The sequence below is a fragment of the Aeromonas sp. JL9 genome, assembly GCF_024436075.1.
GTDB classification, from domain to species: Bacteria; Pseudomonadota; Gammaproteobacteria; order Enterobacterales; family Aeromonadaceae; genus Aeromonas; species Aeromonas veronii.
The window spans coordinates 1-57,671 of sequence record NZ_JANFNV010000025.1; the positions used below are offsets into that span (position 1 = coordinate 1).

44 protein-coding genes and 1 other annotated feature (1 of these 45 running past the window's edge) are annotated in these 57,671 nt (G+C 59.4%); of the genes, 14 read left to right on the plus strand and 30 right to left on the minus strand.

The genetic code is table 11. The annotated features are described in order from the left end of the window. Positions 1-29: 29 nt before the first annotated feature. The 8 genes from dsr1 to NOM06_RS15945 all read right to left on the minus strand — a co-directional run bounded on the left by dsr1 (position 30) and on the right by NOM06_RS15945 (position 11,515). Entirely contained in the window at positions 30-3,719 is a 3,690-nt protein-coding gene (gene dsr1, locus NOM06_RS15910) for an anti-phage defense-associated sirtuin Dsr1 (protein ID WP_255912297.1), read from the minus strand. Positions 3,720-3,872: 153 nt separating this feature from the next. After that, positions 3,873-4,985: a ribonuclease D gene (gene rnd, locus NOM06_RS15915; RefSeq protein ID WP_255912299.1), complete on the minus strand. Its 1,113-nt coding sequence runs from the start codon at positions 4,983-4,985 to the stop codon at positions 3,873-3,875. 108 nt (positions 4,986-5,093) lie between these two features. Next, positions 5,094-6,770: a long-chain-fatty-acid--CoA ligase FadD gene (gene fadD, locus NOM06_RS15920; protein ID WP_085942148.1), complete on the minus strand. Its 1,677-nt coding sequence runs from the start codon at positions 6,768-6,770 to the stop codon at positions 5,094-5,096. A gap of 198 nt (positions 6,771-6,968) precedes the next feature. Continuing rightward, on the minus strand, positions 6,969-7,847 hold the full coding sequence (locus tag NOM06_RS15925) for an alpha/beta fold hydrolase (protein WP_255912301.1): 879 nt from the start codon (positions 7,845-7,847) through the stop codon (positions 6,969-6,971). A gap of 8 nt (positions 7,848-7,855) precedes the next feature. Beyond that, complete coding sequence (locus NOM06_RS15930; protein ID WP_255912341.1) at positions 7,856-8,371, minus strand: Slp family lipoprotein; 516 nt, start codon at positions 8,369-8,371, stop codon at positions 7,856-7,858. A 119-nt stretch (positions 8,372-8,490) separates the two neighbouring features. Further along, a complete protein-coding gene (tsaB, locus tag NOM06_RS15935; protein WP_162517663.1) occupies positions 8,491-9,192 on the minus strand; it encodes a tRNA (adenosine(37)-N6)-threonylcarbamoyltransferase complex dimerization subunit type 1 TsaB in 702 nt (233 codons plus the stop codon). Positions 9,193-9,282: 90 nt separating this feature from the next. Then, positions 9,283-11,202 carry an ATP-dependent DNA helicase gene (locus tag NOM06_RS15940; protein WP_255912303.1) on the minus strand — a complete coding sequence of 640 codons (1,920 nt, stop codon included), beginning with the start codon at positions 11,200-11,202 and terminating at the stop codon, positions 9,283-9,285. A gap of 67 nt (positions 11,203-11,269) precedes the next feature. After that, on the minus strand, positions 11,270-11,515 hold the full coding sequence (locus NOM06_RS15945) for a hypothetical protein (protein ID WP_005352171.1): 246 nt from the start codon (positions 11,513-11,515) through the stop codon (positions 11,270-11,272). A gap of 187 nt (positions 11,516-11,702) precedes the next feature. Beyond that, positions 11,703-11,827 (plus strand) — a sequence feature (His leader region). A 28-nt stretch (positions 11,828-11,855) separates the two neighbouring features. On the opposite strand from NOM06_RS15945, the gene hisG reads away from it, so the two are divergent. The 8 genes from hisG (at position 11,856) to hisIE (ending at position 19,186) form a co-directional block, all read left to right on the plus strand. Continuing rightward, positions 11,856-12,752 carry an ATP phosphoribosyltransferase gene (gene hisG / locus NOM06_RS15950; RefSeq protein WP_255912304.1) on the plus strand — a complete coding sequence of 299 codons (897 nt, stop codon included), beginning with the start codon at positions 11,856-11,858 and terminating at the stop codon, positions 12,750-12,752. A 12-nt stretch (positions 12,753-12,764) separates the two neighbouring features. Beyond that, on the plus strand, positions 12,765-14,090 hold the full coding sequence (gene hisD / locus NOM06_RS15955; protein WP_255912305.1) for a histidinol dehydrogenase: 1,326 nt from the start codon (positions 12,765-12,767) through the stop codon (positions 14,088-14,090). Next, positions 14,087-15,157, plus strand: coding sequence for a histidinol-phosphate transaminase (gene hisC, locus NOM06_RS15960; protein ID WP_255912306.1), 1,071 nt, complete (start codon positions 14,087-14,089; stop codon positions 15,155-15,157). Before hisD ends, hisC begins: the two co-directional genes overlap by 4 nt. Before the next feature lie 15 nt (positions 15,158-15,172). Further along, the gene (gene hisB, locus NOM06_RS15965; RefSeq protein ID WP_255912307.1) at positions 15,173-16,297 is read left to right on the plus strand and encodes a bifunctional histidinol-phosphatase/imidazoleglycerol-phosphate dehydratase HisB; all 1,125 of its coding nucleotides are present in this window, start codon (positions 15,173-15,175) and stop codon (positions 16,295-16,297) included. A gap of 82 nt (positions 16,298-16,379) precedes the next feature. Beyond that, on the plus strand, positions 16,380-17,003 hold the full coding sequence (hisH, locus tag NOM06_RS15970; protein WP_255912308.1) for an imidazole glycerol phosphate synthase subunit HisH: 624 nt from the start codon (positions 16,380-16,382) through the stop codon (positions 17,001-17,003). 5 nt (positions 17,004-17,008) lie between these two features. After that, positions 17,009-17,770, plus strand: a complete 762-nt coding sequence (gene hisA, locus NOM06_RS15975) for a 1-(5-phosphoribosyl)-5-[(5-phosphoribosylamino)methylideneamino]imidazole-4-carboxamide isomerase (RefSeq protein ID WP_255912309.1) — start codon at positions 17,009-17,011, stop codon at positions 17,768-17,770. After that, on the plus strand, positions 17,770-18,543 hold the full coding sequence (hisF, locus tag NOM06_RS15980; protein ID WP_236288023.1) for an imidazole glycerol phosphate synthase subunit HisF: 774 nt from the start codon (positions 17,770-17,772) through the stop codon (positions 18,541-18,543). Before hisA ends, hisF begins: the two co-directional genes overlap by 1 nt. Next, positions 18,536-19,186, plus strand: a complete 651-nt coding sequence (gene hisIE, locus NOM06_RS15985) for a bifunctional phosphoribosyl-AMP cyclohydrolase/phosphoribosyl-ATP diphosphatase HisIE (RefSeq protein ID WP_255912310.1) — start codon at positions 18,536-18,538, stop codon at positions 19,184-19,186. The genes hisF and hisIE overlap by 8 nt, the downstream gene beginning before the upstream one ends. A gap of 33 nt (positions 19,187-19,219) precedes the next feature. Here hisIE and NOM06_RS15990 read toward each other — a convergent pair whose 3' ends face one another. Further along, positions 19,220-20,734, minus strand: a complete 1,515-nt coding sequence (locus NOM06_RS15990; RefSeq protein WP_255912311.1) for a P-loop NTPase fold protein — start codon at positions 20,732-20,734, stop codon at positions 19,220-19,222. 354 nt (positions 20,735-21,088) lie between these two features. On the opposite strand from NOM06_RS15990, the gene NOM06_RS15995 reads away from it, so the two are divergent. After that, positions 21,089-22,378, plus strand: a complete 1,290-nt coding sequence (locus tag NOM06_RS15995) for a sensor domain-containing diguanylate cyclase (RefSeq protein WP_255912312.1) — start codon at positions 21,089-21,091, stop codon at positions 22,376-22,378. Between the two features lie 86 nt (positions 22,379-22,464). On the opposite strand, the gene NOM06_RS16000 is transcribed toward NOM06_RS15995, so the two are convergent. Next, complete coding sequence (locus tag NOM06_RS16000) at positions 22,465-24,087, minus strand: acyl-CoA synthetase (protein ID WP_255912314.1); 1,623 nt, start codon at positions 24,085-24,087, stop codon at positions 22,465-22,467. A gap of 234 nt (positions 24,088-24,321) precedes the next feature. Then, positions 24,322-24,510, minus strand: coding sequence for a hypothetical protein (locus tag NOM06_RS16005; protein WP_005345660.1), 189 nt, complete (start codon positions 24,508-24,510; stop codon positions 24,322-24,324). Between the two features lie 501 nt (positions 24,511-25,011). Between NOM06_RS16005 and NOM06_RS16010 the strand changes: the two genes are divergently transcribed. Then, positions 25,012-25,551 (plus strand): glycine zipper 2TM domain-containing protein, encoded by a 540-nt coding sequence (locus NOM06_RS16010; protein ID WP_026035120.1) that lies wholly within the window; start codon positions 25,012-25,014, stop codon positions 25,549-25,551. A 117-nt stretch (positions 25,552-25,668) separates the two neighbouring features. Here NOM06_RS16010 and xdhC read toward each other — a convergent pair whose 3' ends face one another. From xdhC to mocA, 11 genes are all read right to left on the minus strand, one after another. Then, positions 25,669-26,154, minus strand: a complete 486-nt coding sequence (gene xdhC / locus NOM06_RS16015) for a xanthine dehydrogenase iron sulfur-binding subunit XdhC (RefSeq protein ID WP_255912316.1) — start codon at positions 26,152-26,154, stop codon at positions 25,669-25,671. Beyond that, positions 26,151-27,029: a xanthine dehydrogenase FAD-binding subunit XdhB gene (xdhB, locus tag NOM06_RS16020; protein ID WP_255912318.1), complete on the minus strand. Its 879-nt coding sequence runs from the start codon at positions 27,027-27,029 to the stop codon at positions 26,151-26,153. Before xdhB ends, xdhC begins: the two co-directional genes overlap by 4 nt. Next, on the minus strand, positions 27,022-29,340 hold the full coding sequence (gene xdhA, locus NOM06_RS16025) for a xanthine dehydrogenase molybdenum-binding subunit XdhA (RefSeq protein WP_255912319.1): 2,319 nt from the start codon (positions 29,338-29,340) through the stop codon (positions 27,022-27,024). The genes xdhB and xdhA overlap by 8 nt, the downstream gene beginning before the upstream one ends. A 364-nt stretch (positions 29,341-29,704) precedes the next feature. Further along, the gene (locus NOM06_RS16030) at positions 29,705-31,006 is read right to left on the minus strand and encodes an NCS2 family permease (protein ID WP_255912342.1); all 1,302 of its coding nucleotides are present in this window, start codon (positions 31,004-31,006) and stop codon (positions 29,705-29,707) included. A gap of 397 nt (positions 31,007-31,403) precedes the next feature. Continuing rightward, positions 31,404-32,720, minus strand: coding sequence for a guanine deaminase (gene guaD, locus NOM06_RS16035; RefSeq protein ID WP_255912320.1), 1,317 nt, complete (start codon positions 32,718-32,720; stop codon positions 31,404-31,406). A 52-nt stretch (positions 32,721-32,772) separates the two neighbouring features. Then, positions 32,773-34,296, minus strand: coding sequence for a nucleobase:cation symporter-2 family protein (locus tag NOM06_RS16040; protein ID WP_255912321.1), 1,524 nt, complete (start codon positions 34,294-34,296; stop codon positions 32,773-32,775). 95 nt (positions 34,297-34,391) lie between these two features. After that, the gene (locus NOM06_RS16045) at positions 34,392-37,289 is read right to left on the minus strand and encodes a molybdopterin-dependent oxidoreductase Mo/Fe-S-binding subunit (protein WP_255912322.1); all 2,898 of its coding nucleotides are present in this window, start codon (positions 37,287-37,289) and stop codon (positions 34,392-34,394) included. Next, on the minus strand, positions 37,286-38,062 hold the full coding sequence (ygfM, locus tag NOM06_RS16050; protein WP_255912323.1) for a molybdopterin-dependent oxidoreductase FAD-binding subunit: 777 nt from the start codon (positions 38,060-38,062) through the stop codon (positions 37,286-37,288). The genes NOM06_RS16045 and ygfM overlap by 4 nt, the downstream gene beginning before the upstream one ends. 68 nt (positions 38,063-38,130) lie before the next feature. After that, positions 38,131-39,459, minus strand: coding sequence for a putative aminohydrolase SsnA (gene ssnA, locus NOM06_RS16055; RefSeq protein WP_255912324.1), 1,329 nt, complete (start codon positions 39,457-39,459; stop codon positions 38,131-38,133). 30 nt (positions 39,460-39,489) lie between these two features. Beyond that, positions 39,490-42,600, minus strand: a complete 3,111-nt coding sequence (ygfK, locus tag NOM06_RS16060; protein WP_255912325.1) for a putative selenate reductase subunit YgfK — start codon at positions 42,598-42,600, stop codon at positions 39,490-39,492. Between the two features lie 319 nt (positions 42,601-42,919). Further along, positions 42,920-43,567: a molybdenum cofactor cytidylyltransferase gene (gene mocA, locus NOM06_RS16065; protein WP_255912326.1), complete on the minus strand. Its 648-nt coding sequence runs from the start codon at positions 43,565-43,567 to the stop codon at positions 42,920-42,922. A 1-nt stretch (position 43,568) separates the two neighbouring features. Between mocA and yqeC the strand changes: the two genes are divergently transcribed. After that, on the plus strand, positions 43,569-44,417 hold the full coding sequence (gene yqeC, locus NOM06_RS16070) for a selenium cofactor biosynthesis protein YqeC (protein WP_255912327.1): 849 nt from the start codon (positions 43,569-43,571) through the stop codon (positions 44,415-44,417). 27 nt (positions 44,418-44,444) lie between these two features. Beyond that, a complete protein-coding gene (gene yqeB, locus NOM06_RS16075) occupies positions 44,445-46,037 on the plus strand; it encodes a selenium-dependent molybdenum cofactor biosynthesis protein YqeB (RefSeq protein ID WP_255912329.1) in 1,593 nt (530 codons plus the stop codon). A 119-nt stretch (positions 46,038-46,156) separates the two neighbouring features. Here yqeB and NOM06_RS16080 read toward each other — a convergent pair whose 3' ends face one another. The 7 genes from NOM06_RS16080 to ygeW form a co-directional block, all read right to left on the minus strand. Then, the gene (locus tag NOM06_RS16080; RefSeq protein ID WP_255912331.1) at positions 46,157-47,242 is read right to left on the minus strand and encodes a calcium/sodium antiporter; all 1,086 of its coding nucleotides are present in this window, start codon (positions 47,240-47,242) and stop codon (positions 46,157-46,159) included. A 160-nt stretch (positions 47,243-47,402) separates the two neighbouring features. Further along, the gene (locus NOM06_RS16085) at positions 47,403-48,326 is read right to left on the minus strand and encodes a DMT family transporter (protein WP_255912333.1); all 924 of its coding nucleotides are present in this window, start codon (positions 48,324-48,326) and stop codon (positions 47,403-47,405) included. Positions 48,327-48,550: 224 nt separating this feature from the next. Then, positions 48,551-49,483, minus strand: coding sequence for a carbamate kinase (gene arcC / locus NOM06_RS16090; protein ID WP_255912335.1), 933 nt, complete (start codon positions 49,481-49,483; stop codon positions 48,551-48,553). A 95-nt stretch (positions 49,484-49,578) separates the two neighbouring features. After that, positions 49,579-51,003 carry a dihydropyrimidinase gene (hydA, locus tag NOM06_RS16095; protein ID WP_255912336.1) on the minus strand — a complete coding sequence of 475 codons (1,425 nt, stop codon included), beginning with the start codon at positions 51,001-51,003 and terminating at the stop codon, positions 49,579-49,581. 119 nt (positions 51,004-51,122) lie between these two features. Continuing rightward, positions 51,123-52,340, minus strand: coding sequence for a YgeY family selenium metabolism-linked hydrolase (locus tag NOM06_RS16100; RefSeq protein ID WP_139709397.1), 1,218 nt, complete (start codon positions 52,338-52,340; stop codon positions 51,123-51,125). Positions 52,341-52,466: 126 nt separating this feature from the next. Next, positions 52,467-53,666, minus strand: a complete 1,200-nt coding sequence (gene dpaL, locus NOM06_RS16105; RefSeq protein ID WP_255912337.1) for a diaminopropionate ammonia-lyase — start codon at positions 53,664-53,666, stop codon at positions 52,467-52,469. A gap of 137 nt (positions 53,667-53,803) precedes the next feature. Further along, entirely contained in the window at positions 53,804-54,991 is a 1,188-nt protein-coding gene (gene ygeW, locus NOM06_RS16110) for a knotted carbamoyltransferase YgeW (RefSeq protein ID WP_058051514.1), read from the minus strand. A 607-nt stretch (positions 54,992-55,598) separates the two neighbouring features. Here ygeW and NOM06_RS16115 point away from each other — a divergent pair. Continuing rightward, complete coding sequence (locus NOM06_RS16115) at positions 55,599-56,162, plus strand: hypothetical protein (RefSeq protein WP_255912338.1); 564 nt, start codon at positions 55,599-55,601, stop codon at positions 56,160-56,162. 41 nt (positions 56,163-56,203) lie between these two features. Here the strand turns inward: NOM06_RS16115 and NOM06_RS16120 are convergent, their stop codons facing one another. Continuing rightward, the gene (locus tag NOM06_RS16120; RefSeq protein WP_255912339.1) at positions 56,204-57,208 is read right to left on the minus strand and encodes a Wadjet anti-phage system protein JetD domain-containing protein; all 1,005 of its coding nucleotides are present in this window, start codon (positions 57,206-57,208) and stop codon (positions 56,204-56,206) included. A 212-nt stretch (positions 57,209-57,420) separates the two neighbouring features. Between NOM06_RS16120 and NOM06_RS16125 the strand changes: the two genes are divergently transcribed. Next, positions 57,421-57,671: the 5' portion of a triacylglycerol lipase gene (locus NOM06_RS16125; RefSeq protein ID WP_255912340.1), read on the plus strand. Its footprint extends 991 nt past the window's final position; the window shows 251 of its 1,242 coding nt (coding positions 1-251); the start codon lies at positions 57,421-57,423; its stop codon lies beyond the right edge, outside the window.

Consider the following 57,671-nt stretch of genomic DNA (forward strand, 5'->3'; position numbering starts at 1 on the left):
TGACGTGAGCGCGTTAAGGATCAGGGTGTTCACGTTGGCCGGAATGGCTGTTCAACTTCGCCGGAATACGCATCAGGCTGTTGCTGGCACAATCCTGAATGATATAGCGCACTCACCACCCGATCAGGTGAATGCAGCGGCAATAACCAATCCTGCACCTTCGCCAGCACAGCTGTAAACTCCCCTCCCGCCGCAATAGCCATACGGCTCAGTTCTAACGCCACCTCTGACGTCGCCCCGGTTTTATCTTTAGGCCATATATGCTGCCAAAAGGGCAGCCCATAACGCTGCCAATAGATCTCTCGCTGCTCCCCTGCGCTATCAATGGCTAGGTAAAGCTTCTGTGCCACTAGGTGTAATTCTTCAGGTGGCAGCTGCGCGATCGCCGCTCGCATCTCTGCCTCTTGGTACTCTTCCGGTCTATCTAATGCGACATCGGTTAGGCAAGCCGCATATTGCAGGCGGCAAGCGCCAAGTTTGTAATAGTGAGTGGCACCCGCCAGAAACGGCGCTTTAATAGCAATCAGTAACGAAGGATGCAAACGTGGGGAGTGCAGAAAACCTTGCCACAATGCGCCCGCTTCTGGGGATCGTTCCCAATCAAACAGCGGCAATAGCCAGTGCTCAGTCCAAGAACGATCGATATGAAACAAGGTGGCCAAATAAGCGCCGAGTATCACTCGGCCATGGCGAAATGGCCCAGAGGTGGACTCGCATATCTCGGTGAACAGGGACCGAATATCACTGGGCAGCAGCCCATCATCTGCTGGCTGTCGCCTCAGCCACACGTGGTACACGCACTCTGTGATGCGTCCAATCGGTTCATCGATCGCCTCGCTCAGCGCATCATCATGCTCCCCAACATCTGGGCTAAACTCCTTCACCTGGCTCGACTGCGGACCAAGGCGAATGATCCGCGCGCAAAGGGTTAGCAAAATCGCTTCGTGAGGACGACTCTTCTTGGTTGCTTTCACAACGAAAAATATCCAGTGACTCAGAGCCTCAATGATCTCTTTCACGACATCATCGGGCATCTGTCTAATCAGTCGGGCCACATATCGCCAAGAGCGGGTAGCCATTGCACGTTCATGCCAACTCGCCAATGCTTGCGACCAACGCTCCGTTGGCCATTGCCCCTCTCTGGCAAGTGCCAATAACGCGCAAAAACTCAACGAGAACCGCTGGCGGCAGAGTTCGCGCCAATTATCACCATGGCTCTGATACGCATCATGTTTAGACGTGGGCTGTTGCAGCCATGACATCAGTTGACGACGTCGATTGGGCGCTTGTTCGCTATGTCTGCCATACAACCTGTCAGAAACTGGAACGTTATTTAGCCAGTGAGGGAACTCTTCATATTGATTATCCGCACATCGCCATGTGGGATGTTGCGCAGCTAACTCATTCAAGCGAGCTTGCGCCGCCAGACCCAAAACAAGTCCTGCGTGGTGTAACTTGGCTAAACGCAACCACCTTGCCTCTGACTCATTATCTGGCCCATTTGGCTGTGTGGATAGATCTGCGGGACCAGCCAATATCGCCGACTCCAACCTTGCTTGCGCGTCGGCATAATCTGCCAGCCTCACCCCCTGTTTTGCCAGCAGCCGACATACTTCACGCCTTAGCTCCTCTGACCATAACCAGCGCCCATTATCTGCCAACAACCACCCGACCCAAACTGTGGGCACAATCGTGCCCTCGTGGCTGGCGGCAAATAACGCAAGGCGTTTGAACACAGGATAAGGCATCGCAAACCACGCTTGCGCAATACCAGCTGCCCGCAAAGGATCTGCGGTTAGAACACCTAACCATGCGTCCCGTAGTAGTTCGATGAGGGTCGCCCACTCGTACAGCCCGTGATTTTGCGGATGCGCAGCAATGGAGGGCAGCGCAAACTCGGAACGAGCATAGTATTCATCAGCCTCCCCGATTTCATGCAACAAATCCAAGGCATCCTGCAACAACCCTTGAAACTCATCGAGCAGCTGCGGCAGCGCCGCTACCCAGCGCTCATTGGCAACATGGTGTAAGAGCGAACTAACCTGCTCGGTCGCCAGCGCCAACTCGCTATTAAGGAATCGCTTTAAGCGCTTTGGCATGTCAGCATGCTCACGCTGATCCATAAAGGTTGGGGGTTGCCTCACCATCAGCGTGGGCGCCAACAGTTGGCGCAGCCTCAAACGCTGGGTGGCCGTCGGTGGCTCAAAAGTCAATTGATCAATCCAGTGGGTCAAGGTGCGTTCTACCACTGGTGATACTGAAGAGGATGTTAACCGCCCCGCGAGCAACAACTGCCACAAAGTACGCATCATGGGCCGTGGGATAGCCTTGGGGGAATCTTTGCGAATGAGCGCTAACGCCGACTCGCTCCCCTCTCGATCCAACCTAGCCAAGTAATCTAACTGCCACTCAATCTGCTGCTGCCACGTGCCATGGAGCGGCCCCCCTTGCTCGATAATCCACAGCAATAAGTCGGGATCATCGAGATAGCGAACTAGCCAGCTTGCCAACTGGAACATCAGCTTATCCCACTGTCCTTGATCGTGATGGCTGCATGCTAACTGCATCTTGGCAGCAAGCTGATAGGGCGCTGGGCGGCTAAGCAGGCTAAAGGGCGCGATATGATTTGTCATTTGATGGGGCGTGGCCTGCCCCCCGAAGCGGGAAAGATCTGCATGGCCAAAACAGGGCTCAGCCAAAGCGGGTAGCCATGCCAATGAAGGTGCTGGCGTAAACTCAGCAAAGCGTTTGGCCGGTAATCCCGAGGGGTCAGATAACGCCCAGCGCATTCGCCCGGCAAAGTCGTTCTGTGGCGAGCTGTCGTTGGGCTGCTGATCGGCATAACGAGCAACGATCTGTTCCTTGCCCATAACCCCATCGCTATATATTGATGCCCATTCATGCAAAGTCTGATGCAAATTGTGATGATCTTTTGCATCGTTATACATAATGGGAACGACGTGTTTTTCTTGCCATTTTTGCTTCGTGCTCTCCAATTCACCGTCTTTATAAGATGCAAAAGCAAAAACCTGCTGCTTACCATCCAATGCATGGGCCGCCGTCATATATCTCAGTACAGGGTCGTCAATGCTGTAACCCACAAAACAGAGTGTGTAATCTCTGAATAGGCCAGCGACAAACCGAGCTGCCCAACCTTCAGTAAGATATGCCTGTCCAAAATCGCCATCAGACAAGATCAGCTGATCAAGGTCTTCTTCTGAGGCTGAATCTGGCATACGTCCGTGCAAATGCACCACTCCATTCCAACGGGATCGGGAGGGTGGGGCCTGATGAATGGTTATCGGGGATTTCCCCGCCTTTTCAAACAAGGTATCGAAGTTAGTGGTAACGAGTTTCAGGTTATCTTTTTTATCCTTGCCAAGAGTCAGCAAAGCAAGATGAGTAGTGAGAGCTCGTGGCTTTGATAAATCAGCAGTCAGGCAGGATGGTAAACCACGACGTACCGCAGCTCTCCCGCCTTGAATGCGCTTCTCAAAATGTCCGATTGCGCGATCAAGCCCGCCCTGTGTGACCATTTCTTGCTCAGACTTATCTAATGGCTCACCTGCATACTTTGACATCCTAATAACGAGCTCTCTGAATCCAGGCAAATCCGCTGGATAGGAAATGCCCGCCCCACAAAAAAACAACACACGTCCCTCTTCATGGGCATGCAGCAGCTCGTTAGGGATATCTGGGCCATTGGGGATAAATTGCATTTTCCTGTTTCCTATCCAGTAGATACGGTGGCTTGACTGGAATATGGTACCGCAATACCCCCCTCGATCGGCGAACCCATTTCTAGCTTTCGTCCAATAAAAAATCCCCACCCGAGGGTGAGGATTGATTTATAGGTGCAACCGTCTGGTGGCTTATTGTGCCAGCAGGTGACCTACCAGCTCATAACGCCACCCTTGCAGCAGCATCGGCTTGTCGCTGCGGGCCCGCTCTTCGTCGTTCATCCGCCAGCTCCAAGTGAAGTACTGGTGAATGATCTTCTTGCTGGCAATCAGCTCGGGCGGAATATTGCTCGCCTTGGCCTTCTCTTCCACCATGGCTTTGATGCGTTTGAGCTCGGCCTTGTACTGGGGGAAGTCCACCAGCCGGCGAATGGGCTCGGGCCAGCTGTCAGGATCGCTCTGCTGCGCCTTGGCGACGATATCGAGCATCCGCTTGCCGTGGATCTTGATTTCGATGGGCGAGAGGCCGAGCTCGTTGAGATCCCGCAGGGAGGCAGGACGACGCTCCGCCACCTTGAACAGGTGCAGCTCTTTCACCACAAAATTGAGGGCCAGATCCCGGCGCACCGCCTCTTGCTGGCGCCAGGCGGCCAGCTCGCGCAGAATGGCGAGCTCGCGGCGACCCAGTTGCCAGGCGTTGACGATGTCAAGATAAGCCTGACGGGGATCGCTACCCTGGGTCTTGCGGGCAGAGTGGTTCTGGCACTCCTGCTCGAACCAGGCAAACTTGCCGCTTTCCCGCAGTTTGGCCATCACTTTCTCGTAGAGCGGCATCAGGTAGAAGACATCCGCCGCCGCGTATTCGAGCTGACGCGGTGTAAGCGGGCGGGCCAGCCAATCGGTGCGCGCTTGGTCTTTTTCCAGCTCGACCCCAAGGAATTCGTTCACCAGCGCACCAAAGCCGACCGAGACGCCGTAACCGAGAAAGGCGGTAGCAAGCTGGGTGTCGTGCATCTGGTTGGGCAGGTGGCCCGCCTGATGCTGGATAAGCTCCAGATCTTCGCCAGAGGCGTGCAGGATGGCGATCTGCCCTTCCCTGCCCAGTCGTTGCCAGAGGGCGGAGAGATCCAGCGTCAGCGGATCCAGCAGCGCCAGATGCTCGCCGTCATAGATCTGGAACAGGCCAAGCTGGGGGTAGTAGGTACGGGTGCGAACGAATTCAGTATCGATAGCCAGGGGAACGTCGGCCAGAGAAGCGAGATACTGCTCAAGTTCGTCTTGCTGAGTGATAAGTTGATAGTGCATCTGTGCCTGCGCGGTTGATCAGGGCCAAAAAGAAAAAACCGTGGGATGACCCACGGTTTTGCATAACGACGGCGCTGGTTTGCAGAAGATTCTGCAGCCGCAGTCCGGTTATTGCTTGGCAATCTCCTCGTCGCGCAGTACGCGGCGCAGGATCTTGCCCACATTGGTCTTGGGAAGTTCGTCACGAAATTCTACCAGTTTCGGCACCTTATAGGCAGTCAGATGTTTGCGGCAGTGGGCAATAATCTCGTCCTCCTGCAATTTTGCATCTTTCTTGACCACAAAGATCTTCACCAGCTCGCCGGAGACCTTGTGCGGCACACCGACGGCGGCCACTTCCAGCACTTTCGGGTGCAGGGCAACGACATCTTCGATCTCGTTCGGATAGACGTTGAAACCGGAGACCAGGATCATGTCCTTCTTGCGGTCAACGATCTTGAAGAAGCCCTGTTCGTCGCACACCGCGATATCACCGGTACAGAGCCAGCCATCCTGCATCACTTCGGCGGTCGCCTCGGGGCGCTGCCAGTAGCCCACCATCACCTGCGGGCCGCGAACCTGCATTTCGCCGGGGGTGCCGAGAGCGTGGATCACCTGACCGTTGTCATCCACCAGACGGATCTCGGTAGAGCAGACCGGCAGACCGATGGAGCCGTTGTAATCGGTCAGATCGTAGGGGCAGACACTCACCAGTGGCGAACACTCGGTCAGGCCATAGCCTTCCAGCAGCGGGGTATCGGTCAGTGTCTTCCACTTCTCCGCAACCGCGCGCTGCACTGCCATGCCGCCGCCGATGGTGAGCTTGAGCTTGTCAAAGGCGATCCCCTGAAACTCTTCATTGTTGACCAGCGCATTGAACAGGGTGTTGACCCCGGTAATACAGGTGAAGGGATACTTCTTGATCTCTTTGACAAAACCCGGGATATCGCGCGGGTTGCTGATCAGCAGGTTGTAACCACCGATACGCATAAAGAGCAGGCAGTTCACGGTCAGGGCAAAGACGTGGTAGAGCGGCAGCGCGGTGACCACGAACTCCTTGCCACGCTCCAGCATGGGGCCGTAGACGCCGAGGCACTGCTCGACGTTGGCTATCATGTTGCGATGGGTCAGCATGGCCCCTTTGGAGAGGCCGGTGGTGCCACCGGTGTACTGCAGGAAGGCGAGATCGTCGTTGGTGATCTCCGGCTTGATGTACTGCAGGAAACGCCCCTTGGAGAGGGCCTGACGCATGGTGGTGGCGTGGGGCAGATTGTATTTCGGCACCAGCTTCTTGACGTATTTCACCACGAAGTTGACCAGGGTGCCCTTGGCCAGCCCCAGGTTATCCCCCATCCGGGTCAGAATAACGTGCTTGATCGGGGTGTCGTAGACCACTTTTTCCAGGGTATGGGCGAAGTTGGAGACGATGACGATGGCTTTGGCACCGGAATCTTTGAGCTGATGCTCCAGCTCGCGCGGGGTATAGAGCGGGTTGACGTTGACCACGATCATGCCGGCGCGCAGAATGCCGAACACGGCGATGGGGTATTGCAGCAGGTTAGGCATCATCACCGCAACCCGATCCCCTTTCTCCAGCTTCAGCTCGTTTTGCAGGTAGGCAGCAAAGGCGCGGGACTGCTCTTCCAGACGGCGGTAGGTGATGGTTTGGCCCATGTTGACGAAGGCGGGCTGATCGGCAAACTGGGTCACCGAGGATTCGAACATCTCGACCAGGGAGCTGTATTGGTCTGGATTGATCTCGGCGGGGACCCCTTCCGGATAACGTTTCAGCCAGACTTTTTCCACAAACTTCTCCTGCATAACTAGCACCTGTGCGCTCACTGTGTTGCCTCCGTCCCGGTTCACATCCATTTTAATCGGTTGTTTTAAGCTGATGCTCTAATGCCGCTCATATTTACACAGCGCAACATCAATTAACAGCAAATTAACAACAGAAAAATGTGAGGGAGAAAACAAACCTGGAATTATTGAAAGCTGGCGATTCTACCGAACTTGACAAAACTTTACGATACAAACGGCCGTATCAACCGAATTTTCCATATGAAAATGATGGTTTCCACCCAATATGACCCGTTCGATCTGCTGGAAGGCATCCTGACGGGACTGCCATTGGGCTTCAAGCGCAACAAATCCCTGCTCCCCCTGAATCAACAGCACCGGACAACGGATAGCCGCCATCAATGCCCGAGCTTGTCCTTCGCTCATTCTCAGGGGTGAAAGATCCCGCAAACGGGGGTCGCTGCGCCAGTACCAGCGCCCTGCCCGCTCTTCAAGCTGCCGTTCACAGATAAGGCGCGCCGCCTGCGGCGTGATATCCGCCACTTTGCAACGGGCGGCGACAGCTTCATCGATGGAAGCAAAGCCGTTAGCACTGCGCTCCCGGGTGCGACTGCGGTTTAAAATCGCACGTCGCAGCTGGGCAGGTACCTCCTCATCGGGCTGACTGAGCGGGCCCAGCCCCTCCAGCATGATCAACCGCTCCACCTGTTCGGGAAACACCCCGGCATAGGCCGAGGCGATCAACGCCCCGAGGGAGTGACCGAGCAGAGTGAAGCGTGACCAGCCCACCGCCTGCACGATCTGGTAGAGATCGTCCAGCCAGTCGACAAAAACATAAGGGGTGGTCTTGTGATCGGAGTGACCGTGCCCCGGCAGATCGACACAGATGAGGTGAAAATCTCCCAGATGCGGCGCCAGCGGCAAGAAGCTGGCACCGTTGTCGAGCCAGCCGTGCAGGGCAATCAGCAGGGGTTTGCCCTGCTGAGCCTGATCCGCGAGTTGATTCTCAAGCAGGGCCACCTGCCGACCATCTGCCAAGGTGAGCAGACGTTCGTGCAGAGTGCTTTTGATGCTCTTGATCATGGCAAGCCTTAGCGACGCAGCGGCCGTCTCGGCCAGAAGGGATCATAGAAGGGGTCATAGAAGTAGGGGTCCATATAGCGTACCTCCACCTCTTTGACTGGCGGCCACAGCTTGCTGCCCGTCACATTGAGCACAGAGAAGCGGTACTTGTGCTCGCCAATCTGGCTATCAACCGGTTTGCCTATGGTGCCAAGCACAGTCAGGCTGCGCCCCTTGGCATAGAGGGTCGGGTCGACAAAGCCCTTCATGATGGCCAGAAAACGGCCCGGGCTCTGCTCGGTCTGCTCCGGCACGCCGTTGGACTTGAGCGGCAAATAGACCACTTCAATGACGCTCTGATCCGCCTTGTTGTGCACCGCCGAGATAACGCCGCTCCAGCGGGCCGGTTTGCCCTCCATCCCGCCAAGGGCGGGCTGATAGGCCACCAGCTGGTTTTCTGGCTCATAGGCCAGCTCTTTAGGAACCGAGCTGCAGGCCCCGAGCAGCAGGGCCAGCGCCCCGACCGCCATAGTGCGTTTCATCATGTCGCTTCTGCTATTACGCATCATGTCACTCTCCTGTTGCCGGCGTGGCCCGTAGGGGCCACCCGCTTATATTGCAGCTGATGAGCGGCAAGAGCGACATGACGTCAGTGCTCCTGCCCTTATTCGCGACCCGGCAGTTTTTTCCAGGTCACCTTGTCACGCAAATAGACCGGCGTTGCTTGTTCAACCGGTACCGCCTCCCCCGCCAGCCAGGCGGCGCGGGCCAGCGGCAGCATGTCCTCTGCCGCCGGGAAGCGCACCTGACTCTCCGCCAGCTCATCGGCCAGACCACTCAGGGTCTCGCCATAGGTTTCAAAACCGGTGCCGACGCAGGTCACAGGGCCCGCCAGCTTGCCACGGACGTCAACCAGTGCCGCGGGCTCGCTCACCACCTCGTCCCCCACCAGCTGCATGCGGCCATCAATCAGCTCATAGCGGCCGAAATAGACCTCGTTCATCCGCGCATCGATGGCGGTCAGCACCTGCTGGGCGCCATCCAGTCGATAGGCGCCTTGCGCCATGGCGGCCAGGGTCGAGATGCCAATCAGCGGCACACCCGCACCAAACGCCAGACCTTGCGCCACACTGATACCGATCCGCACGCCAGTAAAGGAGCCCGGGCCGCGACCGAACGCGATGGCATCGAGGTCACTCAAACTTATCCCGGCATCCTCTAACACAGCCTGAACCATGGGAAGGATTTTTCGGGTGTGATCCCGTGGCGCCTCCTCCCAGCGGGAGAACAGCTTGTCACCCACCAGCAGGGCGGCGGAGCAGGCTTCGGTGGCGGTATCAACTGCCAGGATCTTCAACTCGTTCATGCTTTCCAATCTCTATAAAATCAGTCAATTACATAACCGGCAAGCGAGATACGCTCACCCGTTGTTCAAATCTGTTAGCTGGCGGCACACTTATTCACCGCGTTCAGTGCGATCGAAAAAACGCCCCAGCGTTCCCAACTCCCGGGTACGGGGGATGGCGGGCAGACTCTTGATAAAGGTGGCGCCGTAAGGTTTGTTGACCATTCGTGGATCACAGATCACCAGCACCCCGTGATCACTGCGATCACGAATAAGCCGTCCCACCCCCTGTTTGAGGGCAATCACCGCCTTGGGCAACTGCAGCTCGGCGAAGGGATCCCCCCCCTTGAGTTTGCAATCATCCACCCGCGCCTTAAGCAGCGGATCATCAGGGCTGGCAAACGGCAGTTTGTCGATGATAACACACGACAACGCCGCCCCTCGCACGTCGATCCCCTCCCAGAAGCTGCTGGTTGCCACCAGCACGGCGCGGCCATTCTCGACAAACTCCTTGAGCAACCGTTGTTTGTTGTCCTCCCCCTGCAACAAGACGGTGCGGCCAATCTCCCGGCGCAGCACCTCGGCCACCTGACGCATCACCTGATGACTGGTACAGAGGAAGAAACAGCCCCCCGGCGTCTTGTTGATGAGGGGGATCATCAGATTGGCCAGCTGCTCGCCACGGCCAAAGGCGTTGGGCTCCGGCAGATAGCGGGGCACACAGAGCCGCGCCTGCTCGCCATAGTCGAACGGACTGTCGAGGATCAGCTCGGCGCTGCCCGCCAGCCCCAGCTCGGCCTTGAAGTGATCAAACCGCATATCCACCGTCAGGGTAGCGGAGGTGAAGACCCAGGCCACTTCCGGTCTTTGCACCTCGGCACTGAATCGCTCGGCCACCGAGAGCGGCGTCAGATTGAGGGTGAAATGAAGCCGCGAGCAGTCGTACCAGTAGGAGAAACCGGTCTGGTTGACCGCCAGCACTTCACCCAAGCGGGTGCGCAGTTCACTGATGCGCTCGAAGGCGTGATCCAGCTGTTCACCCCGCCCCAGCGCCAGCTTCAGCACTTCATAGCAGAGCCCGATGGCATCGTTAAGACGAGCCAGTGCCTGCCCCCAGAGCGGCTGGCGCAGCATGTCGCGGGTATTACCGCGACCGCCATCCACCCCGAAGGCCAGACGCAGATCCTGACTGGCGATAGCGAGCCGGTCCGCCGCCTTGCCGAGCTGGGCCATGTCGTGGGCCTCGGCCCGATAGGCCAGCTGGATATCCTGCGCAAGATCCTGAATCGTTCGGCTGCCTACCGACTTGCCGAAGTAGTTGGTGGCGATCTCCGGCAGCTGGTGCGCCTCGTCAAACACATAGACTTGCGCCTCCGGCACCAACTCACCAAATCCGGTGTCTTTCACCGCCATATCGGCGAAGAAGAGGTGATGATTGATCACCACCACCTGGGCATCCATGGCGCGGCGTCGAGCCACCACCAGATGGCAATCGTCGTAATAGGGGCAGTCGCGACCGAGGCAGTTGTCGTTGGTGCTGGTGACGTGGGCGAGGATCTCGGCGTTCTCCTGCAATCCCGGAATATCTCCCACATCGCCGTTATCGGTAGCGGTGGACCAGGATTTGACCTTCACCAGATCGTTCAGGATTTCAGGCTTTTGCAGATGGGATTCGCTCAAGAGCCGGTTCATACGCTCGATGCAGAGATAGTTGCTGCGCCCCTTGAGCAGGGCCACCGGCGGGGTGTAGGAGAGCGCCCCTGTGATGGTCGGGAGATCCCGATAGAAGAGCTGCTCCTGCAGGTTCTTGGAGCCGGTGCTGATCACCACCCGCTTGCCGGATTCCAGCGCAGGAACCAGATAGGCATAGGTCTTGCCGGTACCGGTTCCTGCCTCCACCAGCAGACGGCCACCACTCTTGATGGCGCGCGCGACCGCTTCGGCCATCTCCAGTTGGGGAGCGCGGGCTTTGAAACCGTCGATATGGCTGGCCAGAGGGCCATCTGGCTTGAACAGGGTCTGGATGGTCAAAAGGGCGTCCCGCAGCAAAAGCGGCCATTATGCCAAAAGCGCGGCAAAAGCGGGACAGATAATCTGCCTAGACGAACAGATCGATCTGATGCTCGGGGTCCGGCTTGTGATCGTCCTCCTCCGCCTTGGGCTGATCACGCTTGGCGGGCGTGCTATACGCCTGCTGGCGCTGCTGGGAGTCACTGTTGTCAGTGCTGGTCTTGCGCAGCTGGTGCTTTTTGCTGATCTGATTCACTTCCCGCTTGATCTCTTCGCTGCCGGGCGCGGCGGGTGCCCGGGGCAAAATGGGGAACAACAGGTCCTGGCTGGGCATGATGGCGACTCCTGCAGGGGTTATTGTCTAGTTATCGACCAGAAAACCGTTTTCGCCACTTTAATCGATCAAATCACAATTTCGGGTTGCATTTTCTGTCAAGGCAGGTAGTTTAAATCAGGCGTCAATTACGACATCTTATTTTGTAAAGGATTGATTACATGAAGTTCACCACCCTGAAGACTCATCACCACCATCATCATCCCGACTAGTCTTTCAGGAGGTTGACTGCTGGAAGACACTTAACTGGTGACTTCCAAAAGGACCGCAAGATTCATAAACCCTCGGAAGCACCCACTTCCGAGGGTTTTTTCGTTTTTGACTAGAAGGAAATCGAGCAATGGAAACACAACGTCTTCGTATCGCCATGCAAAAGTCCGGTCGTCTGAGCCAGGACTCCCAAGCCCTGTTCAAGAGCTGTGGCCTCAAGATCAACCTGCGCGAGCAGCGCCTTATCGCCCATGTCGAGAACATGCCCATCGATATCCTGCGGGTGCGTGATGACGACATCCCGGGGCTGGTGATGGAAGGAGTGGTCGACCTTGGCATCATCGGCGAGAACGTGCTGGAAGAGGTGCAGCTTATTCGTGCCTCACAGGGACTGCCCTTCGAGGTCAAAACCCTCAAGCAGCTGGACTTCGGTGGCTGCCGCCTCTCGCTGGCGGTGCCGGAAGATGTGACCTACACAGGGCCAGAGTGCCTGGCCGGCAAGCGCATCGCCACCTCCTACCCCGGGCTGCTCAAGCGCTTCTTTGACGAAAAAGGGCTCAATTTCAAGAGCGTGATGCTGGGCGGCTCGGTGGAAGTGGCACCCCGTGCGGGTCTGGCCGATGCCATCTGCGATCTGGTCTCCACCGGCGCGACCCTGGAAGCTAACGGCCTGAAAGAGGTAGAGGTGATCTACCGCTCCAAGGCGGTACTGGTACAGGCCCCCAACCCCTTGTCCGATGCCAAGCAGCAGCTCATCGACAAACTGCTGCCCCGCATTCAGGGGATGCAGCAGGCCCGCGAGAGCAAGTACATCATGCTGCACGCCCCCAAAGACAAGCTCGATGCCATCACCGACCTGCTACCGGGTGCCGAACGTCCCACCATCATGCAGCTGGCCGGTGACACCAATCAGGTGGCCCTGCACGTCGTCTCCAGCGAGACCCTGTTCTGGGAGACCATGGAGCAGCTCAAGGCTCTGGGTGCCAGCTCCATTCTGGTGCTGCCCATCGAAAAAATGATGGAATAAGGAAGGGACATCATGCAGACCCTGATCTGGAAGACCCTCTCCCCTGCCCAGCAGGCCGACGTGCTGACTCGGCCCGCCCTCAATGACGAGGCCGATATTGGCGCCGTAGTGCGGGATATCATCGCCGCGGTGCGTAGCCGTGGCGATGAGGCCCTGCGCGAGCTGAGCCTGCGCTTCGAGCGCACCCCCCGTGAGCAGCTGCGCGTTAGCGAGGCTGAAATTGAAGCCGCCTGCGCGCGGCTGGATAACGACATCAAGAGCGCCATCGAAGCGGCCATTGCCAATATTCGCACCTTCCACGCCGCGCAAGTGCAGCCGGTGGTAAGAGTGGAAACCCAACCCGGGGTGGTGTGCGAGCTGCGTACCCAGCCCATCAGTCGGGTCGGCCTCTATGTGCCGGGGGGCAGCGCGCCGCTTCCCTCCACCGTGATGATGCTGGCCATTCCGGCTGCTATCGCCGGTTGCCGTGAAGTGGTGCTCTGCACCCCGTCCCCCGCCAGCGACGAGATCCTGTTTGCCGCCCGCGCCTGCGGCGTCGAGAAGGTGTTCGCCATCGGCGGCGCCCAGGCCATCGCGGCGATGGCTTACGGCACCGAAAGCATTCCCAAAGTGGACAAGATCTTCGGCCCGGGCAACGCCTATGTGACCGAAGCCAAAGGGCAGGTATCCCGCGACTGGCGCGGCGCCGCCATCGACATGCCCGCTGGCCCCTCCGAGGTGCTGGTGATTGCCGACGAGAGCGCCAACTCGGCCTTCGTGGCAGCGGATCTGCTCTCCCAGGCCGAGCATGGCCCCGACAGCCAAGTAGTGCTGGTGACCACCTCGCCGCTGCTGGCCGATGCCATCGCAGGGGAAATCAAGAGCCAGCTGGCCAAGTTGAGCCGCCGCGATATCGCCGCCCAGGCGCTCGGCAGCAGTCTGGTGATCCTCTGTGACGATCTGGCCGAGGCGTGTGCCATCTCTAACGCCTATGCGCCGGAGCACCTGATTGTGCAGACCCGCGCCCCACGCGAGCTGCTGGACCAGCTTGAGAATGCTGGCTCCATCTTTCTCGGAGCATGGACACCGGAATCGGTCGGCGATTACGCCAGCGGCACCAACCACACCCTGCCCACCTATGGCTATGCCCGCACCTGCTCGAGCCTGGGCCTCGCCGATTATCAGCGCCGCTACACGGTGCAGGAGCTGAGCGCCGAAGGTATTCGCGGCCTTGGCCCCATTGTCGAGCGCATCGCCCAGGCCGAGGGGCTCGATGGCCACAAAAATGCCGTGACGCTGAGATTGAACGCCCTGGCCGCCGCACCCCAACCAACAGCACAGCAGAAGGATTTGTCATGAGCATTGCCAATCTGGCGCGCCGCGTGGTGCGGGCCCTCACCCCCTATCAATCCGCTCGCCGCATCGGCGGCAAGGGCCACGTCTGGCTCAACGCCAATGAGGCGCCACAGGCCTATCCCTTTACCATCGAGGGGAGCCGCCTCAACCGCTACCCCGAGTGCCAACCGGCCGAGGTGGTGAACGGCTATGCCGCCTACGCCGGGGTCAATCCCGATCAGGTGCTGGTGAGCCGCGGCGCCGATGAGGCCATCGAGCTGCTTATTCGCACCTTCTGCGAAGCGGGTGAAGATCAGATCCTCATCTGCCCGCCCACCTACGGCATGTACGCCATCAGCGCCGAGACCTGTGGCGTCGGCATCGTCGAGCAGCCGCTGACCGCCAGCCGCCAGCCCGACTGGCCTGCCATCGCTGATCGCCTCAGTGACGTGAAGCTGGTGTTTCTCTGCTCCCCCAACAACCCCACCGGGGATCTGGTGGGGCGCGATGGACTTATTGCCCTGCTGGAGAAGGCGCGGGATCGCGCCATCGTGGTGGTGGACGAAGCCTATATCGAGTTCTGCCCGGAAGCGTCCGTGGTGGACCTGCTGGCCCGCTTCCCCAATCTGGTGGTGACCCGCACCCTCTCCAAAGCCTTTGCTCTGGCGGGGATCCGCTGCGGCTTTACGCTGGCAAGCCCAGAGGTGATCGCCATGCTGGCCAAGGTGATCGCCCCCTATCCCATCCCCGAGCCTATCGCCCAGATCGCGGCGCAGGCCCTCTCCCCCATGGGGCTGGAGCTGATGCAAGAGCGAGTGATAGAGCTCAACAAACAAAAAGCCGCCTTCAAGGCAGAGCTGGCAACGCTTGCCTGCGTGAAGGAAGTATTTGAAGACAAGGGCAACTTCGTGCTGGTGCGCTTTGTTGATGGCGCCGCCGTCTTTGCTGCCATGAAGGCCGCCGGCATCATACTGCGGGATTTCTCGACCAAACCCGGCTTGGATAACAGCATTCGCGTCACCATCGGCTATCAGGGCGAGATGGATGCCGTGCTGGCGGTACTGCGTGATCTGCCCTCTCCCTCTCTTTAAAACAAGGATGTAGCGATGAAGACCCCGTTTTTGTTTATCGACCGCGACGGCACCCTGATTGAAGAGCCGGTGACCGACAAGCAGGTGGATAGCCTCGCCAAGCTGCGCTTCGAACCCATGGTCATTCCGGTACTGCGCGAGTTGCAGGCCGCCGGCTACGTGCTGGTGATGGTGACCAACCAGGATGGGCTGGGCACTGCCAGCCTGCCGCTGGAGAACTTCCAGCCCCCCCACGACCTGATGATGCACCTGTTTGAATCGCAAGGGGTGAAGTGGGAACAGGTGCTGATCTGCCCGCACTTCCCCACCGACGGTTGCAGCTGCCGCAAGCCCCACCTCGGGCTGGTGAAAGAGTACCTCGCCTCCGGTCGCATCGACTTTGCCAACTCCTTCGTGATTGGTGATCGCCTGACCGATCTGCAGCTGGCCGAGAACATGGGCATTGGCGGTATTCGCTACCACCCGCAGGATCACGACTGGCTCGCCATCCGTGATCAGCTGTTGTCCAAGGGGCGCGTAGCCTCGGTGGAGCGCTACACCAAGGAGACCCGCATTCAGGTTGCGGTGGATTTGGACCCTTCCGCAACAAACAAGAGCGGCGGCAACCAGATCGCCACCGGTATCGGCTTCTTTGATCACATGCTGGATCAGATTGCCACCCACGCCGGTTTCCAGCTCAAGCTGAACGTCAGCGGCGATCTGCATATCGACGATCACCACACGGTAGAGGATGTGGGGCTGGCCCTCGGTCAGGCGCTGCGTCAGGCCCTTGGCAACAAGCGCGGTATCGGCCGCTTCGGCTTCGTGCTGGCGATGGACGAGGTACAGGCGGTGATCGATGCGCGCCCACTGACCGAACAAGAGGTCAGCACAGCGCTGGATCTCAGCGGCCGCCCCTACTTCGTGTTTGACTGCCCGAGCGGCTTTGGCCGCGACAACGTGGGCGAGATGGCCACCGAGATGGTGCCCCACTTCTTCCGCTCCCTCTCGGACGCCATGGCCATCACCTTGCAGATGAAGGTGGGCAGCGGCAACACCCACCATCAGGTGGAGGCACTGTTCAAAGGCTTTGGCCGCGCCCTGCGTCAGGCCATTCGGGTGGAAGGGAGCGAGCTTCCCTCCAGCAAGGGAGTGCTGTGATGGATGTGAGCAAGCAGACACCGACCATCATCGACACCGTATTGATGGTGCGGATCTCGCCAATCGACATGGGTAAGGCACGATGAACAATCAAAAACTGGTCATTATCGACACCGGCTGTGCCAATCTGGCCTCGGTCAGAATGGCGTTCGAGCGCCTCGGCGTGCAGCCGCTAGTCTCAAGCCAGGTCGCCGATATCGAGCAGGCGGACAAGCTGATCCTGCCCGGTGTCGGCACCGCGGTGGCCGCCATGAAAAACCTCAACGAGCGCGGACTAGTGCCCCTTATTCGCGCCGCCAAGCAGCCGCTGCTGGGCTTTTGCCTCGGTATGCAGATGCTGGCTGAGGCCTCCGAAGAGAACATGGGTACGGATGACTCGTCAGAGCAGCTTATCGACTGCCTTGGCATAGTGCCGGGCAAGATCCGGCTGATGGAGGTCGGTAATCTGCGGCTGCCCCATATGGGCTGGAACCAGATTGAGCATGACGAGACCCATCCCCTGCTCAAGGGGATCCCGAGCGGCAGTTACTTCTACTTCGTTCACTCCTATGCACTGGAAGTGACCGAAGCGACGCTGGCGACCTGCGACTACGGCAAGCCGTTTACCGCCATCGTCGGTCGTGACAACTTCTTCGGCGCCCAATTCCACCCGGAGCGCTCAGGCGCAGCCGGTGCCCGTTTGCTGCAAAATTTTCTGGAGCTGTGACTAGCATGATCATTCCCGCAATTGACCTGATCAATGGTCAGGTGGTCCGTCTCTATCAGGGGGACTACGACCAGAAGACTGAATACAGCAGCAGCCCGCAGGCGCGCTTCGATGAATATGTCTCCCAGGGTGCGGTGCAGCTCCATCTGGTGGATCTGGACGGTGCCAAAGATGCCAAGGCTCGCCAGTTGCCCCTGCTGACCCAACTGCTGTCGGCCACCGAAGCGCCGGTTCAAGTCGGCGGCGGCGTTCGCACGGAGCAGGATGTGGCAGATCTGCTGGCCGCCGGTGCCAGCCGGGTGGTGATTGGCTCCACCGCGGTCAAATCTCCGGATCTGGTGGCCAGCTGGATGGAGAAATATGGCCCCGAGCAAATCGTGCTGGCGCTGGACGTCAATATCGATGAGCAGGGCAATCGCCATATCGCGGTGGCGGGCTGGCAGGAGAACAGCGGAGTGACCATCGAGGCACTGATCGAGCGCTTCCTCCCCGCCGGGCTCAAGCATGTGCTCTGCACCGACATCAGCCGTGACGGCACCCTGGCTGGCACCAACGTCGAGCTCTATCGGGATCTCTGCGCCCGCTACCCGAGCGTCGCCTTTCAAGCCTCCGGCGGCATTGGCGGCATCGCGGATATCGAGGCGCTCAAGGGCTCCGGCGTCAAGGGGATCATCCTTGGCCGCGCCCTGCTGGAGGGCAAATTCTCGGTGGGTGACGCCATCGCCTGCTGGCAAGCCCCCGCATCTGATACCAGAGGAGGCAACTGATGCTGGCAAGACGCATTATCCCCTGCCTCGACGTGAAAGATGGCGTGGTGGTCAAAGGGGTGCAGTTTCGCAACCACGAGGTGATGGGCGGCATTGTCGAGTTGGCCCGCCGCTACGCCGAAGAGGGCGCTGACGAGCTGGTGTTCTATGACATCACCGCCTCCAGCGATGCCCGGGTAGTAGACAAGAGCTGGGTGAGCCGGGTAGCGGAGGTGATCGATATCCCCTTCTGCGTCGCCGGCGGCATCAAAAGCGTGGAAGATGCCCGCCAGATCCTCGAATTTGGCGCCGACAAGGTCTCCATCAACTCTCCGGCCCTTGCCGACCCGACTCTGATCAGCCGACTGGCCGAGCGCTTTGGCGTGCAGTGCGTGGTGGTGGGCATTGACTCCTACTTCGACGCCGAGACGGGCCACTATCAGGTCAAACAGTTTACCGGTGACGAGAGCCGCACCCGCACCACCGCCTGGCACACCCTCGACTGGGTGCAGGAGGTACAAAAACGCGGCGCAGGCGAAATCGTGCTGAACGTGATGAATCAGGACGGCATGCGTCAGGGTTATGATCTCGACCAGCTCAAGCAGGTGCGCAGCGTCTGCAAGGTGCCGCTGATTGCCTCCGGCGGTGCCGGTGCCATGGCACACTTTCGCGATGCCTTTACCCTCGCCGATGTGGACGGGGCGCTGGCCGCCTCCGTGTTCCACAAGGGCCTTATCCCCATTCCCGAATTGAAACGCTGGCTGAAAACCGAAGGAGTCGCCATCCGTGAATAACTTCTCTGAAAATCCACAAACAACCGCCAGCGCGCGCCCCCTTGCCGAGCAGCTCGACTGGGAAAAATGCGATGGCATAATCCCCGCCATCGTCCAGCATGCCGCCAGCGGCGAGGTGCTGATGCAGGGCTTTATGACCCGCGAGGCGCTGGAAAAAACCCAGACCACCGGTCAGGTCACCTTCTTTAGCCGCAGCAAACAGCGGCTCTGGACCAAGGGGGAAAGCTCGGGCCATGTGCTCCAACTCGTGGCCATCAGCACCGACTGCGATCAGGACTCCCTGCTGATTGCCGCCAACCCCGTCGGCCCCACCTGTCACAAAGGGACAACCTCCTGCTTTAATGGCCACCCGCTGCCGCCGCTCGGTTTTCTGGCAGAGCTGGAACAGATCCTGGCAGCCCGCAAAGGGGCCGATCCGGCCACCAGCTACACCGCCAGCCTCTACGGCAAAGGGACCAAGCGCATCGCCCAGAAGGTGGGTGAAGAAGGTGTCGAAGTGGCGCTGGCCGCCATGGCCAAGGATCGGGAAGAGCTCATCAACGAATCCGCCGATCTGCTCTACCACCTGACCGTGCTGCTACAAAATGAAGGGCTGGGATTACAAGATGTGGTGCAGCGGCTTTATGAGCGGCATAATAAATAAGTTGATAATAAAGCCGGGATCTCCTGGCTTTATTTATTTAAGATGGACAGCCAACTCTACTAAATTTTTATATGTTATTAGATGAAGCTCCAATTGCGACAACTCTTTTTCTGCCAAAATTGAATTCTCCTCTATAGTTAACTCCCGAACCCTATTAGAAAATTCTTTCATCAATTTTATAAGTGAGGTCGAGTGATTATAACTTGAGTTTGGTCTTAACATGTTTTGGTATGAAGCAGATAAAATATGCCTTAAAGAAATAGTATACTCTTTATCTTCAAAGTGATTTGTATACAACCCATCATTTATTATTTTAATCTGTTCACCCATAGAACTTTTTACCTTTATCAGGCATGAGAAATTTTGGTCCTCATACTCATTTATTAGGTCAGTAAACCCTTTTACTTTTGGAATGCCATGTGCTGTAGACATTTTACCATCTGCTACAGCGCGATAATCTCCATTGTTTTTCTCGCATAGAGAGAACAGGTAAACAAGAAAAATCAGATTTAATGTGCGACCTTGGTAATTTACGATGGACGCGATCGTTCGATCCAACACTTGCTCTGTTTTTCTTAAGCTCAATGAAAAATGATCACAAACAGCAGTTAATACATTTACCAACGCTTGGCTATTAGTGATCTCAGGCCATACATTGATATACTCAAAATGCAATTTTTTATCTACAACTGCCTGCTTAATAAACTCTCGCCGAGAGATACTGCCTAACGTAAATCGTCTATGAAAAAATCGTCCAAGATAGCTTTCTGCATCAAAACCATCGCCATAAATGACCTTGATAGCATGTTGCAACTGCTCTGTATCTGTTGCCAGTACAAACACCACCCCGGGAATATCAAAAATATGTTTGATGGTCTCCAGCATTTCGACAGCATAAGAGGGACGACAACGATCAAGCTCATCTATCAAAATAAAAGCGGGATAATCCAGCTCTCCATTACCTAAAACAACAGCACCTTCCACCCATTGCCGTATCTCTTGTTTAAGATACTGGATAGATTCATAACGCTCTTTCTGATTACTGCATAAGGCATCTACCAGCTGATTGGCTTCCTCCCCTTCCAGAGAAAAATCCTCATCCTCCAACCCGGCTTTTTTGATTGCCGCTTTCAGCGCCAGTTTACCGCCGACCTTAAATAATCCAAGCAGCCGCTGACGCATTCCTTCTGGAATCGGGTTTTCTTTTCCCGCAATCATTTTTAACTGGTCGATAATCGATGAAATCACAGTCAATAAAGGATCATCGGAAAAGTCCTGCTGCCAGGCATCGATATAGACGGTGGGATAGTACGCTTTTAGCTCCATATACCAGCGCTTGATAAACCAGGTTTTTCCCGCGCCCCACTCCGCATTGAGGTTAAGCACATAGTTGCGCTGCGTACCTTCGGTGGCGAGGTAGTTGGTCAGAAACTCGGCATAGCGGGCGCGATCCAGCCGATCGGCACTCAAGATCTCTTCGCTACCCGCAATGGCCCCCGGCCCGTCCCACTGAACTGCGTCATCCCATTTAAACGGTGCCACTGCCATCTCGTATCTCTCCATATTGCGTTGCTGAGGATGATATCAGGGGCACAGTGAAAATAGATTGATTAAAGACCTGTTTGTTGCCCTTTCTGCAGCTCGGAGTGGCGCATTTGATTGCCGGGCAATTTCTCTACTGCTGGCCCACGATGCCGGGCCGATATAGGTGGGACAGTTATCTGAATAGCCACGGACTCAGTTGATTTCCTTTGACTACACCAACGATGACAATCGTGTGACATGGCGCAGATCCTGCGGAAATAAACGCGAAATATGGCCTGTGAAGTGCTTAATTTAAACAGTTGGTACATATATTAGCGCTGTATACAACGACGCCCTTAACCAAGGATGGTTAACTCCATGAAGGATGAACCCTTCTCTATCCAGTTACAGCATGAGCTGGATCACCTCAAAGCCATCTTCAACGAGACGGACGCCTACATGTTTACCAAGGATCTGGCGGGCCGTTACACCTATGCCAATCAGGCGGTGCTGGATCTCTTTGGCTGCACCCTCGCCGAGTTGCAGGGACAGGATGATCGGGCTTTTTTTGATCTCGAATTCTCCGACACCATTCAACGCAACGACCGGTTGGTACTGGAGCAGCAACTCGCCATCGCCCAGGAGGAGATCAACTACCTCAAATCCACTGGGGAAAAGCGCTGCTACTGGAGCGTTAAAAAGCCCATCCATGACAAGGATGGCAACCTGATCGGCCTGTGCGGCATCTCCACCGATATCACCGAACACAAGCTGATTGAGGCCCGCATGGCCGAGCAGCATCAGCTGCTGGAAATCATCCTCGCCAACGTGGATGCCCATATCTATATGAAGGACAGCCTGCACCGCTTTCTCTACGTCAACCAAAAGGTCGCCGACCTGCTGGGCCTTCCTGCCGAGCAGATCATCAATCGGCGCGATGATGAGGTGATCCCGGCTGCCAGCGCCTGCCAGCTGTGGCGACTGGACAACCGGGTATTCGAAACCGGCGAGCTGCAAGCCGGGGAAGAGATGCTGACCGATCCCGAAGGCAATCAGCACTACTACTGGTCGGTCAAGGTGCCCTTTCTGCTGGGGGATGGCACCCCCACCCTGATCGGTATCTCCTCCGACATTACCGAACTGCACCAGCTCAAGGAGCAGTTGCACCAGCAGTCGGTACGAGATGGCCTCACCGGCCTCTACAACCGCCGCTTCTTTTTCGAGATGTGCGAGAAGAACCTCAGTCTGGACATGCGCCACCACCTCACCTCGGTGCTGATGGTGCTGGATGTGGATCAGTTCAAGTGCATCAACGATCGCTTCGGGCATCCCCTTGGGGATAGCGCGCTGATGCATCTGGGCAGGGTGATGCAATCGGTGCTGCGCAGCGAAGATGTGTTGGCCCGCATCGGCGGTGACGAGTTTGCCATCTTGCTGCCCAACACCACCCTCTTGGCCGCCGCATCCCTGGCCGAGCGGCTGCGCCTGCAGGTGATGCAAAGCCCGCTGCCCCTGCCCGATGGGGATAAGCTGGTCATCACCATCAGCGCCGGACTGGTGGAAAATGGCGAAGGGGAGCTGATGGAGAGCCTCTACGCCCGCGCCGATCAGATGCTCTATCAGGCCAAACAGAGCGGCCGCAACTGCGTTGCCTGCAAGGCTCCCTAGCCATACAACGGGAGGGCCAGCAGCCCTCCAGACCCCTTGTATCTCCCTCCTATGAATGGCTGTGCTGGCTCCTGACGAAAAGGCCGCTACCCCAGCTGTTTGCGCAGCACGAATTTTTGCACCTTGCCGGTCGAGGTCTTGGGCAACGGGGTGAAGATGATGCGTTTGGGGGCCTTGAAGTGAGCCATCTGCTCTCGGCAAAAGGCGATCAACTCCGCCTGGGTGGTCTCTCGCCCCTCTTTCAGTTTCACGAAGGCGCAGGGCACCTCCCCCCACTTCTCATCGGGCATGGCGATCACTGCCGCTTCGTCCACATCGGGATGGCGATAGAGCACATCTTCCACCTCCAGACTGGAGATATTCTCCCCGCCGGAGATGATGATGTCCTTGGATCTGTCCTTGATCTCCACATAACCATCCGGGTGCCACACCGCCAGATCGCCACTGCGAAACCACCCCTCCGCCATCGCCTCGGCGCTGGCCGCCGGATTTTTCAGATAGCCTTTCATCACCACATTGCCCCGCAGCACTATCTCCCCCATGGTTTTGCCATCTTTGGCCACCGGCTCGCCACTGACCGGATTGATAACCCGCATCTCCCCCTGCAGAGGCGACGCAACACCCTGCCGCGCCTTGAGACGGGAGAGCGCCGTGGCATCCTGACCTTGCCAGCTTCTTTGCGGCTCGCACAACACGCAGGGGCCATAGGTTTCGGTCAGGCCATAGACGTGGGTCACGGCAATCCCCATCGCCTCCATCCCGGCGATCACGGTGGCGGGGGGCGCAGCGCCAGCGGTCATCACCTTGATGGGGTGATCCAGCCCCTGCTTGAGCGCCGGATCGGCATTATTGAGCATATTGAGCACGATGGGCGCTGCGCAGAAGTGGCTCACCTTGTGCTCGTGCAGCGCCTCATAAATGGTGGCAGCCTGCACATGGCGCAGGCAGACGCTCACCCCGGCGGTGGCCGCCAGCGTCCAGGGGAAGCACCAGCCGTTGCAGTGAAACATCGGCAAGGTCCAGAGATAGACGGGATGTTTGGGCAGCTCCCAGGAGAGTACGTTGTTGATGGCGTTGAGGTGGGCGCCGCGATGGTGATAGACCACCCCCTTGGGATTGCCGGTGGTGCCTGAGGTGTAGTTAAGGGAGATGGCCTGCCACTCATCTTGCGGCAGCCAGCCAGGCTCATCGCCGTTACCGGTGGCAATAAAGGCCTCATAGGTCAGTTCACTGATAAGCGCCCCCTCCCGGTAGAGGGGATCGTCGATGGCGATGACCAGCGGTTGGCTCTCCAGCAGACCCAGCGCCTTGCGCACCACGGCGCCAAACTCCCTGTCCACCAGCACCACCTTGCTCTGGGCATGCTGGAAGATAAAGGCCATCGACTCGGCATCGAGCCGGGTATTGATGGTGTTGAGCACGGCGCCGCTCATGGGCACCCCGAAGTGCGCTTCAAACATCGCCGGGATATTGGGCGCAACGATGGAGACGGTATCCCCCTCCCCGATACAGCTAAGCCGCAGGGCCGAGGCAAGCTGGCGGCAACGGCGGGCGGTCTCGCCCCAGCTCTGGCGTAGCGAGCCATGGATCAGCGCCGGATAGTCGGGATAGACCCGCTCCGCCCGCCCCAAAAAGCTGATGGGGGTCAGGGCCTCGAAATTGGCGGCGGTTTTGGCAAGGTCGCGCTCATAGATGTTCTGCACTGTCATCGGATTCCTTCCTCACAGGTGGCACAAAACGGGCAGTTTCGGGATGATTCAGAGATCAGCAAGCGACATGGGCATCCTGCCCGTCACTGGTCTCTTATGGGGATGACAGCCTAACAGCGAGCCTGCGGCGGCAGGTATTAGCAAAACGTCTTAGAGGAAGAGCGGTAAAGGTATTCGGTGCGAGTTCGGGCAAGCGAGCCCCCGCCAATGGCGAAGGCTTTACCTCAATCATCGTTAGTGGCGTACCCGCCCCTGCTGGCGGAAGCAGTAGAGCTTGAGGCTGATGTCGGCGATATCGGCGGGAAGCTCCTCTCCCTGCTCGGCCAGGGGCCGGTAGAGGGATGAGAGCAGACGTTCGGCCTGCTGCACCGTGATGATGTTGGCCTGGATGGCCGGGGTGATCCAGCTGGGTAACATTGACATATCTCCCCCTCGTTGATCCGGTGATGTCGGGTGAACCTCTTCATATCAGGTCTTACGCAGTTGTCTGCCGACCCGCTCACCCTTTGCTTAACTCAATCAAAGCAAAATGCTTGCCGTGATCTCTTATCGGCCAACATCCGATGGGGCTGGAGCCATTTATCAACCACTTGCGTGGCCATCTCAACGAACAGAGCCCTTGTTCAAGATCTCCCTTGACCTGCCCCCGTCAGCACTTTGCCACTCTGGCATTCTGCTCACCGCCCGCCTTGCAAATTGCGACTCGAATTGCTCCTTATCACACTGGCAGAGTCCACCACACGCCGGAAACTGGTCACTTTTAGTCCGTTGTCGCCAAAGTCCGACACTTTTTCATGGTGGCTGTTTTTTGACCTTGCCAGTGCCTGTCGCAGACCCATCCCCCTCGCCTTGTCCGGCCAACCGGTTGTGACAAGATGGCGCCAGATTGGAACAGCCCGTGTGGGTATGCAGGAGAACAAGAAGATGAACAGATCCATGATGGCAGGTATCGGTATTGGCATCGCCTCGGCCCTGGCGCTCTCGGCGGCGGCCAGCGGCTCCCTCTTTACACCCCAGCCCACCTTTGCCGAGGTGATCGCCAGCAAGCCGATCACCGAGACCATCAAGACTCCCCGACAGGAGTGTCGCAACGTCACCGTGACCCACCGCAAGCCGGTACAGGATGAACACAAGATCCTCGGTACCGTGGTGGGCGCAGCGCTGGGTGGGGTGGTTGGCCACCAGTTTGGCGGCGGCAGCGGCAAGAAGGTGGCCACCGCAGCCGGGGCTGTCGCGGGTGGTTATGCCGGTAATCAGGTGCAGGGCAATATGCAGGCGGGCGATACCTACACCACCACCGAGCAGCGCTGCAAAACCGTGCAGGATACGAGCGTCAACACCATAGGTTATGACGTGACCTATCGCCTCGCAGGTCAGGAGGGGGTGATACGCATGAAGCAAGCCCCGGGCGCCACCATTCCGGTCAAAGATGGCAAATTGGTGATCGACCAGCCAAAAGTGTGATGTCTCCTGACCCCACTCAGCAGCAGGCCCGCCTCTTTCGAGGCGGGCCTGTGTTTTTGGGCGGCTTGATTTCCTTTTTTCAAACAACGGCACGCACCACTCACGGCACTAGAACTATCACCCTTTGCAGCACTTCTTCACCGCCCGTACCACGTTCTGATACCCGGTGCAGCGGCAGAGGTTGCCCGACAGCCCGCGGCGGATCTCCGCCTCGGTCAGCGGACGGCGTTCGGTCTTGTCGAGCAGAGCCGCACTCGCCATCACGAGGCCCGGGGTGCAAAAACCGCACTGCACCGCCCCCTCGTCGATAAAGGCCTGCTGCACATCGGAGAGCTCATTGCCTTTGCGCTCCCCCTCCACGGTGCGAATGGATTTGCCATCGGCCCACACCGCCAGATAGAGGCAGCTGTCGATGGCAGTGCCATTCACCTGCACGGTACAGGCGCCGCACTCACCGACACTGCACCCCTCTTTCACACTGATAAGCCCCTGCCCGCGCAGGAAGTGGAGCAGCGACATGGTGGGCGGCACTGCATAGGAGTAAGGCTTGCCGTTGATCTCGCACTGGATCTCCACCGCGGGACAGCTTTGCGGTTGCATCATAGGATCTTGCCTCCGGCACGTTCGACTGCGCAAGCGACCACCCGCTGCGCCAGGGTTTTGATAAGGTGCAGGCGAAACTCCTTCTCTGCCCGCCAGGAGGATCGCGGCGCCACATCGGCTACCACAGCCTCGGCAATCGCTGCCAGTGTGGCGCGAGTCAGGGGTTGCCCCTCGGCCGCCGCTTCCGCGTGAGGGGTGCGCACCGGTGTCGGTGCCGCCACCCCATAGGCCAGCCGCAGACTCTTGAAGTGACCATCCTCAATCTGGCAGTAGGCGGCGCAGCCGATGGTGGCGATATCCATGGCATCGCGCATGGCGTATTTGAAGTAGTGGGAGCCCACATGGGGGTGCGAGTCCAGGGCAAAGTGAAACGCCACCAGGATCTCCGCCGGTTGCAGCGCCACCTTGCCGGGGCCGGTATGAAATCCGGCGATGGGAATGCGGCGTGTGCCATTGGGTCCGGCGATCTCCAGCTCTGCTTCCAGCGCTACCGTGGGCGCCGCCGAGTCGGCACTGGTGGCGCCGTTGCAGATGTTGCCGCCATAGGTGGCGACGTTGCGGATCTGCGGCCCGGCGATGGTGGCGGCCGCCTCGGCCAGCATCGGCAGGCGGCGCTGCACCAGTTCGTTTTCGATGAGCTCGGTAAAGGTGGTGCCAGAGCCGATGCGGATAGAACCGTCAGCCAGCTCGCTCACCCCTTTGAGTTCGGGCAAGTCGTGAATATCGACGATATGGTGATAGGCGGTGTTGAGGTGATGCAGCTGGATCATCACATCGGTGCCACCGGCCAGGAGACGCGCCTCAGGGTCGGCCTGACGCAGGGCGACCGCCTCGGCCACGCTGTGCGCCTTGTAGTAACGGGCAATATCAAACATGGTGTTGCTCCTCCCCTGATCCCTCGCCAATCAAACCCGCTGCGACAAACTCCCGGAACAGGGTTTTGGGGGTGATGGGCAGCTCGTTGATGGCGACACCGGTCGCCATTCGAATGGCGTTACGAATGGCGGGGCCCGGCGAGATGATGGGCGGTTCCCCCAGTGATTTGTGGCCATAGACCGACTGGGGCTCATAGGTCTGCACGAAATCGCACTCAAGCTCCGGCAAATCCAGCATGGTGGGGAACTTGTAGTCGAGCAGGTTGGGATTGCGCACCACGCCGCTCTTGGCATCGATGATCATCTCCTCGAACAGCGACCAGCCGATCCCCATCCCCATGCCGCCATGCACCTGCCCCTCCGCCAGCTGCGGATTGAGGATCTTGCCGGCATCGTGCAGGTTGATGATGCGATTGATGGTCACCTTGCAGAGATCGATATCGACGCTGAGATCCACAAAGGTGCAACCAAAGCTCGGCGGATTGGTGGTGGTCTTGTGGGAGACCTCGGAGGTGATCTGGCCACCGATGGTGAGGTGGTAATAGGCGTTGACCGACACCTCGGCGACGCTGATCAGCACCTTGTCCGGCGCACCGGCCAGCACCACGTAGCCATCGATCAGGGTGAGCGATCCTACATCCTGATGGCAGAGTTGGGCCGCCAGCGACAAAATGCGGGCCCGCAACTGCAGCGCCGCCTGATGAATGGCGGGGGCCGCCACATAGCTCTGGCGCGAGGCGAACGAGCCAGGATCGTAGGCGGTAATGTCGGTATCCTGGGTCGAGATGACCCGGATCTGCTCAAACGGAATGCCCAATGTCTGGGCCGCCATCTGGGCAAAGACGGTATCCGACCCCTGCCCTATCTCGGTGGCACCGATCTGCAGATTGACGGTGCCATCCTGATTGAGCAGCATGCGGGCGCCAGCAATTTCGACCCCCACCGGATAGGTGTTGGAGCCGTAGCTAAAGCACGCTACCCCGATGCCGCGCCGCACCCGGCAGGCAGGATCCTGCCCCAGACACTCGGCCTTGAGTCGATCCCACTCGAACATCTCGCGGCCACGCAGCAGGCAGTCGGGCAGACCAGCGCTGTAGATGGTCTTCTGGTTGACCTGATTGACATCCCCCTCGCGCGCCACGTTGGCGATGCGTACTTCGAGCGGATCCAGCCCCAGTTCGGCGCAGGCATCATCCAGCATGCACTCGAGGGCAAAAATCACCTGGGGCGCGCCGTAACCGCGCATGGCACCAGCGGTGGGCAGGTTGCTGTAGAAGGTCTTGGCGTCATAACCGAAGGCGCTGCGCGGATAGAGGTAGCTGATCTTGTTACCCCCGGCGCTAGCGATGGAGTGGCCGTGAGAGGCATAACCGCCGGTGTTGGAGAGCACGTCGAGCTGATAGCCCTTGAGGGTGCCGTCGCGGTTGAGGCCCATCTTGCCATCAATGGCAAAACCGTGACGGGTGCGGGAGGCAAAAAAGCACTCCTCCCGGCTCAAGGTCACCTTGACCGGCACACCGCCAAGCTTGTAGCTCAAAAACGCCGCCATCGGCTCTTCCAGCACATCCTGCTTGTTGCCAAAACCGCCACCCATATAGGGCTTGATCACCCGCACGCTCGACCAGGGCAGGCCGAGGGACTTGGCCACCCGGCTGCGCACTATCTGGGGGATCTGGGTACTGCTGACCACGATGATGTGGTCCGGCTGATCCATATAGGCGTAGCAGGTCACCGTCTCCAGATGGCAGTGCTGCACCACCGGCGTCCGGTAGTGCCCCTGAAACTGCAGATCGGCCGCCGCGATAGCATGCTCCGGGTCATTGGCACGAAGCTGGCTTTGGCGCAGCAGATTGCCGCTTGGGTGAATGGGATAGGCATCGTCGGCCAGCGCGCTTTGGGCATCCGTCATCACCGGCAGCGGTTCGTAGGTCACCTTGACCAGCGAAGCCGCTTTTTCGGCCACCAGTGGATCGCGCGCCACGACTATGGCGACCCCATCGCCAAAGTGGCGCACATGGTCGGTGAGCAGACGCCTGTCTTTCACGTCCCGTTTGGCCTCATCGAGGGACCAGGCGTGACCGGCGGTGCGAAAACAGGTGGTGGGCACATCTTCATGGGTAAATACGGCTTCGACCCCGTGCAGGGCCAACGCCTCGGTGGCGTCGATGGCAAGCACCTTGCCGTGGGCAATATTGCTTCGCACGTACTTGGCGTGGCGCATCCCGAGCATGATGTTGTCATCGGTATAGCGGGCGCTGCCGGTCACCTTGGCCTCGGCATCCACCCGCTTGAGCGGTAATCCTATGGACATATGCAAGTCCTTTTTCGAATGGAAAAATCTGGAACCGGCATAAAAAACAGCAAGATATGCGCCTGTTTCCCGCCATCGTCAGGAGAATGGGGAGAAGTGTGAAGGGGATCCCATCTAGCCCGCTTTTGTTGGCTCGCAGCGACAAGCCAGGGGCAGCCCCTGAGCAAACGGGGCACATCAGCGGTAAAAAAAACGGCAGAGCGAGGAGAGCAAGGGTGGGAGCCTATCAATCTGGTAGGAGGATTTATCAAAATGGTATCGCGATGGCACCAGCGGCTAAGGCATGGTAACCAGCGTTGACGGTCAGAGCGCCGCAGATATAAAAATGGGGCCGCCAGTGCGGCCCCAAACGGGCGAGTTATCCCTAAATAGCCCACCCCCCAGCATAAAAGAGCACCAGCGCCAGGGCGATGACCACGGTGCCGACGTTGAGCTTGTGCCACTCCTTCGAGCAGATGCGGCCGATCACCAGCGAGCTGAAGCCAAGCATGATGCCAGTCACGATATTGCAGGTGAGCACGATAAAGACCGCACACACCAGCCCGGACATGGCACCGACAAAGTCATCGAAATCGAGCTTGGTGACGTTGCTCAGCATCAGGAGTCCCACATACATCAGGGCCGGTGCGGTGGCATAGGCCGGCACCAGATAGGAGAGCGGCGAGAGGAACAGCATCAGCAGGAACAGGCCGCCAACCACAGTCGCGGTGAGGCCGGTTTTGCCCCCCGCCGCCGTGCCCGCTGCCGATTCGATATAAACGGCAGCCGGTGCCGCCCCCACAAGGCCGGAGAAGATGCTGCTGACCGAGTCGGCACTGAGCGCCTTGCCGCTGTTGATGATGTGACCATCCTTATCCAGCAGGTTGGCCTGCCCCGCCACGGCGCGAATGGTGCCGGTGGCATCAAATACCGCGGTCATCACCAGCGCCAGCACGCTGGGCAACACCAGCGGCGAGAGCGCCCCCATGATATCCAGACTGAAGATCAGGGACTGACCCTGCGCGTCCGAGAGGCTCGGCAGGGCGAACAGCCCCTGATACTTCACCGCCGGATCGAAAATGAGGCCGAAGATGGAGATGGCGATGATCACCAGCAGGATCCCCCCCGGCACTTTCAGCTTCTCCAGCCCGAAGATCACCGCAAGGCCGATCAGGGACATGATGACCGGCATGGAGGTGAAGGCCCCCAGCGCCACCGGCAGCCCCTCCAGCGGGTTCTTGATCACCAGCCCCACCCCGTTGGCGGCGATAAGCAGCAGGAAGAGACCGATCCCGATGCCGGTGCCGTGGGCAATCCCCATCGGCAGGTTGTCGAGGATCCAGCTACGCACCCCGGTCACCGAGATGGCGGTAAACAGCACCCCCATCAGGAAGACGGCCCCCAGCGCCACAGGAATGGGGATCTGCTGCCCCAGCACCAGACTGAAGGCGGTAAACGCCGTGAGGGAAATAGCGCAGCCGATGGCCATCGGCAACTTGGCCCAGAGCCCCATCAAGAGCGAACCGAACCCCGCCACCAGACAGGTGGCGACAAACACGGCGCCGGGAGGAAAGCCCGCCTTGCCGAGCATGCTTGGCACCACGATCACCGAGTAGACCATGGCAAGGAAGGTGGTGAGGCCCGCCAGCACCTCCTGTCTGACATTGCTGCCCCGCTCGCTGATCATAAAGTAGCGATCAAGAGCCGTGAGCGGCTGTTGCTTTGCTGCGCTCTGGCTGGCGTCATCATTGGCCAGCTGTTCCACGCTGTTTGTCCTGCTGTTTGCTTGGGTCATACCCAACTCCTTCACACGCGCCTGAATGTTCCATGACGAAATGGCGACAGGATCTGCGGGTCTGCCGAGCGCCAGTCTGATGAGAAACAGGCGATGGTGGCAGAGGATTCGACAGACAGACCAGGGCAGGCAGCCTTGACTCAAACGTTTGCCTTGCTGGTCAAAAAAACCGGGCCATTTCACGTTCTATGCGGGGAGATCCCCTGTGGTGCGGCAAGACTGGCGCTCCTGTGGGGCACGCCAGCCGCCGTATTCGTCGGGGCTGCACCGCGGCAGCCCACTCCAGCCCCTACCCCCGTTCATGCACCAGCTGACCATCCACATAGGTGCGGTAGATGGATCTGTCATCCCCCAGGGTCAACAGCACAAAGAGCTTGTCCCGCAAGGTGGTGGAGTTGTCATAACGCAGCTGCTGCAGCGGAGTGGCGACCGGATCGAGCACCACAAAGTCAGCCTCCTTACCCACCGCAAAGCTGCCGATCTTCTCGTCCAGCCCGAGCGAATGGGCACCGCCCAGGGTCGCCAGATAGAAGGCCTGATAGGCCGAGAGCCGTTCGCCCTGCAGTTGCATCACCTTGTAGGCCTCGTTGAGGGTCTGCAGCATATTGAAGGTGGTGCCCGCGCCGATGTCGGTGCCCATCCCCACTTTCACCTGCTTGCGCCACGCCTTGTGCAACTTGAAGAGACCGCTGCCCAGATAAAGATTCGATGTGGGGCAGAAGGCGATGGTGGAGCCGGTCTCCTTCAGGCAGTCCCACTCCTGCTCTTCCAGATGGACGCAGTGGGCAAAGACGCAGTTGTGGCCGGTCAGGCCATGCTGGTGATAGACATCGAGATAGCCCTTGTGCGCCGGGAAGAGGGATTTTACCCAGGCGATCTCGTCCTTGTTCTCGCACAGATGGGTGTGCAGATAGGTGGTGGGAAACTCTTCGCGCAACCGCCGCGCCATCGTGAGCTGCTCGGATGTCGACGTGGGTGCAAATCGTGGTGTGATGGCATAGAGCAGGCGACCGTTACCATGCCAGCGCTCGATAAGCTGCTTGCTCTGCGCATAGCTGCTCTCGGCGGTATCGAGCAGATAGTCGGGCGCGTTGCGATCCATCATCACCTTGCCGGCGAGCATCCGCATATTGATGCGACTGGCCGCCTCGAACAGAGCATCAACCGACTCGGGGTGAACGGTACCGAACACCAGCGCCGTGGTAGTGCCGTTGCGCAGCAACTGCTTGATAAAGAAGGTGGACATCTCGCGGGCATATTCGAGATCGTTGTAGCGCCGCTCGGCCGGGAAGGTGTGGCGGTTGAGCCACTCCAGCAACTGCTCGCCATAGGCCCCCACCATCTCGCTCTGGGGGTAGTGAATGTGGGTATCGACAAAGCCCGGCACTATCATCTTGCCGCGATAATCGCGCACCCGCACTTCGGCTGGAATGCGATCTTTCCCCTCCTCCCACTCACCAAACCAGTCGATGCAGCCGTTGCGAATGATCAGCAGGCCATCCTCAATAAGACGAGCGTTGGACTCAATCTCCTCGGGCTGATCCACCACCCGGGTGATATCGAAGAAGCTGCCGCGTACCGCTTTGACAGAGTTGTCGTTTTTCATAACCGTTTCCCTGTTTTTCTTGTTCTGTTGACGTTTTTTGCCGGTTTAACCGTCAGATCCGTTCCACTTGTGGCGCCACCGCCTGCTCGGGCACTGGCTCTGGTGAACCCTCACCCTTGCTGGCCGATGGCTGGCCCGCACTGCGGGCGGTAAAGATCACATCCGGCTTGTCGCTCAGCTGGATCACTTCAACCGCCTCGGCATCCCTGACGGCTGCCTTGCGTTTGCGGCTTTGCGGCAGCACCAGATTCATGATGATGGCGGTGATGCCGCCGGCGCAGATGGGGTTCTCCACCAGCATATAGATACCCGCCGGCAGCACCTTGAAGACGTTCGGGTCATAGGAGACGCCGAGTCCAAGACCCAGCGAAGTGGCGACAATCAGGGTCTCCCGCCGATCGAAACCGTGGCTGATGATGATGCGACCACCGGCGATGGCGATCATCGAGAACATGATGACCATGGCTCCCCCCATCACAGGTGACGGTATGGTGGTAAAGAAGCGCCCCACCACAGGGAAGAGCCCCAGCAGCACCAGAATGACGGCGATAAACTTGCCCACATGGCGTGACGCCACCCCGGTCATCTGGATGACGCCGTTGTTCTGGGCAAAGGTGGTGAGTGGCAAAGAGCCGAGGGCAGAGGCGATCACCGATACCAGACCGTCAGCCAGCACGCCGCCGGAGAGCCGTTTTTGAAATTCAGGCCCCTGAATATCCCGGTGGGAGACCATGGCGGTGGCGGTGATGTCCCCCACCGCCTCCAGCACGCTCAACAGATAGATGGTGCCCGCCAACATAAAGGCGTGAAAATCGAAGGAAAAACCGTACTTGAACGGGATCGGCACCGTAATAAGCGGCAGGTCCTCAAGGGCGGAGAAATCCACCATGCCGAGCATCAGGGCCACCGCATAACCCACCAGCAGGCCGATGGCAATGCCGCTCATCCGCAACAGCGGGCTTCGACTGCAGTTGAAGGCGACGATAACGCAGAGCACCAAGAGCCCCAGCCCGATGTGCTCGTATTTGCCAAAGGTGCCGCTGCTCATGGCAGAGAAGCCGCCGCCAAAGTCGATGATCCCCACCTTGATAAGGCTCAGGCCAATCATCAGTACCACCACACCGCTCACGGTCGGGGTGATCACCCGCTTGAGATAGGGCAGCACGAAGGAGGAGCCCATCACCAGAAAGGCACCGACAAAGGAGACCCCGAGCAGGGTCGAGACGATCAGCTCCTCGTGGATGCCATCTTTTTTCATGGCGCCGCCGAGGGCGATCATCACGGTCACGAAGGAGAAGTTGACCGACTGGATGGAGAGCAGCCCCGAACCGATGGGGCCATAACGGTTCACCTGCAACCAGGTGCCGATGCCGGAGGCGATCATCGCCATGGAGACCAGATAGGCGGTGGTCTCGGTGGAGAGGCCCAGGGCGCCGCCGACGATCAGCGCCGGGGTCACCATGGGGACAAAAATCGCCAGTAGATGGGTCACTGCGCCCATCAGGGTTTGATAAAACGGGGGTTTGTCTTCCAGCTCGTAAATGAGATCCGAGTGCTTGCGTGTTGTTTTAGACATCGTGTTTGTCCCATCACACAGAATGTAGGCGGAGTACTCATTCCGCCGTCAGGCGCTGGGGGCGAGCTGGCGCCCGCCCCTCACCTTTTCTTTTGTTATGCCGACACTTTTTGCTCCAGCTTGCCCAGTTCGCGCAGGATCTGCTCCGGCGTGAAGTGCCACTTGCGCAACCAGACACCACAGGCGTCGTGGATGGCGGTGGCGATGGCAGGCGCCGCGCCGTTGACCCCGATCTCCGAGATGGACTTGGCGCCGTAAGGGCCGACCTTGTCGTCACTCGGTACCAGGAAGGCCCGAAAATCGCGCGGAATGTCGCCAATCTTGGGCGCGCCATAGCTCTTGAGATCCCGGGTGAGCGGGATGCCCTTGCTGTCGTAGCAGATCTCCTCGCTCATGGTGTGGCCGATGGCCCGCATGGTCGCCCCGTAGATCTGGCCGAGGGCCAGCTCCGGGTTGATGGGGGTACCGCAGTCGAGCAGGGCGTAGAACTTGTCGAGCCGGATCTCGCCGGTTCTGACGTTGACCGCCACCTCGGCGAAGTTGGCCCCATACGGGAAGGCAAGCTCAGAGGTGATGTAGCTGGCAGTGCCCACCAGAATGCCGAAGCCGGTACCTGTCTCCGCTTTGTGGGCCAGCTTGGCGAGGGTCACCTCCCCCTGCTTGCCGCGCACGATCCCCGGGTGAACCAGCTCCACATCCTCCACCGGCTCGCCCAGCATGGCGGCGCCGTGGAACAGGATCTTCGCCTTGAGGTTCTCTGCCGCCATCTTGGCCGCATTGCCGGAGAAGCAGGTACCTGACGAGGCGTAGGCTCCCTTGTCGAATAGCGCATGGTCGGTGTCGCCGGAGATGACATGCACATCGCTGAGCGGGCAACCGAGCACCTCGGCGGTCAGCTTGGCGACCACGGTATCGAGGCCGGTGCCGATATCGGCGCCACCGGAGTGGACGATAAAGGTGCCGTCCGATTCCAGCTTGACCATGCAGTTGGCCTGATCGATGTCCGGGATCCCCGATTTTTGCATGATGATGGCGACGCCACGACCGATCCGCCAATCCCCGTCGGCGGGTTTGGGGCTATCCCAGGCAATCAGCTCGCGACCCTGCTTGAGGATGGGCTCGAGGGCGCAACTGGCCGCATGGGGCACCGAGGTGGGCATCTTGCCCTCGCCGATGGCACCCAGCACTTTGAGGATGTCCCCTTCGTGCACCCGGTTGTGCTCCACCATGTCGAGCTGATCGATGCCGAGTTTCTCGGCAAGTTCCGCAATCGCCATGGTCAGCGCGAAGTTGCCCTTGGGCGCGCCATAACCCTGATAGGCGCCAGTCGGGCAGATGTTGCTGTAGTAGGTGTTGACGGTAAAGCGCACATTGTCGCACGGATAGAGCGGCAGAGAGAGCGCCGGGCCGTTGCTCGGCACCGTCAATGAGTGGTTGCCGTAAGGGCCGGTGTTGGCACGAAAATCCATCTCGATGGCGGTGATGGTGCCATCTTTCTTGGCCCCCACTTTCACCTTCACCTTGGCCACATGGCGGGAGGTGTTGCTGATGAACTCCTCTTCACGGGTATAGCGGAAGGTGACGGGACGGCCGGTGACCTTGGTCGCCCAGGCGCACACCTCTTCCAGCAGGATGTCCTGCTTGGAGCCAAAGCCGCCCCCTACCCGCTCCTTGATCACATGCACCTGGTGCTGCTTCATACCGACGATGCGCGCCACCTGACGGCGCACGTGCCACGGCACCTGGGTGGAGGCGTGAATGACCAGACGATCGCCATCCATGTAGGTGAAGCAGATGTGTGGCTCGGTCGGGCACTGCTGGGCCTGGGTCGATTCGTAGGTGCGCTCGACAATCTCGTCCGCCTCGGCAAAGCCTTTGGCCACATCGCCGATCTGGCCATGGACGCTGGCGGCCAGGTTCTCGTGCGGACGGGAACCGATGGGGAAGTTGATGATCATGTGCTCGTCGCCGCGGCGCACCGAGCAGGCGTTCTGCTGCTCCAGATCCGCCGGCGCACCGGCCATGTAGACGATGGGCTCGTCGTGCACCAGCGGTGCATTGGGAGCCATCGCCTCGTCAATGCTCATGACCGCCGGCAGCACCTGATACTCGACCTCGATGAGTTTGAGCGCGGCCAATGCGATGGCTTCGCTCTCGGCCACCACGGCGGCCACCCGATCCCCTACGTGACGCAGCTTGCGGCCAAACATGCGGCGATCCAGCGGTGACGGCTCGGGGGCGCTCTGGCCACCCGGGGTGTAGTAGATATCCGGGCAGTTGAGGTGAGTGATGACATGCACCACCCCCGGCATGGCTTCGGCGCGGCTCACGTCGAGTTTGGTGATCACCGCATGGGGATGGGGGCTGCGCAGCATCTTGATGACCAGCGCATCTTCAGTAACCCGATCCTCCACGTAGCAGGGCTTGGCCTGCACCATCTTGGCGGCGTCCACTTTCGGGCAGCTCTTGCCGATATGGCGCAGATCGTCACGAAACTCCGGGGCGATCTGGCACAGGTAATCGGGATCCTTCATCCGTGAACAGGCAAGCTCGATGGCCTGATAAAACTGCTGATAACCGCCATCGCGGTGAAACAGGCCCGAGAGGGCATCGTCGATTTGATCACGGGTGGGCTCGGGGTGGCGATCAAGCAGGTCGGTGACGATGAGCGCGGCGGCCGGATCGTTGTAGCCGGACTGCACCACGCCCACATCCACCATTGCCTGCTGCACCAGACTGAGCTGGTTCCAGCTGCCCAGCGACTCGGCGGTGCGCACCTCTGATCCATCCAGCTGGGCGGCGATCAGCAGGGAGGCGTTGATCACCTTGCCATTGAAGAGAATGGCATCGGAGCCGGCAAAACCGAAGCCGTCGTCACTGTTGCGCACCGAATGCATCCGGCACTGGTTGAACAGCACCCGTTGGGCATTGTCACCGGCCTTGCAGATGACGGTGCGCAGGGCACCGTTCAGGGTAAAGTTGAGTTCCATCATGCTTGCACCTCCTGCTGCTGGCAATCCACCAGCAGATCCGCCACTACCACGCCGGTGATATACCGCTTGTAACTTATGCTGCCCGCCAGATCTTCACGGGGCGCAATCAGCTCGCTTACGGCGGCCTCCAGCGCGACATCGTGCAGTTCGCGGCGCTCCAGATCCCGCAGACGCATCGGCTGCGGGGTGACGCCAGCGACAGCCACCCGCATCTCGCCAATGCTGTCGAGGGCCACCGCGGCAGTCATCACCGCCAGACCGTCGGCGTTGCGGCTGATGCGGCGAGTGGCGCAGCGCAGCGCGGGCTCCGGCAGCACCACCCCCAGCACCAGCTCCTTGCGCTGGCCGGCCAGATAGGCATCGATGGGTTGCAGCTGGTTGTTCTCCAGCACCACCACGGCTTCGAGGACCAGCAGTACCGGCAGCAGCGGGGAGTCCTGCTGTTGGCAGGCAATCTCGCCGCCGAGGGTGGCCTGATTGCGCACATGGCGGGAGTAGACAAACCCCAGCGCCTCGCACAGGGCTGCCGGGGTACGGGGGTCGTCTTTGAGAGCTTGCAGGGTGACGGTGGCGCCGATGTGGAGTTGACCATGCTGCTGCTCAATCTGGCCAAGTCCGAGCTTGTCCAGCGAGATGGCGACCTTCTTGTCGGTGCGGGTCGGGGCTGCGTTGAGCTTGCTGCCGCCCCCCATGTAGACGGCGTCGTTGCCAAAGCGGGCCTTGAGTTCCAAAGCCTGACCCAGTTGCTCGGGTCGGAAGAATTGCTCAATCATGTGTCGTCCTTACTCTTGCTGCCCGCCACCGGGGCGGGCAATCTAGTCCAAACGTGCGGAGGGTGGCCTCAGGCCAGCTGATCCATCCGTTGCCACAGGCGGCTCGCCACCTTGCTGGCCTGCTGATAAATGGGCTCGACGTCAAAGGCGAACTCGCGATCCTGATAGACCATGCGACCCTCGACCATCACGCTGTTGACCGAGGATGAGCCCATACCGAAGGCGAGATGGCCGCCGAGGTTGCGCGGCGCCAGCGGGGTCGGTGCGGCGTAGTCGAAGAGTGTGAGGTCGGCCTTGTAACCCGGCTCCAGGCGGCCAAATTTGGCGCCGAAGTTGCGCTCCAGCAGGGTGTTGCCGTTCCAGAGGAAGCGGGCAAAGCTGTCGGGCCAGAGCGCTCCGCCGGCATCCTTGTGTTTGAAGTAGGCGAACTTGAGCTCTTCGAGCATGTCGGAGCCGATACCATCGGTGCCCAACGCCAGATTGCGATACTCCGGCAGGTGCATGTTGTAGCCCACGTGGTTGTTCATGTTGGAGCGGGCGTTATGTACCAAGAAGGCATCGCGGCTGTTGAGCAGCTCGATGTCAGCCGGGCTCAGGTAGATGCCGTGGGCGATCAGGGTCTTGCTGTCGATAAGGCCAAACTCGTCCAGCCGGGCGATGGGCTCCTTGCCGTAGTGGTGGTGACCGTGGGCCATGTCGTAGCGGTCTTCCGCCACATGGATATGCAGACCACGACCGGTGACCTGCACCGCTTCGCGCAGCATGGCCAGCCCCTCGTCGGGCACGGTGAAGGGGGCGTGGGCACCGATATGGGCTTCCACCAGATAGGGTTCGCTCCCCTTGGCCTTGGCGGCATCAATGGCCTGCGCGAACAGGATGTTCTCCTCTACCCCGGCCTGCAGCTCGGCAAGGCCGCCGTTGCGATCCGTGGTTTCGAAGCAGATCATGCCACGCAGACCCGCCTCCATAAACCCTTTGCGCAGCACATTCAGGGAGCCCTTGATGAAGTTTGGCGAAGCGTGGTGGTCGATCACCGCACTGCAGCCGCTCTTGATCGCTTCCAGCGAGCAGATGAGGCCGCTGTAGTAGAGGGACTCCTCATCGAGCGCCCGATCGAGCCGCCACCAGAGGTTTTTCAGGGTGGAGATAAAGTCCGGGCAGGGGGCGATATTGGCCATGATCCCCCGCGACAGGCCTGAGTAGAAGTGGTTGTGGGCACAGACGATGCCCGGCATCACCAGCTTGCCCCCCATCTCCCGATAGTTGGCCTCCGGGTAGAGGGCCTGCAGATTGGGCCCCACCGCTTTGATAAGCGATCCTTCGATGGCGATATCCACCCCTTCCAGCACCCGGGTCGGCTCCAGCTGGACAGCGGTGACGTTCTTCAGAATAAACATGGTTTGCTCCTTCGCTTATTCGTGGTTCGCTCAGGCCTCGACGGCCCCCAGCAGGTAGTGGTGATGAGCATGGACATGGCTGATGATCCGGCACATGTCGCCAAGGGCCGCTGGCGCATCCTTGATCCGGCTCTGGGCGTCTATGGTCAGGCGATAGGTCTCGCCATCCTGACGCACCCGCAGTTCGCCACCGTCAGCCAGATAGAAACCGGGGTTGCGGCTGTTGTCGAAGTCCTCGGGCAGGCTGAAGATGGTGACCTTGTCCTGATAGGGCTTGCCCTGCCACGGGCAGAACTGGGCGCAGTTGCCACATTCATTGCAGTAGGCATCCAGGTGCAGGGTCTGGAACTGATCCTTGAAGCCCGGTACCGCGATGGCGACGTTGGCCCGGTTGGGGCAGACATCCACGCACTTGCTGCAGAGGTAGTTGCACTCGAGGCAACGGTGAGCCTCTTGCGCCACGAAGGCATCGCGTTCGCTCTTGTCAACCATGGTGACGGCGATGCTCCCCTTGCGGCGGTAGATCTCATCCTTGCCCGACGGCTGGATGGTCACTTCACTCTGCTGGCTGGCGATATGCTCGCGAGAGAGCACCAGATCCGCGGCGCGGCGGGCACCACCGATGGCACCGACGATGGAGGACGGGCCGCTCTGCACGTCACCGATCAGGAAGACGTTGCGACGGCTGGTTTCGCCGGTCTGGCTATCCACCTCAGGCCAGCCATCGCAGCCAAGAGGAATGCCCATCGCTTTCAATACTTCGCAGTCAGGCTGCTCGCCGATGGCGGTGATCAGGGCATCCATCTGCATCACTTCGGTCTGCTCGGTGGGCACAGAACGGCGGCGGCCCTGCTTGTCAGGATCCCCCAGCGCCATCATCCGCACGGTGAGCTTGCCATCTTTGTCAAAGCGCTCCGGATTGGTGAGGAAGCAGAAACGCACCCCATCCTCCACCGCTTCCAGAACCTCCTCGCGATAGGCGGGCATCTCTTTTTCGCTACGGCGGTAGATCACGGTGACATCGCTGACACCCGGCACCTTGAGGGCGGCGCGGGCACAGTCCATGGCGGTGTTACCGGCGCCGATCACCGCCACATGGCGGCCCAGCGGCAGCGGTTTGCCCTGATTGAAGCTGCGCAGGAAGTTGAAGGACTTGTAGACCCGATCATGTCCCCCTTCGAGGCGCATGCCGCCATTCTTGTCGGCACCGATGCCGACGAAGACATAGGTAAAGCCCTGGGCGTGCAGCTTGTCGACGGTGAGCGCCGGATCGCAGCCAAACTCGAACTTGACCCCGTGGGCGGCGACAAAGTCGATATCGTGCTGGATAAGCTCGGCCGGGATGCGGAACTCGGGGATGATGTGCTTGACTACGCCACCGGCATCCGCTTCGCGCTCGAACACGGTGACCGGATGGCCGGCGCGGGCCAGGAAGTAACCGGCGGAGAGACCGGCAGGCCCTGCGCCAATCACCGCAACCGGATGCTTGTCACCGCTGCCTGCCGGTTTGTGCCAGCGCGCCTTGTACCCTTCCCAGCCGCGTTCCAGTGCCACCTTTTTCAGCTCACGGATATTGAGCGCGCTGTCGTAGTCGAGGCGGGTGCAGTTGTACTGACACTGGTGATCGCAGATATGACCGGTGATGGCGGGCAAGGCGTTGCGCTGATAAATCAGCTCAAGGGCTGCCACATACTCCCCCTCGCCCATCAGGCGAATGTACTCGGGGATATCCTGGTGCACGGCGCAGGCGGTGACGCAGGGCGCCACGTAGCAGTCAGTCAGCGGCAGACCGCCCCCCACTTCGATGCGATCCTCGGACTTCCACTCCTTCTGGGTGTAATCCATGGTGAGGGCCTTGGCGGCCAGCGCCTCCAGCTTGGCCACATCCACCTGACTCATGGCCCAGCTGTCGGAGGCGTCGATCTCTTTGAGACACTCGATCTGGCGCAGGTAGCCGCCCGGTTTGAGCAGGTCGGTGGCCATGGTGATGGGGCGGATACCGGTCTCGAAAATCTCGGCGATGTTGAACTTGCTGGCACCACCGGAGTAGGAGATGGGCAGCTTGCCATCGAAGGCGCGAGACAGCACGGCCGCCACGTTGATGGAGAGCGGGAACAACGCGCGGCCGGACATGTACATCTCATCGCCGGGCAGCGCCCCCTTGCGGTTGATGGTGCCAAGGGTGTTGGTCAGCTTGACCCCGAAGGTAAGCCCCTTCTCGCCCCCCAGCGCCATCAATCTGGTCAGCATCGCCTTGGCCTGATCCAGCTTGAGGTCGTGATCGAACGACTCTTCGCTCAGACCAATGTAATCAAAGCCACAGGTATCGAGGATCTCGCGCACCCGCGGGTAGCCCAGCAGGGTCGGGTTCAGTTTGACGAAGGTGTTGAGCCCCTTCTCTTCCAGCATGTAGCGGCAGATGGCCTCAATTTCGTTCGGCGGGCAGCCGTGCATGGTAGAGAGGGTAACGCCGTGCACCAGATTGGCCGGGATGCGCTCCACCAGCTGTTGCAGGCGATCGCGCCGCGCCCCCAGTCCCAGCTCGGCGATAAATTGCTCGTCAGCCACCAGCTCGCGCAGCACCTGCTGGTACTCGGCAAACTTCGGACTTTGGCTTGCATCCATCAGGCTGTGGATGAACTGCTGCATCGGTGGCTGTTTGATGCCATCGAGGTTGTAACCCACGCTCATGTTGAAGATAAAGGACTTGGCCTCCCCGTCGAGACGGGGATCAAACACCTCCTCCAGCAGATAGAGGGCAAACCAGGCTTTCAGATACTCGTCAAACGCCTTGGGCAGGGTGAACTCGGTAGACCACTCGGTATTGAAGCACTCGTCTTCGGCATCGATGCAGGGCTTTTCCAGTTCGAGACGGTCCAGGATCTGCACCGTCTTGAGCTCGATAAAGCGCCCGCCAGTCAGCCAGGAGGTGACGATGTTCTGGGCCAGCTGGGTATGGGGGCCGGCTGCCGGGCCAATGGGGGTCTCGCAGGTTTCACCGAACACCTTGATCTTGCGCTCGTCCTGCTTGCGATAGAATTGCGCGGCGGGAATACCGAAAATGCTCTGACTCTCTTTATATTCCGCAAAAATACGGGTCAGCAGGTTCTTGAACGGAACGGGTCGCATAATATCGCCCATGGCTATCTCCTTGCAGCTGTTCTGCCCATTGGCAGCATGAATAAATGGGGTATCCCGCACGGGTGTTCCCCCTTGGCAAGGAGAAGAGCAACAATCAGGCCACTACAGTTACAAAACTATTTTTTACGGTAAAAGCGTGAGACAGCTCCAATTAATGGAGAGAATTTACGATGCCACCATTATGGGTATTGCGAGTAGTTATCAATCACTCTGAAATTTACTTAATGAGCAGTTCAAAAAGAACTCGCCCTATCAGATCAAGTGCGAGAAATATCACTTTGATACGCCATTTATCTCACCGTTATCTTTTTAAACTGGGTTATTTCGTGGGCTCGCTCTCATTTTCAAGAATGCCACCCAGCAGCGCCTGATAGCGCTCCGGGGTATCCACATCAAACAGGATGGCGGGGCTGTCGACGGGCACCATACGGTGGGGATGCCCTTGCAACCAGCGCCGTACCGACGACTGCACCGGGGCCGCTGCCAACTCGCGGGCAAGGGATTTTGGCAGCAACACCGGATGACCCGCCTCCCCCTGCCAGGTGGGAAAGAGTATCTCACAGCCCCGTGCCTGCCAGAGCTGTTGATAGACATCGCGCGGGATACAGGGGAGATCCCCATGGCTGATAAAGAGGTAGTCAGCGTCACTGGCCGCCAGGGCAGAGCGGATGGAGCTGCCCAGCCCCTGCCGATAGTCGGGATTGTGGACAACAACAATATCCGGCCGTGCTCCATAACGCCCTTGAAGTTCCTCGCCACGATAGCCCACCACCAGAATAACGCGCTGACAAAAAGCCAGGGCATTTTTGAGACTTGCATCAAGCATTGTCCCCTGGCAATAAGGTAGCATCATTTTCCATGTACCCATTCGGGAAGATAAACCCGCCGCCGTTATTATACAGTCACACTGCACTTGTTCCTGGCAACGTTGTTTTCCACTCCCTTCGATATTTATTTTGGTCGTCATTATGTCGCACCCACATGTTGTTGCTATCGCATTTCCAGATATAGATCCGCTATTAAACCCGCTCACCAAAAATATTGATAGCCATACCACCTTAATTAGCCTCTGCGGCGCCGGTGGAAAAACCAGCACCCTGTTCTGGCTGGCGGAATATTTTTATCAACAGGGTAAAAGGGTGCTAATTACCACCACCACCAGGATGTTTCTGCCTGCCCCGTCACACTATCGGGAATTGATTATCGAGACGGATCCCGTTCGTCAACTTACCCGCTGTCAGGCGCTCCCGGATGGCCCGGCGCTGGTTGCCCTGTTCAGCCATCTCGACGAGCGCACCGGAAAGGTGGCGGGCCCCACGCCCCAGCAGATTGATCTCATCAAGGGGCAGCAGCGCTTCGATCTGATCCTGGTCGAAGCGGATGGCGCCCATCACAAGTTATTGAAAGTGCCCGCTTTGCACGAACCTTGCATTCCTCAGCACAGTGATTGGGTGATCGCCCTAACGGGCGGCGCCATGGTGGGGGCCAAGGCCGACCCGCAGCAGATCCACCGCTGGGCAGAGCTTCAGGCCCTGTGCGGGATAGAGGCCGGTGACCCCCTCGACTGGGCCCTGTTTCACCAGCTGCTCTCCCACCCCGAGGGGCTGTTCAAGGGCACCCCGGCCAGGGCGCGCCGGATCTGGTTTATCAATGGGGATTATCAAAATGAGGCGTCGTGGCTCGATGAATTGATAAAGCTGCATAGCCGCCACCCCGAGATCTATGCCATCTGGCAGGGGGCGGTTCGCGAGCCACAGCCCATTCGCCACGCACTCGGTTACTTCGCTCAGGATGAGGCTCAGCCGCCTCGCCCATGATGGTTTAAGGATAAGAAGAGGTACCTTATGAATCTGTTTGCACACGCAGCCCGACTGGAACAGGAGAACATTCCCTTTGCCATGGCCCAGATCATCGAGAGCCGTGGCTCCACCCCCCGCCATCAGGCCCAGATGCTGGTAATGGCCGATGGCCAGATCCTCGGCACCATCGGCGGCGGCATGATCGAGCGGCTGGTGATCGAGGAAGCGATGGCCGCCATTGCCGAGCGCAAGCCGCGCATCTTCCACGGCCGGATGGCGCGCAACGGCGAACATGCGGTCGGGTCGGATTGTGGCGGCGCCATGTCGGTCTACATCGATGTCTATGGCCTGCGCCCCCGTCTGGTACTGATCGGCGCCGGTCACGTCAACCGGGCGCTGGCCCATGCCGCCGCGCCACTGGGTTTTGATATCCATGTGGGTGACTGTTTTGAAGGGAGCCTCAATCCCGATAACTTCCCCGTCGGCACTCACCTCAAACAGGCTGATACCATCAGCGCGGTGATCGAGGCGCTGGCCATCGAGCCCGTCAACTTCGTCATCATCGCCACCAACCATCAGGACAAGGAGGCGCTGGAGCGGCTCATCAATCGCCCCCTCGCCTATCTGGGGCTGCTCGCCAGCAAGCGCAAGGTGCAGACCTTCACCCAGGCGCTGCGCCAACAAGGGGTGAGTCTGGAGCAGTTGCAGCGGCTGCACGCCCCCATCGGCTACAACATAGGTGCCGAAACCCCCGAGGAGATCGCCATCAGCATCCTCGCCGAGCTGCTGCAGGTGAAAAACGGCAAATCGGGTGGGCTGATGCAGGATGACGTGCGCCTTAAGCGGGATCAACTGGTGGTGATGCGCGGCTCCGGCGATATCGCCACCGGCGTCGCGTTGCGGCTGCACAATGCGGGCTTCAAAGTGGTGATGCTGGATCTCGACAAACCCACGGTGATCCGCCGCACCGTCGCCTTCGCCCAGGGGATGTTCGACGGCGAAACCAGTGTCGAGGGAGTGCGCGCCAAGCGGGTTGAGAGCGTCGAACAGGCGTTCGAGCAGCTGGATCGGGGCATCATTCCGCTGCTGGTTGACCCCGACTGCGCCACCCTCGCCGAGCTCAAGCCCCGCTATCTGGTGGATGCCATCCTCGCCAAGCAGAACCTCGGCACCCACAAGGAGATGGCCCCCATTACGGTGGCCCTTGGCCCGGGCTTTGAGGCGGGGCGCGACTGCGATGCGGTGATCGAGACCAACCGTGGCCACCATCTGGGGCGTGTCATCTATCAGGGCCCCGCCCAGCCTAACACCGGCATTCCCGGAGTGATCGAGGGGCACTCCGCACGCCGGGTGGTGCGAGCCCCCGTCGCCGGAGTGATGAAGAGCATTATCAAGCTCGGCGATCTGGTGCAGGAGGGGGATGTAATCGCCCATGTGGAGGACGCTCCCATTATCGCGCCGCTCTCGGGCATGGTGCGGGGACTGCTCAGCGATGGCATCGAAGTGCCGGTCGGCTTCAAGATTGGCGATATCGACCCGCGCGGCGAGCGCGCCGATGCCACCACCGTCTCTGACAAGGCTCGCGCCATCGGCGGCGCCGTGCTGGAAGCCATGATGCATCTGGCCCAGCGCCGATAACGGCTCTTCGCGTCCCTCTTCAGCACCAAGTTCAGCACCAAGCAAAAGCCCCACCATGATGGTGGGGCTTTTTTCGGCCTGTCGGTTGATGCAGCACCTTTACATCAGGAGAACCTGCATCACGACCGGGTTCGTTGCAATCGCCAGGCTCGCACCGCCAGCACAACCAGAGTGATGGCGGTGAGCGGCAATACAAAACCGGTTAGCGCTGCGCTGAACTGACCTTGCAGCGGACTGGATGTAGCGTGGAGGATCAGCCAGCAGGTGTAGCCGATGTAGTAGGCCAGAAACAGCGCCCCTTCCCAGCGGGCGATGGTGTAACCGGTAAAGAAGATGGGCAGGCAGGCAAGCGCCACCGCAATCATTACCGGAATATCGAACTGAAGAGCGGTGGCCGACACTTCAAGCCCACCGGGAGTGACGATGGAGGTAAGCCCCAGCACGCAGAGGATATTGAAGATATTGCTGCCCACCACGTTCCCCACAGCGATATCCCGCTCCCCGCGCAGGGCTGCAACGATGGAGGTCACCACTTCGGGCAAGGAGGTACCGGCCGCCACTATGGTCAAGCCGATGATCAGATCGCTCACCCCGAAGTAGTGAGCAATCTCCACTGCACTGCCAACCAGCAGGCGGGAGCCGAGGATCAGCAGACCCAGACCTGCGGCAATAAAGAGCAGATTGCGCAACCAGTTGCCCGCCGTACTCGCTTCACGGGTACCAAACTCCTGCTCGTACTCCGCCTGCACCGCTTTGTTTTCCCGTCGACTCTGGACAAAGAGAAACCCGGTGTAGGCGATGATGCCGGCAAACAGCAGCGCCCCTTCCAGTGGCGCAATACGGCCATCGTAGCCCAGCAACAACACCAGAAAAGAGACCACTATCATCAAGGGAACGTCGAGACGTACCAGTTGCTGGGAGACGGTCAACGGTACGATCAGTGCCGAAATACCTAAAATAAACAGCACGTTGAAAATATTGCTGCCGACCACGTTACCCACGGCGATCCCCGCCTGCCCCTCGAGGCCCGACTGGATGCTCACCGCCAGTTCGGGGGCACTGGTACCAAAAGCCACTATGGTCAAACCCACCACCAACGGGGAGATGCCCATCATGGTGGCAAGGCGCGCCGCCCCCCGCACCAGAGATTCGGCCCCCATCACCAGACACACCAGCCCCACGGCCAACCACACCAGCGTCATCATACGGTTTCATCCTTGCCGTTACGTTTGTTGAAATAATCAAAATGAATCAAATACCTGCGCGTCAACACAGCTATGTAGCGCCATTGTAACGAGGGGCAAGTTCCCTGTCGTGGGCTCTTTTGAGAGCCATTTATCGTGCCACTGGCCAGCCTGTTGTCACTCAGCCGTGCTTGATACGGGTCTCCCCCGCCACCGATACCACGGAGCGCTTGCCCTTGCGGCTAATCACCAACAGCGCCAGTACGATAAGGGCGATGCCGCTCCCCTCCACCGGCCCCGGGTTTTCCCCCAGCAGCCACCAGGAGAGCAGCACACCGGTCACCGGCACCGCCAGAGTGCTGAGGCTGGCAATCCCCGCTGGCAGTTTTTTCAACACAAACAGCCAGAGACTCCAGGCGATGGCGGTGGCGAAGATGGCGCTATAGGCCAGCGCCCCCATCACGTAGGGCTGCCAGTCGATGGGGCGCTCCGGCACCAGCCACGCCACCAGTGCCATCACTATGGTTGCGTAGATCATCTGCCAGGTGGTGAGGGACATCAGATCCACCGAAGGGTGGCGGGCATACATCCGCTTGGCGATGATGGCGCTGATCCCCCAGCAGATGCCGGAGAGGATCGCCAAGAGCGCGCTCTTGAGGGATTCAAGGTGCAGCTGCCAGGGCTGGATCACCAACAGCAACCCGCAGGCCGCCACCCCGACCGCCAGATAGTGCAGCTTGCGCATCCGCTCCCCCAGAAAGAGCGCCGCGAAGATCACCACCCAAAACGGCATGGTGTAACTCAAAATGGCCACCTTGCCCGCCCCACCGCTGATCAGTGCCCACTGGGCCAGCCCCACCATGCCGCAGGTCTGGAACAGGGCGATGGCCAGGGTATAGCGAAACGGGGTGGGTTTGAGATAACGGCGCCCGCGCAGGGCCAACACCAGCAGCAGAACCAGAGATCCGCACAGGCAGCGCAGGGCGGTGAACTCGAAGGCCCCCGCGTAGAGCATCACCTGCTTCATCACGATCCAGCTGTAACTCCAGATAGCGGTGAGCAGGACTAACCCCCCCAGCGCCGCCATATTGATCTTTCCACTCATCTCTCACCACGCATAGCTCTGCCTTTCGCCTTTTGTTCCGATGGGCCAACCCTTATCGGGGTGGCTATCTTACCCCTGTGCTGGCGGGCTGCCCATTCCCTACGGGCGAATAGCCTATGGGCAAATTGCCTGTGAGCAAATCGACCTCAGCCACGGCAGCGCCCGAGCCAAAAACAGCAGGGGGCCAAGGCCCCCTGTCTATCAACCCGTCATCGCGCAGCACGCTACAGGCTGATCACGGTCCCGGTCTTGCCTGCGATCCCCTCGGCTGCCTTCTCCAGCAGGGTGATGAGAGATTTGCGCCCTGGCAAGGATGTGGCGAACGAGAGCGCCGCCTCCACCTTGGGCAGCATGGAGCCTTTGGCAAACTGCCCCTGGGCGATAAAGCTGTTGGCATCGGCCACGCTCAGGGTATCGAGCCACAGCACCTCGGGCTTGCCGAAGTTGATGGCAACCTTCTCTACCGCGGTAAGGATGATCAGCATGTCGGCGTCAATCAGTTCCGCCAGCTTGGCACTGGCCCAATCCTTATCGATCACCGCACTGGCTCCGCGCAGGTGATTGCCTTCGCGCAGCACCGGAATGCCGCCGCCACCAACTGTGATCACCACCTGACCGGCTGCCAGCATGGCGGAGACGGTCTCCTTCTCGATGATGTCGACGGGTTTGGGAGAGGCCACTACCCGGCGATAGCCGCGACCGGCGTCCTCTTTGAGCCGCTCGCCCTTGGCCATCAGCGCCTCGGCCTCCTCCTTGCTGAAGAAACCGCCGATGGGCTTGCTGGGGTCGAGGAAGGCGGGATCATTTTTATCCACCTCAACTTGCGTCACCAGCGTGGCAACCGGCTTGTGAATGCCGCGTTCCAGCAAGGCTTCGCGCAGGGCATTTTGCAGGTCATAACCGATATAACCCTGACTCAGGGCCACGCAGACCGACATGGGCAGATGGGGGGATTTTGGCTCGTGGCGGGCCGCCACTTCGAACGCCTGCTGGATCATCCCCACCTGCGGCCCGTTGCCGTGGGTGACCACCACCTCGTGCCCTTGGGCGATAAGGTCGGCGATAGTGTGCGCCGTGCTCTGCACCGCCTTCATCTGCTCGGGCAGGTTGTTGCCCAGCGCATTGCCACCAAGGGCCAGTACGATTCTCTGTTTCATCTTGTTATCTCCAGTGATGGGACAAGCCGGCGCAATACCGGCCCACCTTTCGTTGTTCACATAACCTTGCTGCACTGTCTGTTTCGAACGGATTGTCAGCCAGCAACCGCGGGGCAAGGCAAGTGCAGATCAGGCACCAACGCCGGATCAAAGGGCTCTCTGGCCAGAAAGCGGCCATGCCCCCGTTGTCCGGTAAATTCGCCGTCGCGGGCCACGATCTCGCCGCGACTGAGGGTCATCCTGATCTGGCCGGGACAGCGCATCCCCTCATAGGGGCTGTAGTCGCCGTTGTCGTGCAACTGTTGATGGGAAATCAGGGTCTCGCCACGGGGATCCATCAGCACCAGATCGGCGTCGGCCCCCGGTTGCAGATTGCCCTTGCGCGGCCAGAGGCCAAACAGGCGCGCCGGGTTGGCGCTGGTGAGGGCCACGAAGCGTGATGGCGAGATGCGCCCTCCGAGCACCCCGTGGGCAAACAGCAGCAGCATCCGGTTCTCGACCCCGGGCAAGCCGTTGGGGCAGCGGCTGAAATCGCCGCCCGAGAGGGTCATGCGCTGGGCGTGGGAGAAGTTGCAGTGATCGGTCGCCACCGTGTCGATGTCGCCAGCTGCGATACCGACCCACAGCTTGTCCTGCTCGCGGCGCGAGCGCAGCGGCGGGCTGAGCAGATAGTCGACTCCGTTCTCCCGGTAGTAGCAGGAATCATCCAAAAGCAGATATTGCGGGCAGGTCTCCACCCAGACTCGCTGGCCCTGACGGCGCGCCAGTTTCAGATACTCCAGCCCCAGTCCGTTTGAAAGGTGGACGATATAGAGCGGCGCATTGCCAGCGAGCCCCGCCAGATTGATCATCCGGGCGATGGCCTCCGCCTCGCACTCCAGCGGGCGGCTTTGAGGGTGATACCAGGGCTCATGATGGCCAGCGGCGAGCAGGGCCGCCCGGCGCGCCGCGATGGCGGCATCATTCTCGGGATGGACGGTGGCGAGCGCCCCCACCTCCTTGAGGCGGGCCAGGGCGCGCAGCACGTCATGGTCCCCCAGCTTGTACTGGTAGGTGAGATAGAGCTTGAAGCTGCTGATCCCCTCCTCCTGCACCATGGCGGCCATCTCAATAAGGATGGCGTCATCCACATGCTGGATCACGCCGTGAAAGCTGTAGTCGACCACCGCCTGATCGGCGGCGTAGTCGTGATAGCGGGCCAGCTGGTGATGCAGATTGCACCCCGCCGGGCCAAATCCCATGTGGTCGATGATGGTGGTGGTGCCACCACAGGCGGCGGCACGGGTACCGCTGAAAAAGTCATCGCAACTGCGGGCAATCCCGACATCGATGTTGAAGTGGGTGTGGACGTCGATGCCACCCGGCATTACATAGCAGCCGCTGGCATCGATCACCTCGGTTTCGCTATCGGGCTGGATAGCGGCGGCGCGCGCGCGGATCACCCCGTTCTCGATCAGCAGATCCTGACGATATTCACCCTGTGCATCGACCAGCACGCCGTTCTTGATCAGCCGTTTCATCCCCACCACCTCGAACATCACATCGCTTCAAACAGCAAGGCCCCGCCTCAACACAGACGGGGCACTTGCCACATTTGCCACAGCCGGACGGCGATAGCAGTCACCGCCCGGCAGACCCCTTACTTGTCCAGCTCGGCCAGATAGAGCATGGGGATCACGGCGTACATGGCGGCGCACTTGACCAGATGCTCTTTCCAGGTCTTCTCGTTCGGCGCATGGGCTTCCGGCTCTTTACCCGGACCAAAACCGATGACCGGAATGCCGTGGCGACCCATGATGGAGACCCCGTTGGTCGAGAAGGTCCACTTGTCCACCACCGGCGCCTTGTTGAACAGCTGGGTGTACGCCTTGGAGAGGGTTTTGACGGTGATGTGATCCTCTTCCACTTTCCAGGTCGGGAAGTAGCACTCGGTCGGGTAGACCAGACCGGTGTAGGCCGGACGATCGTACTGGTACATGGAGACCTCGGCACCGGCGGCTTTTACCGCTGGCAGGGCACGGATCTCGTCCAGCGCACCTTGCCAGGTCTCGCCCCAGGTCAGACGACGGTCGATGGAGACGGCGCAGCTGTCGGCCACGGCGCAGCGGCTTGGCGAGGTGAAGAAGATCTCGGAGACGGTCAGGGTGCCCTTGCCGAGGAAGTCATCGTTGCCGAGGTTGTGGCTCAGCTCCTGCAATTCGCCGAGGATCGGGCCCATCTTGAAGATGGCATTGTCACCGCGCTCCGGCGCAGAGCCGTGGCAGCTGACGCCCTGCACCTCGACGCGGATCTCCATGCGGCCGCGTTGGCCACGGTAGATCTGGCAGTCGGTCGGTTCGGTACTGACCACGAACTCGGGGCGGATCTTGCTCTGCTCGATGATGTACTGCCAGCAGAGACCGTCACAATCCTCTTCCTGCACGGTACCGGTCACCAGCAGGGTGTACTGATCTTCCAGTCCCAGATCCTTGATGATCTTGCCGGCATAAACCATGGAGGCCATGCCGCCTTCTTGGTCAGATGCGCCGCGACCGCCGATGATCTCGTGATCCTCCATCCCCTCATAGGGGTCGAAGGTCCAGTTGGCGCGGTTGCCGACACCGACGGTATCGATATGGGCATCCATGGCGATCAGGTGCGGACCGTGGCCGATATAGCCCAGCACGTTGCCCATGGGGTCGATCTCGACCTTGTCAAAGCCAACCTTCTCCATCTCCTGCTTGATGCGCAGCACCACGCGCTCTTCATCGCAGCTCTCGCTCGGGATGGCGATCATGTCGCGCAGGAACTGACTCATCTCGGCCTTGTACTGGTAGGCCTTCTCCAACACCATTTCAAACGGAATTTGCTTGCTCATTGTGATTCTCCATAACAACTGAGAGTGCGCGGCCTGTTCATCGGCAGCGCCCTGTGCCCGTTACCGCGCCCCGTTGGCGAGGCGCGATCAGTTCTTTGATTCGTGGTTGCTTACTCGCAGCCGAGGTTACTCGCAGGCGGGATGTTTGCCTTCCCACACCACTTCCCGATAGTGGGTCACATCGGTGTCCCCTTCGGTGTTGATGATCAGCACGACCGAGTTGCTATCCAGTCCGAGGCGAGTCATCAGCGCCGCGCGATCAGGGTGGTGACGCACTGCCGCCAGCACGCCGGTACCGACCGAGCCGGATTCGCCGGAGATAATGCGCGGATCATTGCCAAGGGGGTTGCCCAGCACCCGCATGCCCAGCGCCGACACCTTGTCGTGGCAGGAGATGAACTGGGTGGTGCAGCTTCTGAGCAGCGGCCAGCCAAGCGGATTGGGTTCACCGCAGGCGAGACCCGCCATGATGGTGCGCATGTCGCCCCCCACGTTGACCATCTCCCCCGCCACACCGGAGCGGTAGATGCAGTCGGCCTGATCCGGCTCGACGACTATGCTGTGCAGGTTTTTCGCCCCGAAGCAGTCCACCAGATAGCCGAGCACGCCGCCCGCCAGCGCCCCGACCCCGGCTTGCAGCAGCACGTGGGTGGGCTGCTTGATGCCCATGGCCTGCATCTGCTCGACCGCTTCGTCGGCCAGAGTGGAGTAACCCTGCATGATCCAGGTCGGGATCTTGGTGTAGCCCTCCCAGGCGGTGTCCTGCACTATGTGCCAGCCGCGCTCTTCGGCCATCTTCATGGTCAGGCGCACGGTATCGTCGTAGTTCATATCGGTGACAATGCACTCGGCACCGAGGTTGAGGATGTGATCCACCCGCTCCTGGGCCGAGCCCTTGGGCATGTAGACCACCGCATGCTGACCCACCTGCTTGGCGGCCCAGGCAACGCCGCGACCATGGTTGCCATCTGTGGTGGTGGCGAAGGTCATCGGCTCCTTGATGGTGCGTTTGATGAGATCGAAGGAGAACTCCTCGATGGCCACCCCGTATTTTTCACAGAGCAGGTTGGCGATGGCATAAACGCCACCCAGCATCTTGAAGGCATTGAGGCCAAAGCGCTTTGACTCATCCTTGACCAATATATTTTTCACCCCGATATAGGCGGCCAGATCTTTCAGGTCGCACAATGGGGTCGGCTCATAACCGGCCAGTTTTTTATGAAAAGCGCGAGCTTTTTGTGCTTCAACACGGGAAAACAGCAGTGATGGCTCGGCGGTAAAAAAGCGGTTATCGGCAATATCCATCTTCAGCGAAAATTGGGACATGCTTACCTCACTAGGCGTTACCTGACAAAGAGCTGCCTCGCCGGGAGATCCGTTATTCAGATACCACGGGGAGAAAACTCGAAATAATGAATTCGACAGCGTGGGCAGGATGAATATTCACCCTGCCCTGCTGTTATTTATTTCACCCGTTTTTGCGCCTCTTTAATCAGATTTTCCAGGGTCTCTGCCGGGGCGGAGAATTTACGGGCCATGATCATGGCGGCGATAATATAGGGCTTCCAGCTCGCCTCTTTGTAGGTGGCGATACGGTATTTCTCGAATACCCCTTCGGTCACTTCGCCCTCTTTGCAGGAGACGCCGGAAATATCGGCCGGCAGGCAGTGCATATAGAGCGCTTCGCCACCCTTGGTGAGCTTCATCATCTCCTCGGTGCAGTGCCAATCCTTGTGCTTGGCGTTCTGCTCCAGGCAGTGTTTTTCCAGATCTTTCAGGCCGGCGTGGTCATTGGCACGCAGCAACTCGGTGCGCTGCTCCATCACCTTGTAGGGAGCCCAGGACTTGGGATAGACGATATCCGCATCCTTGAACGCCTCTTCCATGGAGGTGACCTGACGGAAGCTGCCGCCGGAGGCCTTGGCGTTCTCCTTGGCCACTTCGATCACGTCCGGGATCAGGTCATAGCCTTCCGGATGGGCCAGGGTCACGTCCATGCCAAAGCGTGTCATCAGACCTATGATGCCCTGCGGCACGGAGAGCGGCTTGCCGTAGCTCGGGGAGTAGGCCCAGGTCATGGCAATCTTCTTGCCCTTGAGGCTCTCCAGGCTGCCGAAGTGCTCCTGCAACCAGGCGAGATCAGCCATCGACTGAGTCGGGTGATCAATGTCGCACTGCAGGTTGACCAGTGCCGGACGCTGGGGCAGTACCCCCTTCTCGAACCCTTCATCCAGTGCCGCGCCCACTTCACGCATATAGGCGTTACCGGCACCGAGGAACATGTCGTCACGGATGCCGATGGCATCTGCGCAAAACGAGATCATGTTGGCCGTTTCACGGACGGTCTCGCCGTGGGCGATCTGGGATTTGCCCTCATCCAAATCCTGCTGGGCCAGACCGAGCAGGTTGAGGGCGGAGGCGTAAGAGAAGCGGGTTCGGGTGGAGTTATCGCGGAAAACCGAGATACCGAGCCCGCTATTAAACAGTTTGGTAGAGATATTTTCGGCGCGCAGGGTCTTGAGGGATTCGGCCAGTTTCAATACCAGCTCCAGCTCCTGAGGAGTTTGTTCCCAGGTCAGCAGAAAATCTTTTTCATGCAGGTTGGATTTGAGTGCTCTGATCTCTTTGATTAATTCGTTAACTGCTTTCATCGTTCGCCCCAATCATTGGATGAGATATGGATAGCTCCCCTTTCACTCACGATGTCACCAGCATCCCGGTTGTGGGTGAGCTCATCGGTTAGCGTCGATGTAAGGCAATCAATAAGCGTGCCAAACTAAAAAAATGCAGGCAGATATTAATAAATGGCGAAAGTTTGTGATGCAGAGCACAAAAACGGCGGTTATTTCAGCGATTTATTCCATAAAAAGGTGAGCGGAACGGCCAAGCCATAAAATAGCCGAGTGATAATAATCAGAGGCAATATCCCTGCGTCGCTGAGAATTATCATCAACGGTCAGTTTCAGGGGCTGAAATGATATAACCGCGCTGACCGTTATCATTATGATAATGCCGTGCAGTGACTTGCTCTTTTGTTACGACCTCTTCTGCAGAAATGTCTCGGCCATCTCGCCGCCCCTGCACTCCCGTATCACCTCTCGCCTTATCTTCCGGCCACATCGCTGGGCGCGGTTGGCCCAAGGTGCTAACGTGAATACGCCAGCTGTGCATCTGTATCGGATGCTCAGGTGAGGCCGACGTTCACTGCCGCAACTGCGCGGATGAACCTGCATGACTTACATCTTTGAGGGATTATCTATGTCCAGGAATGCTGCTCTGCTCATCACCCTGACCCTGATCGGTATCACCCCTGCCCACGCCATCAGTGCCAAATATGCCGAGCAACTGGAGCGATCCGGTTGTACCCAGGTCACCGAGGCGCAGGGCTGTGACATTCACAAAACCAAAGCGGAAAATGCCAAGGCGGGATTTGGCGCGGCCGCCCCGGCCGCGGAGGGCGGTCTGGATCTGAGCTATGAGCAGAAGCTGGAGCGCTCGGGCTGCACTCAGGTGAGCGAGCTCAATGGCTGCGATATCAACAAAACCAAGGCTGAGAACGCGGCAACCAGCGGCAGCCCCTATGCGGGCAACTGGATCGCCACCTTCCCCCAAACCGGCGCCACCGTGGCCAATATCCGCATCGATGGCAAGGATCAGGTGTGGGTCAACGACAAGAAGGTCAATGCCAAGAAATCCGATGGCGCGCTGGTGTTCAAGGATGGCATGGTCATCTACACCATTCAGGGGGATCGCCGCATCAAGGGTGAAGATGGCTGGGTCGATAATGATGCCGGCACCAAGGGGCCCATCAACGCCAAGTAAGCAGCTGACCACGAAATGACGGGGAGCACAGGCTCCCCGTTTCACCCCTGATTGCCCATCTCTTCCAATGACCAGCTCCGCCAATGAGGGGCCAGAATCAATACCTCCTGCTCCAGCCAAGTCCCGTCTGTGATAAATTTATCGAGCCAGGGAACGCCTGCCGGCGTGCCATGATCATCAACCTGATCAGCCTGCGTCGTCACACGCCAGGGCACCTTGCCACTGTCCGTTGCAAAGGTGCGAACAGGGCGGGCATAGTGCTCCAGATAAGGTTGCAACTCACAGGGAAGCCAGAGCATGGCCGGTCGATTTAGCTCACGCGCCAGCTCGATGGCAATATCGATACCCCGTTGATCGAGATCGCCAAAATGGGCCCACTGCACGCCCGCAGGCAGCAGCGGGATCAGCTGTTTGGCCAGGGTGGTATTGCGACCGGGAGCAAAGAGCAGCATTTGCCCGGGTTGCAGCGGGTAGTCGACAAAGGCCCCCTTGTTCTCCACCGTAATGACCCGCTCCCCTTGCCAGCCGATGGCCGCCAGCGTGCCCAGAGTCCGCTCCGGCAACGCCAACTCCCCCAGCAGCGCCATCATTGCCGTCATATCGTGCTGCTGACCCTGCTGATCGACCAGTGAGAGCGGTTCGAGGGTACGGATGCGGATCACCTCATCCTGCGTGAGCGACAATTCCGCAAGCTGTGGCGCGGCAAGGGATGCTGACCGCGAATGCTTGCTGTCCCCATGCCAGAGGGCATAAAAGCAGGCCTGATTAAGCCGTGCAGGCAAACTCACTCCCATTCGTTGCAACTGCTTACGCTTGTCCAGTTCGGGGGGAACGACCTGCGCCAGCTGTCTGATCAGATAAGCCCGTCCCGCCTCGGTTAATACATGACGAGCGCTTCGCCCAAAAGGTCTTAACCCACAATTCGTCTGCAACAACTCTTTCAACTTGCGGCCATGCCTGCTTTCAAGGGAGCACCCCTTCTCGTTCTGGCTATCGAGCAACTTTGCACAGAGCGCCTGTACCTGCACCTCATCAAACAGCGACATCCTTACCTCTCCATGTAGCTTCATATGACGAAGTAGAGGTGATTTTCCCTGTCATTACCGTGACCGGCTTCGCAAGCGGTTCTTATCAACCCCGCCATGCATGGCCCGTTACTGGTAAACCCGCCACAAAGGGCGCAAGCTGGTTTGATATAGAGATACGCTGCACTCTTCGCGGCACGACAACGCGATACCCGCTTCCACAAGGGCTTGCCATGACCGACGCCACAGACCCCTCGCCATCCTCTTCCTGGCATCTTTCGGATATCCGCGAGTTGGCGCACCTGCTGACTCTGGCGCTGCCCGCCGCGGTAGAGATCACCGAAGCGGTACATCAGGCGGTACTGAGCGGTATGGGGCTCAAGGGACGGGATGAGGGAAAAACAGCCGGGATCACCGGGCTGGTCTACAAGGGGGTACATGGCACCGCCAACAACCTAAGCAGCGGCATCAACCATCTGCTCAG

Bases quoted from the DNA above. Each gene is read 5' to 3' on its own strand.
- guaD (WP_255912320.1), bottom strand. From the start codon at position 32,720: ATGAAAAACGACAACTCTGTCAAAGCGGTACGCGGCAGCTTCTTCGAT.
- ygfM (WP_255912323.1), bottom strand. From the start codon at position 38,062: ATGATTGAGCAATTCTTCCGACCCGAGCAACTGGGTCAGGCTTTGGAA.
- NOM06_RS15930 (WP_255912341.1), bottom strand. From the start codon at position 8,371: ATGATGAAACGCACTATGGCGGTCGGGGCGCTGGCCCTGCTGCTCGGG.
- rnd (WP_255912299.1), bottom strand. From the start codon at position 4,985: ATGCACTATCAACTTATCACTCAGCAAGACGAACTTGAGCAGTATCTC.
- xdhA (WP_255912319.1), bottom strand. From the start codon at position 29,340: ATGTCCATAGGATTACCGCTCAAGCGGGTGGATGCCGAGGCCAAGGTG.
- hisB (WP_255912307.1), top strand. From the start codon at position 15,173: ATGAAGACCCCGTTTTTGTTTATCGACCGCGACGGCACCCTGATTGAA.
- ssnA (WP_255912324.1), bottom strand. From the start codon at position 39,459: ATGTTTATTCTGAAGAACGTCACCGCTGTCCAGCTGGAGCCGACCCGG.
- NOM06_RS16115 (WP_255912338.1), top strand. From the start codon at position 55,599: ATGTCCAGGAATGCTGCTCTGCTCATCACCCTGACCCTGATCGGTATC.
- xdhB (WP_255912318.1), bottom strand. From the start codon at position 27,029: ATGTTTGATATTGCCCGTTACTACAAGGCGCACAGCGTGGCCGAGGCG.
- NOM06_RS15995 (WP_255912312.1), top strand. From the start codon at position 21,089: ATGAAGGATGAACCCTTCTCTATCCAGTTACAGCATGAGCTGGATCAC.
- NOM06_RS16000 (WP_255912314.1), bottom strand. From the start codon at position 24,087: ATGACAGTGCAGAACATCTATGAGCGCGACCTTGCCAAAACCGCCGCC.
- ygfK (WP_255912325.1), bottom strand. From the start codon at position 42,600: ATGGGCGATATTATGCGACCCGTTCCGTTCAAGAACCTGCTGACCCGT.
- NOM06_RS16005 (WP_005345660.1), bottom strand. From the start codon at position 24,510: ATGTCAATGTTACCCAGCTGGATCACCCCGGCCATCCAGGCCAACATC.
- NOM06_RS16120 (WP_255912339.1), bottom strand. From the start codon at position 57,208: ATGTCGCTGTTTGATGAGGTGCAGGTACAGGCGCTCTGTGCAAAGTTG.
- hisC (WP_255912306.1), top strand. From the start codon at position 14,087: ATGAGCATTGCCAATCTGGCGCGCCGCGTGGTGCGGGCCCTCACCCCC.
- NOM06_RS16040 (WP_255912321.1), bottom strand. From the start codon at position 34,296: ATGTCTAAAACAACACGCAAGCACTCGGATCTCATTTACGAGCTGGAA.
- NOM06_RS15990 (WP_255912311.1), bottom strand. From the start codon at position 20,734: ATGGCAGTGGCACCGTTTAAATGGGATGACGCAGTTCAGTGGGACGGG.
- hisF (WP_236288023.1), top strand. From the start codon at position 17,770: ATGCTGGCAAGACGCATTATCCCCTGCCTCGACGTGAAAGATGGCGTG.
- NOM06_RS16100 (WP_139709397.1), bottom strand. From the start codon at position 52,340: ATGAGCAAGCAAATTCCGTTTGAAATGGTGTTGGAGAAGGCCTACCAG.
- hisH (WP_255912308.1), top strand. From the start codon at position 16,380: ATGAACAATCAAAAACTGGTCATTATCGACACCGGCTGTGCCAATCTG.
- NOM06_RS16085 (WP_255912333.1), bottom strand. From the start codon at position 48,326: ATGAGTGGAAAGATCAATATGGCGGCGCTGGGGGGGTTAGTCCTGCTC.
- ygeW (WP_058051514.1), bottom strand. From the start codon at position 54,991: ATGAAAGCAGTTAACGAATTAATCAAAGAGATCAGAGCACTCAAATCC.
- NOM06_RS16045 (WP_255912322.1), bottom strand. From the start codon at position 37,289: ATGATGGAACTCAACTTTACCCTGAACGGTGCCCTGCGCACCGTCATC.
- hisG (WP_255912304.1), top strand. From the start codon at position 11,856: ATGGAAACACAACGTCTTCGTATCGCCATGCAAAAGTCCGGTCGTCTG.
- hydA (WP_255912336.1), bottom strand. From the start codon at position 51,003: ATGAAACGGCTGATCAAGAACGGCGTGCTGGTCGATGCACAGGGTGAA.
- arcC (WP_255912335.1), bottom strand. From the start codon at position 49,483: ATGAAACAGAGAATCGTACTGGCCCTTGGTGGCAATGCGCTGGGCAAC.
- mocA (WP_255912326.1), bottom strand. From the start codon at position 43,567: ATGACGACCAAAATAAATATCGAAGGGAGTGGAAAACAACGTTGCCAG.
- NOM06_RS16030 (WP_255912342.1), bottom strand. From the start codon at position 31,006: ATGATCAGCGAGCGGGGCAGCAATGTCAGACAGGAGGTGCTGGCGGGC.
- yqeB (WP_255912329.1), top strand. From the start codon at position 44,445: ATGAATCTGTTTGCACACGCAGCCCGACTGGAACAGGAGAACATTCCC.
- NOM06_RS15945 (WP_005352171.1), bottom strand. From the start codon at position 11,515: ATGCCCAGCCAGGACCTGTTGTTCCCCATTTTGCCCCGGGCACCCGCC.
- dpaL (WP_255912337.1), bottom strand. From the start codon at position 53,666: ATGTCCCAATTTTCGCTGAAGATGGATATTGCCGATAACCGCTTTTTT.
- tsaB (WP_162517663.1), bottom strand. From the start codon at position 9,192: ATGAACGAGTTGAAGATCCTGGCAGTTGATACCGCCACCGAAGCCTGC.
- xdhC (WP_255912316.1), bottom strand. From the start codon at position 26,154: ATGATGCAACCGCAAAGCTGTCCCGCGGTGGAGATCCAGTGCGAGATC.
- yqeC (WP_255912327.1), top strand. From the start codon at position 43,569: ATGTCGCACCCACATGTTGTTGCTATCGCATTTCCAGATATAGATCCG.
- NOM06_RS16010 (WP_026035120.1), top strand. From the start codon at position 25,012: ATGAACAGATCCATGATGGCAGGTATCGGTATTGGCATCGCCTCGGCC.
- hisD (WP_255912305.1), top strand. From the start codon at position 12,765: ATGCAGACCCTGATCTGGAAGACCCTCTCCCCTGCCCAGCAGGCCGAC.
- dsr1 (WP_255912297.1), bottom strand. From the start codon at position 3,719: ATGCAATTTATCCCCAATGGCCCAGATATCCCTAACGAGCTGCTGCAT.
- hisA (WP_255912309.1), top strand. From the start codon at position 17,009: ATGATCATTCCCGCAATTGACCTGATCAATGGTCAGGTGGTCCGTCTC.
- NOM06_RS15925 (WP_255912301.1), bottom strand. From the start codon at position 7,847: ATGATCAAGAGCATCAAAAGCACTCTGCACGAACGTCTGCTCACCTTG.
- NOM06_RS16080 (WP_255912331.1), bottom strand. From the start codon at position 47,242: ATGATGACGCTGGTGTGGTTGGCCGTGGGGCTGGTGTGTCTGGTGATG.